We start from the raw sequence: 57,347 nt of genomic DNA on the forward strand, positions 1-57,347 counted from the left end.
CCGGAGCCCGCCGGGGCGCGACCGGATCGCGGAGCGGGACGGGACGGCCGGCACACCACCGGCGAGCCCGGGGCGGCCCAGGAGCGGACCCTCGCCCACTCCGGTACCGGCGCCCACCCCCCGCAGCGGCCCGAGCCGCGAGGCGGACTCCTCATGGGCCGCCCGTTCGGCGTGCCGGTGTACGTCGCGCCCAGCTGGTTCCTCGTCGCGGCACTGATCACCTGGGTGTTCGGCGGGCAGCTCGACCGGGTGCTGCCCGAGCTGGGCGCGGCCCGCTACCTCGTCTCCCTCTTCTTCGCCGTCGCCTTCTACGCCTCCGTCCTCGTCCACGAGCTGGCCCACACGGTCGCCGCGCTGCGCTTCAAGCTGCCCGTCCGCCGCATCCAGCTCCAGTTCTTCGGCGGGGTCTCCGAGATCGAGAAGGAGGCCGAGACGCCCGGCCGCGAGTTCGTGCTCGCCTTCGTCGGCCCGCTGCTCTCCCTGGTCCTCGCCGGAGTGTTCTACCTGGCCATGCGGCCCGTCGAACCCGGCACCGTGCCCGGAGTGCTGCTCGCCGGGCTGATGGTCTCCAACCTCATCGTCGCCGTCTTCAACCTGCTGCCCGGCCTGCCGCTGGACGGCGGCCGGATGCTCCGGGCCGTCGTCTGGAAGATCACCGGCCGGCCCATGAGCGGCACCGTCGCCGCCGCCTGGGTCGGCCGAGCCCTCGCCGTGTCCGTCCTGGTCGGCCTGCCCCTGCTCACCCAGTCCGGCGCCCTCGGCTCCACCGCCGCGGACAACGTCGGCATGGACACCGTCACGGACGCGCTGCTCGCCGCGATCCTCGCCGCGATCATCTGGACCGGCGCCGGCAACAGCCTGCGCGTCGCACGCCTGCGCGAGCACCTCCCCGAACTGCGCGCCCGCAACCTCACCCGGCGCGCCGTCCCGGTGAACACCGACACCCCGCTGTCGGAGGCCCTGCGCCGCGCCAACGACGCCGGCGCCCGGGCCCTGGTCGTCGTCGACGCCGTCGGCACGCCGGTCTCCCTCGTCCGCGAGGCCGCGATCGCCGGGGTCCCCGAGCACCGCCGTCCCTGGGTCGCGGTGAGCGGGCTCGCGCAGGAGATCACCGAGGGCATGCGGGTCTCCGCGGAACTCGCCGGAGAGGACCTGCTGGAGGTGCTGCGCGCCACGCCCGCCACCGAGTACCTGGTCGTCGAGGGCGGCGGCGAGATCTACGGGGTGCTCTCCGCCGCGGACGTGGAGCGGGCCTTCGTGCGGGCCATGGCCCGGCCCTCGGCCGCCTCCTGAGGAGTGTGGTCGGCGGGGTCCGTGAAGGCCGGTAGGCTGGTCACATGTCCGAACCGACCGGTGCCGCCCGCAGGCGCGGGCCCTTCAAGGTCGGGGACCAGGTACAGCTGACCGACCCCAAGGGCCGCCACTACACGTTCACGCTCGAGGCCGGGAAGAACTTCCACACCCACAAGGGTTCCTTCCCGCACGACGAACTGATCGGCGCTCCCGAGGGCAGCGTTGTCCGCACCACCGGGAACGTCGCCTACCTCGCGCTGCGCCCCCTGCTCCCCGACTACGTCCTGTCCATGCCCCGCGGGGCGGCCGTCGTCTACCCGAAGGACGCGGGGCAGATCCTCGCCTTCGCCGACATCTTCCCCGGCGCCCGCGTCGTCGAGGCCGGTGTCGGCTCCGGCTCGCTCAGCGCCTTCCTGCTGCGCGCCATCGGCGACCAGGGCATGCTGCACTCCTACGAGCGCCGCGCCGACTTCGCCGAGATCGCGCAGGCCAACGTGGAGCGGTACTTCGGCGGCCCGCACCCCGCCTGGCGGCTCACCGTGGGCGACCTGCAGGACAACCTGTCCGACACCGAGGTGGACCGGGTCATCCTCGACATGCTCGCCCCCTGGGAGTGCCTGGAGGCCGTCTCCAAGGCCCTCGTCCCCGGCGGCATCGTGTGCTGCTACGTCGCCACCACCACCCAGCTCGCCCGGACCGTGGAGTCCATCCGCGAGATCGGCGGCTTCAACGAGCCGACCGCCTGGGAGACGATGATCCGCAACTGGCACATCGAGGGGCTGGCCGTCCGGCCCGATCACCGGATGATCGGGCACACCGGCTTCCTCCTCACCGCCCGCCGCCTGGCCGACGGGGTCGAGCCGCCGATGCGCCGCCGCCGCCCCGCCAAGGGCGCCTACGGCGAGGACTACTCAGGCCCCAACGCCGGCGGGGGCACCCCCCGCTGAGGAGGAGCCCTCCGCGAGGCCAATCCGACGACGCCGTGGCCGAGTTCCCGCAGCCCTGCGGGAACTCGGCCACGGCGTCCTCACGTTGTCGGCCGGTTCGGCGGCCGACCGGGACCGGCCGCCACCCCGCCGTTCCCTCGCACTGTGACGTGTGGCACGATGCTGGCCACCCCCACCGGCACAGCCCTCGCAGGAGACACTCCTAGTGCAGCCCTCCGCCGTCCCGGAACTGGCACATACCCAGGCGCGCCCGATCCACTGGCTCGCCACCGCGACCGCCGTCGCCGGCGTCGTCGCGCTGTCCTCGCTCCTGCAGCCCCATCCGGCGACGGCCGCGCCGCCCTCCGGCACCCGGGCCCGTTCGGTGTCCGGGTCCGCCGTGCCGCCCACCACCGCCGGTGTCGCCTTCCCGCTGGACTGCGGTCCCGTACAGGCGAAGGTGGTCAGGACGGCCACCGGGGACCTCGACGGGGACGGACGGCCGGAGACCGTCGCCGTCGTGCACTGCGACGCCCCCATGGGCACTCCGCCCGACGGCGTCTACGTCCTCACCCAGGGGCCCCGCGCGACCCGGCCCCGGATCGTCGCCACGCTGGTCAGCCCCGGGGAGCGCACCACCGTCACCTCGGTCGACATCCGCGACCGCGCGGTGCTCGCCACCGTGCTCGGCTACTCCACGGACGACGTGCCCGCCTGCTGCCCCGACCTGAAGAGCGAGGCGCAGTGGGAGTGGAAGGACGGCGTGTTCGTGCGGTCGAAGGCGGCCGGGGCCCGCAGCGTCTGAGCCACACCATCGGGTGTCTGTGACGCATCACACATTCGAACCCCGCGCACGCGGGGTGTGCGGGGGGAACCGCTCACGCCGCGTCGGGGCCGTGGACCTCGGTCCTGTCCGAAACCCGACGGACATGGATGCACTCGCCCGGGCACTCCCGGACCGAGTCGACCACGTCGGTCAGCAGCGGCAGCGGGACCGGGGCCGTCGCACCCGGTGCCTGGAGCAGTTCCTCGTCCGCGCCCTTGACGTACGCGAGACCGTCGATGTCCAGCTCGAACACCTCGGGCGCGTACTGGGCGCAGATGCCGTCGCCGGTGCACAGGTCCTGATCGATCCAGACCTCGAGCGCCTCGCCGCCGGTTCCTGCCTCCTGCTGCACGCTCATCTCTCCTGCTGTTTTGTGCCGAGCCGCTCGGGAACGATGCAGGCTCTGACGGGTGTTGAACACTGTGAGCCTACCTCCGCCCGCTTTCCAATCATGTTCGGTGGGTATTCCCCTGGCGTGAGGGAGAGCGCAAGGGTGAAGATCGGACACACCCCGACCGTCTTTCTGATCTAGGGGTTTCAATCAACACCCACCCAGGTAGGGTCTGGAAGCGTCCAGCTCCCCTTGGAGGAGGTGAGGACCGTGGCAGCCCACGACGACGACATGAACCGCGGCATCCGCCCGGGACGCGGGTCCGACGACCCGGCCGGGCAGATCGCCTATCTTGAGCAGGAGATCGCCGTCCTGCGACGCAAGCTCGCCGACTCTCCGCGACACACGAGGATTCTCGAGGAGCGGATCGTCGAGCTGCAGACCAACCTGGCCGGCGTGTCCGCCCAGAACGAGCGACTGGCCAACACGCTCCGTGAGGCCCGCGACCAGATCGTGGCCCTCAAGGAGGAGGTCGACCGGCTCGCGCAGCCTCCGGCCGGCTTCGGCGTCTTCCTGCAGGCGAACGAGGACGGCACCGCCGACATCTTCACCGGCGGCCGCAAGCTCCGCGTGAACGTCAGCCCCGGCGTCGAGCTCGACGAGCTCCGGCGCGGCCAGGAAGTCATGCTCAACGAAGCGCTGAACGTGGTCGAGGCCATGCTGTTCGAGCGCGTCGGCGAGATCGTCACCCTCAAGGAGGTCCTGGAGGACGGCGAGCGCGCCCTGGTGCTCGGGCACACCGACGAGGAGCGGGTCGTCCGGCTCGCCGAGCCGCTGCTGGGCGTCACCGTCCGCGCCGGCGACGCGCTGCTGCTCGAACCGCGCTCCGGCTACGTCTACGAGGTCGTGCCCAAGAGCGAGGTCGAGGAACTCGTCCTCGAAGAGGTGCCCGACATCGGGTACGAGGCCATCGGCGGCCTCGGGGGCCAGATCGAGGCCATCCGCGACGCGGTCGAGCTCCCGTACCTCTACCCGGACCTGTTCCGGGAGCACGAGCTGCGCCCGCCCAAGGGCGTGCTGCTCTACGGACCCCCCGGATGCGGCAAGACGCTGATCGCCAAGGCCGTGGCGAACTCGCTGGCCAAGAAGGTCGCCGAGGTCACCGGGCAGGCCGCGGGCAAGAGCTTCTTCCTCAACATCAAGGGCCCGGAGCTGCTGAACAAGTACGTCGGCGAGACCGAGCGGCAGATCCGCCTGGTCTTCCAGCGGGCCCGGGAGAAGGCCGGCGAGGGCACCCCCGTCATCGTCTTCTTCGACGAGATGGAGTCCCTCTTCCGCACCCGGGGCTCCGGTGTCAGCTCGGACGTGGAGAACACCATCGTCCCGCAGCTGCTCGCCGAGATCGACGGCGTCGAGGGCCTGGAGAACGTGGTCGTGATCGGCGCCTCGAACCGCGAGGACATGATCGACCCGGCGATCCTGCGCCCCGGCCGGCTGGACGTCAAGATCAAGATCGAGCGCCCGGACGCCGAGGCCGCCAAGGACATCTTCGGCAAGTACCTCACCGAGCGCCTTCCGCTGCACTCCGAGGACCTCGCGGAGCACCAGGGCGACAAGCCGGCGACGGTTCAGGCCATGATCCAGACCGCGGTCGAGCAGATGTACGCGGAATCCGAGGAGAACCGCTTCCTGGAGGTCACCTACGCCAACGGTGACAAGGAAGTCCTCTATTTCAAGGACTTCAATTCCGGTGCCATGATCGAGAACATCGTGGGCCGCGCCAAGAAGATGGCGATCAAGGACTTCCTGGACATGGAGCAGAAGGGTCTGCGCGTCTCCCACCTGCTCCAGGCCTGCGTGGACGAGTTCAAGGAGAACGAGGACCTGCCCAACACCACCAACCCGGACGACTGGGCCCGGATCTCCGGAAAGAAGGGCGAGCGGATCGTCTACATCCGCACCCTCATCACCGGAAAGCAGGGCGCGGACACCGGACGCTCCATCGACACCGTGGCCAACACGGGGCAGTACCTGTAAAAGACAGGGCGGCTGCGGGTGTCCCCACCGGGTACCCGCAGCCGACTGCTTTTCGGGCCACGGCCTGACCAAGGCAATGACGCAAATGATCTCCCTACCAGTGCAAAGGCGTTCTAGGCTCTTTCGTACCGCCGGGTTGCGCAGTGCGGGGACGGGCACCGCACAGCCACCCGAGCACCAGCGGTACTTGAGCGGCGCCTACGACCGAGGGCGCCGCCGGGCAAGGAGGGCCGCATGACCGTACGGCGAGTAATGGGCATCGAGACCGAGTACGGCATCTCCGTTCCCGGTCACCCCAACGCCAATGCCATGCTCACCTCATCCCAGATCGTCAACGCCTACGCCGCGGCGATGCACCGGGCCCGACGCGCCCGCTGGGACTTCGAGGAGGAGAACCCGCTGCGCGACGCGCGAGGCTTCGACCTCGCCCGAGAGACCGCCGACGCCAGCCAGCTCACCGACGAGGACATCGGCCTGGCCAACGTCATCCTGACCAACGGTGCGCGGCTCTACGTCGACCACGCCCACCCCGAGTACAGCGCACCCGAGGTCACCAATCCGCGGGACGCCGTGCTCTGGGACAAGGCGGGCGAGCGGATCATGGCGGAGGCGGCGGACCGCGCCGCCCAGCTTCCCGGTGCCCAGCCGATCCACCTCTACAAGAACAACACCGACAACAAGGGCGCCTCCTACGGCACGCACGAGAACTACCTGATGAAGCGGGAGACCCCCTTCTCGGACATCGTGCGCCACCTCACGCCCTTCTTCGTCTCCCGCCAGGTCTTCGCCGGGGCCGGTCGCGTCGGCATCGGGCAGGACGGGCACGAGCACGGCTTCCAGCTCAGCCAGCGCGCGGACTACTTCGAGGTCGAGGTCGGTCTGGAGACCACGCTCAAGCGACCGATCATCAACACCCGCGACGAACCGCACGCCGACGCGGAGAAGTACCGCCGCCTGCACGTGATCATCGGGGACGCGAACCTCTCCGAGATCTCGACGTACCTCAAGCTGGGCACCACCGCCCTGGTGCTGTCCATGATCGAGGACGGCTTCATCGCCGTGGACCTGGCCGTCGACCAGCCGGTGCGCACGCTCCACCGGGTCTCCCACGACCCGGGTCTCAAGCGGCTGGTCACCCTCCGCAGCGGTCGCACACTCACCGCGGTACAGCTCCAGATGGAGTACTACGAGCTGGCGCGCAAATACGTGGAGGAGCGGTACGGCGCCGACGCCGACGACCAGACGAAGGACGTCCTCGGGCGCTGGGAGGACACCCTCACCCGCCTGGAGAACGACCACATGAGTCTGGCCGGCGAGCTGGACTGGGTCGCCAAGCGTGAGCTCATGGAGGGCTACCGGCGCCGGGACGGCCTCGACTGGGACGCGGCCCGTCTGCACCTGGTCGACCTGCAGTACGCCGACGTGCGCGCCGACAAGGGGCTCTACAACCGCCTGGCGGGCCGAGGGCGCATGAAACGGCTCCTGGACGAGGCCGAGGTCGAGCGGGCCAGGACCGCGCCCCCAGAGGACACCCGCGCCTACTTCCGCGGACGCTGCCTGGAGCAGTACGCCGACGACGTGGCCGCCGCCTCCTGGGACTCGGTCATCTTCGACCTGCCGGGGCACGACTCGCTCCAGCGGGTGCCAACCCTGGAACCGCTACGCGGAACGCGAAATCACGTCAAGGAGCTCCTCGACCGCTGCCGCACGGCGGACGACCTGGTCAGGGTGCTGTCCGGGGGCTGAGCGGGTACACGGTCGATCCCGGCCGGACGGGTGGAAATCCCCCCGGCCGGGAATCATCGAGACGGGCCCCGTGCGTTGCGCAAACTGGGGGGCCGATGTCGGACCCGGCTTGTAGGGTCTGATCACCACCGATCGGCAGGAATGCCGACCTGCCGACCCATGTCGGGCGAAAGAGCGGGGTGAGGGTTATGGCGACCAAGGACACCGGCGGCGGCCAGCAGAAGGCCACGCGCTCAACCGAGGACGTCGAGGAGCAGGCGCAGGACGCGCAGGGCGCGGACGACCTCAAGGAGCGCCAGGAGAAGCTGAGCGACGACGTGGACTCCGTGCTGGACGAGATCGACGACGTGCTCGAGGAGAACGCCGAGGATTTCGTTCGGAGCTTCGTCCAGAAGGGCGGCGAGTAGCCTTCGAAGCGAAGGCCGCGAGAGCTCTCCGGGTGACAGGTGCAGGCGTGCTGGGTGCTGCCCTCGGTGCGTGCGGCACGGGCGGCGGGCAGCGTGCGTGTGGGAAGGGCCGGGCGGCGATCCCGCCCCCGGCGCTCTTCCGGTCCTGCCACCGGGGGAGCCGTCCACCGCGGACACGGGACGTCCGCGGCAGCGCGAGCGCCGGTACGGCGCCGCGGGGGCCGGGGCGACCGTTCGGCCGCGCCCGCGTCGCGGGTGCGCCCGCCGGCGGTCGCGCGCGATCCGCGGGCAGGACCGTCCGTTCATGTGGATCACTGCCGGAAGACGGGTAGGGTCCCTGGCGTACCGTGCTTCAACTGCAATTCGGCCATCGGTAAGTTGAGAGACGACGACCCCGCTCCACCCGCCGGGCAGTCGCCTACCTGGAAGGAAAGTCGTGGAAGCCAACACTCGTAGCACCGGGCGTCTGCCAGCTGCCTTCCTGACGCCGGGATCCTCCTCCTTCATGGACTTCCTGTCGGACCACCAGCCCGAGATGCTGCCCGGCAAGCGGCAGCTCCACCCGACCAAGGGCGTGATCGAGGCCCCGCACGGCACGACGATCGTGTCCGCGACCTTCCCGGGGGGCGTCGTCCTCGCGGGCGACCGGCGGGCCACCATGGGCAACGTCATCGCCCAGCGCGACATCGAGAAGGTGTTCCCGGCGGACGAGTACTCGGCCGTGGGCATCGCCGGCACGGCCGGCCTGGCCGTGGAGATGGTGAAGCTGTTCCAGCTCGAGCTGGAGCACTTCGAGAAGGTCGAGGGAGCCCAGCTGTCCCTCGAGGGCAAGGCGAACCGGTTGTCCACCATGATCCGCTCCAACCTGGGCATGGCCATGCAGGGCCTGGCCGTGGTGCCCCTCTTCGCCGGCTACGACGTGGACCGCGGCAAGGGCCGCATCTTCTCCTACGACGTCACCGGCGGGCGCACCGAGGAGCGCGGGTTCGCGGCCACCGGTTCGGGCTCCGTGTTCGCCCGCGGCGCGATGAAGAAGCTCTTCCGCGAGGACCTCACCGAGGACGACGCCACGACGCTCGCCGTGCAGTCCCTGTACGACGCGGCCGACGACGACTCCGCGACCGGCGGACCCGACATCGCCCGCCGTATCTACCCGATCATCACCGTGATCACCGAGGACGGTTTCCGCCGGCTCACCGAGGACGAGACCGCGCAGATCGCCCGCACGGTGCTGGACCGGCGCCTGGAGCGTCCGGACGGCCCGCGGGCCGCCCTGCTCTGACGCCGGGCCCGGTCTTGTTGTCGAGGTGATCCAGTGACATCCACAGAAAGGGACGGATAACCGGTGTCGACGCCGTTCTATGTCTCACCCCAGCAGGCGATGGCCGACCGCGCGGAGTACGCCCGCAAGGGCATCGCGCGCGGACGCAGCCTGGTCGTCATGCAGTACGCCGACGGCATCGTGTTCGCCGGCGAGAACCCGTCCCGGGCGCTGCACAAGTTCAGCGAGATCTACGACCGGATCGGCTTCGCCGCGGCCGGCAAGTACAACGAGTACGAGAACCTGCGCATCGGCGGTGTGCGCTACGCCGACCTGCGCGGATACACCTACGACCGGGACGACGTGACCGCCCGCGGGCTGGCCAACGTCTACGCCCAGACGCTGGGCACCATCTTCTCCTCGGCGGCCGAGAAGCCGTACGAGGTGGAGCTGGTGGTCGCCGAGGTCGGCGAGGAGCCGGAGGGGGACCAGATCTACCGCCTGCCGCACGACGGCTCGATCGTGGACGAGCACGGCTCGGTGGCGGTCGGCGGCAACTCCGAGCAGATCAGCGGCTTCCTCGACCAGCAGCACCGGGACGGCATGAGCCTGGCGGAGGCGCTGCAACTGGCGGTGCGGGCGCTCTCCCGGGACACCAACGGCTCCCAGCGCGACATCCCCGCAGAGCGCCTCGAGGTGGCGGTGCTGGACCGCACCCGCCCGCAGCAGCGCAAGTTCAAGCGGATCGGCGGCGCCCAGCTGGCCCGGCTGCTGGAGGCCGGCAGCACCGCGACCGAGGCCGAGAGCAGCGAGGACGACGAGAAGTAGTACGGCACCGCGGGGCCCCGACGGCACCGTGGAAGCGGTCCGCAAGGACCGGCAGCCCCCACCCGCCCCGACGGTGCCCCGGCCGAAGCAGTCCCGGCCGGGGCACCGGGCGTACGCGGGGCCGCGCCTCCGGGTGCCCGCCTCCGGCCGCCTATGGGATGCGGCCGCCTGGGCCGCCGCCCGCCTCCGGTCCTGCCCGGGGCCCGCGGTCCCGGAGGGCTCAGGGCGTCCCCGGCGGTGCCGTGGAGCCGCGCACGACGAGCTGCACGGGGATGTCGCCCCCGGCCGGGGTGCCGCCCTCCAGGACGGCCAGCAGGGCCTGCATGCCCCGTTCGCCGAACAGCTCGGCGTCCAGGCGGACCGTGGTCAGCTCCGGGTCGATGGCGGTGGCCAGGGCCAGGTCGTCCAGCCCGGTGACCGAGACGTCCTCGGGGACGCGCAGGCCGGCGCGGCGGATCGCCTTGTAGGCGCCGGCCGCGAGCTTGTCGTCGTCGCAGACGACCGCGGTGGGCCGGGGGCCCGGGCCGCCCAGCGCCGCCAGGGTGGCGGACACGGCACCGTCGATGGAGATGGGCGCCCGTGCGGTGCGTACCCGGGCCCCGGGGACCGCGGCGGCTCGGCGGGCCAGCTCCCGCGCGCGCACCTCGAAGGTCCAGGAGGCCACGTCGGCCGCCAGGTGCAGCAGCCGCCGGTGGCCGAGATCGAACAGGTGCTCGCAGAGCTGGCGGACGCCGTCGGCGATGTCCAGGTTGACGGTGGCTCCGCCGAGGCTGCCGGCCGGATCGCTGTCCAGCATCACCAGCGGAAGCTGGTCGCCGCGAATGGCGGCGAGGGCGTCGGCGGCCATCGACGAGGCGATGACCCCGTCCAGCGCGGCCTGGGCGGAGGCGAAGGGGTCGCGGGCCGGCCCGATGCCCTCGGGCGAGGGGTAGAGGACGACGCCGAAGCCGTGGGCGGCGGCGACGCGCGCGGCGCCGGTGTAGACCCCCGCGAAGAACTCCGTGGTCAGCGCCGGCACCACGAGCAGGACGGTGCGGGTCCGACCGAGGCGGAGGTTGCGCGCGGCCAGGTTCGGGCGGTATCCCAGCTCGCGCGCCGCCGCGCGGACCCGGTCCGCGGTGGCCGCGGAGACCCGGCCGCGCCACTTCTCGCCGAGGACCAGCGAGACGGCGGCCTGGGAGACGCCGGCCGCCTGTGCGACGTCCCGGCTCGTGGGCCGGGTGCTGCTGCGTGCCACCGTCCGCCTGCTCCTTCTCCTGGTCGTACGCCGCGGGCGGGCCGAAACCGGGCCCGTCGGCCTCCGGTCCGCCACCGCTTCGCAGCGGCGGTCCCGCCCGGCCCGCCCGCGGCCGCACCTGGACTCCTGAACAGCGCACATGGTACGTATAGCAGCGGTAGTTATACGTAAAACCCAGTCGAGCCGGAGGGCGACATGGCCGCGGGATACCTGGAGATCCTCAAGGCGAAGCATGCCGCCCGGCTGCTGACCGGCACCCTGGTGGGCCGGCTGCCCAATGCCACCGCCGCCCTGGCGATCGTGCTCTTCGTGCGGGCCGAGGGCGGCAGCTACAGCCTGGCCGGCGTCCTGGCGGGCGTGTACGGCCTCGCCAACGCCGTCGGGCAGCCCGTACTGGGCCGCCTGGTCGACCTGCACGGCCAGCCGCGCGTCCAGCTCCCCGCCGCCGTGCTGTCGGCCCTCGCGGCGGCGGCCTTCGCGCTCACCGGAATCGACCCGCGCTGGCCGGCGTACCCGGCCGTCGCCGCAGCCGGACTGCTCACACCGCCCCTGGAGGGAGGCCTGCGCGCCCTGTGGCCGCAGGTGCTGCGCGGCCGGAAGCAGGTGCAGACCGCCTACGCCATGGACGCGGTGGCGCAGGAGGTCATGTTCACCGTGGGACCGCTGCTGGTGACGCTGTGCGTGTCCCTGGCGTCGGCGCGGGCCGCACTGCTGGTGCTCAACGCCGCCGGCGTGCTCGGCGCCCTGTCCGTGGTGGTCTCTCCGCCCGCCCGGGCCTGGCGCTCGGCACCGCGCGAGGCGCACTGGCTCGGCGCGCTGCGGTCGCCGGGGCTGCTAGCCCTGCTCGCCGCGTTCCTGTTCGTGGGCGTGGCGCTGGGCTCCATCACGGTGGCCGCGGTGCCGTACGCCGACGGCCACGGCGGCGACGCCGTGTACGGCTGGCTGATGGCCGCGCTGGGCCTGGGCGCCCTGGTCGGCGGCACCGTCTACGGCGCACGGCAGTGGACCGGCGCTCCCGAGCGGAGACTGCGGCTGCTGGTCGGGTTCCTGGCGGTGTGTTACCTGCCGCTGACCCTGATGCCGGACGTGCCCGGCATGGTGGCGCTGGCCGCGCTCGCCGGGGTGTTCCTGGCGCCCGCCATCGCCTGCGCCTTCGTCCTCGTCGACCGGCACGCGCCCGGCGGCACGGTCACCGAGGCCTTCTCCTGGCTGGTGACCACCTTCACCGTCGGCGCCTCGGTCGGAACGGGCCTGGCGGGTCCGGTCGTCCAGTCGGGCGGGGCGCTGTGGGGGTTCGCGCTGCCGGGCGCCGCGGGCGCGGTGTCGCTGCTCGTGCTGACCGCGACCGGGAGGGTCCTCGCAGCTCCCGCGCGGACCGCGGTGATTGCGGCTTCACCGGAAAATGATCCGAATCGTGCTGCCGAACCCCGTTTCAGTTCGGGTGATCGGGCGTAATGTTCAGTCATGGACCGCCGCATCTTCGGGCTGGAGAACGAGTACGGCGTCACGTGCACGTTCAGGGGACAGCGCCGTCTGTCGCCTGACGAGGTGGCGCGCTACCTCTTCCGCCGTGTCGTGTCATGGGGCCGCAGCAGCAATGTGTTTCTGCGGAACGGCGCCCGCCTCTATCTCGACGTGGGATCCCATCCGGAATACGCGACACCCGAATGTGACAACGTGATCGAACTGGTCACCCACGACAAGGCCGGCGAGCGCATTCTCGAAGGCCTCCTGGTGGACGCGGAACGCCGCCTGCACGAGGAGGGAATCGCGGGCGACGTCTACCTCTTCAAGAACAACACCGACTCGGCCGGCAACTCCTACGGCTGCCACGAGAACTACCTGGTGGCCCGGCACGGGGAGTTCTCGCGGCTCGCGGACATCCTCATCCCGTTCCTGGTGACGCGGCAGCTGCTGTGCGGAGCGGGCAAGGTCCTGCAGACCCCGCGCGGTGCCGTGTACTGCGTCAGCCAGCGCGCCGAGCACATCTGGGAGGGCGTCTCCTCGGCCACCACCCGCTCCCGGCCCATCATCAACACCCGCGACGAGCCCCACGCCGACGCGGAGCGCTACCGCCGGCTGCACGTCATCGTCGGCGACTCCAACATGTCGGAGACGACGATGCTGCTGAAGGTCGGCGCGACCGACCTGGTGCTGCGCATGATCGAGGCGGGCACCGTGATGCGGGACCTGACCCTGGAGAACCCGATCCGGGCGATCCGCGAGGTCAGCCACGACACCACCGGCCGCCGCAAGGTCCGCCTGGCCAGCGGCCGGGAGGCCTCCGCACTGGAGGTGCAGCGGGAGTACTACGAGAAGGCCGTGGACTTCTGCGAGCGCCGAGGCATCCGCACCGGCACCGTCGAACGGGTCCTGGAGCTGTGGGGCCGCACGCTGGACGCGATCGAGACCGAGGACCTCGACCGCATCGGCACCGAGATCGACTGGGTCATGAAGTACAAACTGATCGAGCGGTACCGCAGCAAGCACAACCTGACCATGTCGCATCCGCGGGTCGCCCAGATAGACCTCGCCTACCACGACATCCACCGGCGTCGCGGCCTGTACTACCTGTTGGAGAGGAAGGGGCAAGCCACCCGCGTCTGCAACGACTTGAAGATCTTCGAGGGCAAGTCGGTCCCACCGCAGACCACTCGGGCGCGGCTGCGCGGCGACTTCATCCGCCGCGCCCAGGAGCAGCGCCGCGACTTCACCGTGGACTGGGTGCATCTGAAACTCAACGACCAGGCGCAGCGCACGGTGTTGTGCAAGGACCCGTTCCGGTCGGTGGACGACCGGGTGGAGAAGCTGATCGCCGGGATGTGAGCGGCACACCGGTCCGACAATTCCCGGATCGGGCGAATCACCGGAACGCCACACGGGCGCCGTACGTTCTGCGTACGGCGCCCTTCTCACACCGTAGAGTTGCGCGCACCCCACCGTCGAGAACGACCGATTACGAGGCTCTGCCGTGCGCCGACGTTCCCTCTTCCTTGCCGCCGTCCCCGCGTCCCTGGTCGCCCTCGCCGGGTGCGGAGGCAACAGCTCCGACTCGAGTACGGCGTCCGACGGGGCGTCGCCCTCGGCCTCGGGGACCTCGGCCCCGCCACCGCCGAAGATCGTCGACGGTCCGCTGCCGGCGATCACCGCGGGCACCGGTTTCGACCAGAAGCCCACGGTCGCCAAGGGGCCGGGCGACCCCTCGGACCAGCTCGCCGTGAAGACGGTGATCGCCGGCGGCGGCGCGACGGTCGCGGAGAACGACTACATCCAGGCGAACTACCTGGCGCAGATCTGGGACACGGCCAAGGTCGTCGGCAACTCCTACGACCAGAAGACGCCCCTGGTGGCCCAGCTCGCCCAGGGCGGCGTCTTCGAGGGCTGGCGGTACGCCCTGACGGGCAAGAAGACCGGCAGCCGGGTGCTCTTCTCGGTCCCGCCCACCTGGGGGTACGGCTCCGACGGCAATCCCCAGGCCGGCATCAAGGGCACCGACACGCTGGTGTTCGTCTTCGACCTGCAGGCGACCTTCAACGCCAAGAGCTCCGCCAAGGGCAGCGAGGCCGCCCAGGACGACGCGGCCCTGCCCAAGATCGGCACCAACACCGACGGCAAGGCGCCCTCCATCGAGATCCCCGACACGGACCCGCCGAAGAAGCTGGTGTCGGGCTACGTCATCGAAGGCGACGGCGAGCCGGTGAAGGCGGAGAACAGCCTGCTGGTGCAGTACAAGGGCGTGGTGTGGAACACCGGCAAGGAGTTCGACTCGACCTACCAGCGCAAGCAGCTCGCCTCCTTCTCCCTGCAGCAGGTCGTCAAGGGCTGGGCGCAGGGCCTGACGGGCAAGAAGGTCGGCAGCCGCGTCCTCATCGTCATCCCGCCGGCCCTCGGATACGGCGACAACCCGCCTGCCGGCAGCGGCATCGAGAAGGACTCCACCATGGTGTTCACGGTCGACATCCTCGCGAAGATGTGACCCCCGCCGCCCGGTGGGCCCGTGGCGGGCGCCGGCCCGGAGCGGATGAAAGACTGGGGCCGTTCCTTGTCGTACACAAGCAGGAGCTAGAGACGTGAACATCGAGAAGCCCGAGATCGACTTCCCGGGCGGTCAGCCCCCGGCCGACCTCGAGATCAAGGACATCTGGGAGGGCGACGGCCCCGAGGCCAAGGCGGGCGACACCGTCTCGGTCCACTACGTGGGCGTGGCCTTCTCCAGCGGTGAGGAGTTCGACGCGTCCTGGAACCGCGGCACGCCGCTGCAGTTCCAGCTCGGTGTCGGCCAGGTCATCACCGGCTGGGACAAGGGCGTGCAGGGCATGAAGGTCGGCGGCCGCCGCCAGCTGACGATCCCGCCCCACCTGGCCTACGGCGACCGCGGTGCGGGCGGCGGCCGGATCCAGCCGGGCGAGACGCTGATCTTCGTCTGCGACCTCGTCGGGGTCTGACCGGCGGACCGGCACGGCGTCCGTGAACCGACCGGACGCGATCAACCGAGGCCCATGCCTGTCCGGGCATGGGCCTCGGCTTTTGTCACGGCACACCGGGGCGGTACGGTCATCGGTCGTAGGCTCCATGGGGAAGGCGAAGGGCGTCGATGGCCATTGCCAAGGCCGAGCGGCTGATGAACCTGGCACTGTGTCTGCTCGGGACACGGCGACCACTCAGCAAGCGCGAGCTGCGCGAGTCCATCGAGGCCTACGTGGAGGCGGGGACCGACGAGTCCTTCAACCGCATGTTCGAGCGGGACAAGGACGACCTCCGCGAGCTCGGCCTGGTCATCGACACCGTGGAGAGCCTCGACGGCGAGGTCGGCTATCTGGCCCGCCGCGACAGCAACCGACTGCCGCCGATCACCCTGGACGCCGAGGAGGCCGCCGCGCTCGGCCTGGCGGCCAAGGTGTGGCAGCAGGCCCGGCTGGCCGGCGCGGCCAGCGGCGCACTGCAGAAGCTGCGCGCCGCCGGGCTGCCCGAGGGCGTCGACCCGTACGAGGCGCACGGCGCGCTGGAGCCGCGCATCCCGGTGCACGAGGCCGCCTTCGAGCCGCTGATGCTGGCCTGCCGCGACCGCCGCCCGGTCGCCTTCGACTACCGCAAGGCCAATGCCGCCCAGCCGGAGATCCGGCAGGTGGAGCCGTGGGTGCTGGAGTGCTGGCGGGGACACTGGTACCTGGCGGGATTCGACCGGACCCGCGGCGCCGAACGCGTCTTCCGGCTGTCCCGGATCACCGGCAGGGTGCGCTCCCGGGCCGGCCGCTTCACCGCGCCGGTGCCGGACGTCGTCACCGTCCGGGAGACCGTGGCGAGCTGGGCGGGGGAGTCCGCCGAGCGTTCGGCGCTGATCCGGCTGCGTTCCGGCGCCGGTTACCCCCTTCGGGCGAGGGCCACCGCGGTCCGGGAACTCGACGGGGGCTGGGACGAGTTGGAGATTCCGTACGGGCACGGTCTGGACGCGTGGCTGGTGGAGTTCGGTCCGGACGTGGTGGTCCTGGAGCCCGAGGAGCTGCGGGCCGACGTAGTGGACCGGCTGCGGGCCGTGGCGAAGAACTGAGGGGGAGCGGAGCAGGACAGTGGCAGGAAAACCGGCGCGGCCCGCGAGCGCCCTCGACCAGACGCGGCGGATGCTCTCCCTGGTGACCTACCTCCGGGAGCGCCCCGGCGCGCGTGTCGAGGACGTCGCGCGCGCCTTCGGCATCACCGAGGACGAGCTGGTCTCCGACCTGGACGTGCTGCCCATGTGCGGTACCAGCTTCCGCGGCGGAGACCTGCTCGACATCGACACCGACGGCGAGCGCATCTGGTGGCACAACCCGGCCGCGCTCGGCGCGGAGGCGGCGGAGCCGCTGCGGCTCGCCGCCGACGAGGCCACCGCGCTGCTGGTGGCCGCCCGCGCGGTGGCGACGCTCCCCGGGCTGCGCGAGGGCGACCGGCAGGCCCTGCTGCGGGCCACGGCCAAGGTGGAGGCCGCCGCCGGGGAGACGGCGGGGGCCAGCTCCCGGCTGTCGGTGACCTTCGAGTCCGAGGGCGGAGTCTTCGCGGACGTCGACCGGGCGATCGCCGAGCGCCGCCGGCTGTGGATCCGCTACTACTCCCCGTCCCGCGACGAGGTCACCGAGCGCGAGATCGACCCCATCCGGCTGGTCAGCGTCGGGCACACGTACGTGGAGGCGTGGTGCCGCCGCTCCGAGGCGCGCCGCACCTTCCGGCTCGACCGGGTCGCCGAGATCCGCATCCTCGACGAGTCGTCCGCGCCGCCCGAGATCGAGCTGCGGGACCTGTCCGAGGCGCTGGTCCAGCCGGCCGCCGAGGACCCCGAGGTGGTCGTCGAGGTCGGTCCGGGAGGCCGCTGGGTCGCCGAGTACTACCCGCACGACAGCGCGGAGGAACTCCCCGACGGCGGACTGCGGATCTCGCTGCGGACCCCCGAGCCGGCCTCGCTCAGACGCCTGGCACTGCGGCTCGGACGCGACGGGCGGATCGTGTCCCCGCCCGACCTGGCGGACAGCGCCCGGCGGGCCGCCGGGGAGGCCCTGGCCGCGTACGAGGACGCGGGGGCGGGCCCGGGAGGCGGATCGCGCGGCGCGCCGGGCGGCGGGCGCGGTCCGGACGGCAGTCAGCACGACAGACAGGAGCAGAGGCTGTGAGCGAGTCGGCTTCGTCGGGTGGGCGGGGCGTGTCCGTGGCGTCCGCGTTCGCGGGGATGCGCAGCGTGGCTCCGGTGATCTTCAGAGCCGGTTGCCCGGACTGCCGGGGGCGGTTCGAGCTCGGTGCGAACGCGCTGCGGCTGGCCATCGGCGCCAGCAGCCGCACCACCTTCTACTCCTTCACCTGCCCCGACTGCGGCGCCTCGGTGCGCAAGCCCGCGGGGGAGCGGATCGTGGAGCTGCTGACCGGGGGCGGCGTCCGGACCCTGCGCCTGCACTCCACCTGAGAGGGTCTAGGCTCGTCGTCATGTTCTGGCCGATGTGCGCGGTTGTCATGGGTTTCCTGGGGCTCGCCGTTCTCGGTGTGCTGGCGGTGCGGGTGTTCCTCGAGGCCCAGCGCCTGGGCCGGCAGGTCACGGACGCGGCCCGGCGCATCGGCAGGGCCGCGGACGATCTGGAACGGGCGGCGGTCGGCGCGGCCCGCGCCGCGGACTCGCTGTGAGGCGCCCGCACGGTCGGGCACGGCACCTCCCCGGGGGTTCCGGGGCGCTTCGCCCTGTCAGCGGCGCATGCACGGCAGGTACGCTTCCAAGGGAGGCCGGATACGAGGCCCGGCCCGCAGTCCGGCAGCAGGCGCGGGGATTGCCTGGCGTTTACCCGTGCGCGCTACGATCGCTGCCGGACCGGCCGGTCGGACGTGCGTCCGACGGGTCGGACGGCACCCACCCAGCCGCCTCGGTGAGAAGGTAGAGACTTATGTTCGGAAGGCTCGGAGCTCCCGAGATCATTCTCATCCTCGTCGTCATCGTTCTGCTGTTCGGCGCGAAGAAGCTTCCGGACATGGCCCGCTCGCTCGGCAAGTCCGCGCGCATCCTCAAGAGCGAGGCCAAGGCGATGAAGGACGAGGGCAGCACCCCCGCCCAGGCGCCCGCCCAGGAGGAGCAGCCCGCGACGCAGCGCACCATCCAGGCCGCGCCCGGCGACGTGACCAGCTCCCGCCCGGTCAACGAGCCCACGGACTCGACGAAGCGCTGACGCGAGGCCGGTGACCTCCGGCCCGCCGTACGAGATGGGAACGTGGGTTGCTGAAGTCTGCCCGCAAGATGGAGAGGGACCCCGAGGGGCGCATGCCCCTCGCGGAGCACCTGCGTGAGCTACGCAACCGGCTCGCGAAGGCCATGCTGGCCATCGTCGTCGTCACCGTCGTCGCCGCCTTCTTCTACAACGACATAGTCAACTTCATCACCAAGCCGATCCTGGACTCGGTCGGGTGCGACAAGACCTTCCAGCAACTGGCGAACTCCTCCTCCGGCGAGCCCTGCGCGCAGATCACCATCAACGGTCTGCTGACCCCCTTCACGCTGGCGCTGAAGGTGTCCCTGATGGCCGGTGTCGTGCTCGCCTCGCCGGTCTGGCTCTTCCAGCTCTGGGGCTTCGTCGCCCCGGGACTGCACCGGCACGAGAAGAAGTACGCGTACGCGTTCGTCGGCCTGGGCGCACCGCTGTTCCTGGGCGGCGCGTACTTCGCCTACAAGGTGCTCCCGACCACCGCCAAGGTACTGCTCGACTTCACCCCGGACGGCGCCTCCAACCTGCTGCCCCTGGACGACCTGCTCGACCTCGTCACGCGCATGGTCGTCGTCTTCGGACTCTCCTTCGAACTCCCGCTCCTGCTGATCTTCCTCAACCTCACCGGGGTGCTCAGCGGCAGCCGCATGCTCGGCTGGTGGCGCGGGATGATCCTCGGCATCACCGTCTTCGCCGCGGTCGCCACGCCCAGCACCGACCCGCTCACCATGCTCGCCCTGGCCGGGCCGATCTGGGTGCTGTACTTCGGCGCGGTCGTCTTCTCGCTGTTCAACGACCGGCGGCGGGCCCGCCGCGACGCCATGGGACCGGCCGATGACGAGGCCTCCGAGTTGGACCTCACCCCGGAGGACATCGGCGAGACCGAGGCCGTCACCGCCGGCGGCGCGGTGCCGGAGCAGCCCGGCCCGGAGCGGGTCAACGGGTACGACGACGTGACCTGACGGACGTCGCGAACCCTCCGCTTCCCGCGCCGCCGAGCGGTGCCGGTCCGCTGGCGCGCGGCCCGCACCCGGGGGTCCGGGGCCGTCCCGGACCGGATCCCGATATTGATCGGCCCGTTGTCGGTGACGCCCGGTACGCTCGAAAGCACGATGACTCAGGACCTCTCACCGGCCGAGCGGTACGCGGCAGCCCGCAGGCGTGCTGCCGAGCAGGCCACCGCCCTCGCGTCCTTCCGCGAGATGTACGACTTCGGCCTCGACCCCTTCCAGATCGAGGCCTGCCAGGCGCTGGAGTCCGGCAAGGGCGTGCTGGTGGCCGCGCCCACCGGCTCCGGCAAGACGATCGTCGGCGAGTTCGCCGTCCACCTCGCCCTCCAGCAGGGCAAGAAGTGCTTCTACACCACCCCCATCAAGGCGCTGTCGAACCAGAAGTACGCCGATCTGTGCCGCCGCTACGGCACCGGCAAGGTCGGCCTGCTCACCGGCGACAACAGCGTGAACTCCGACGCCCCGGTGGTCGTGATGACCACCGAGGTGCTGCGGAACATGCTGTACGCCGGCTCGCAGACCCTGCTGGGCCTCGGCCATGTGGTCATGGACGAGGTGCACTACCTCTCCGACCGCTTCCGCGGCGCCGTCTGGGAGGAGGTCATCATCCACCTCCCCCAGTCCGTCACCCTGGTGTCGCTCTCCGCGACCGTGTCGAACGCCGAGGAGTTCGGCGACTGGCTGGACACCGTCCGCGGCGACACCGAGGTGATCGTCGCCGAGCACCGGCCGGTGCCCCTGTTCCAGCACGTGCTCGCCGGACGGCGGATGTACGACCTGTTCGAGGAGGCCGAGGGAGGTCGCCGGGCGGTCAACCCCGACCTGACCCGGATGGCCCGGATGGAGGCGAGTCGCCCGTCGTACCAGGACCGGCGGCGCGGCCGCGCCATGCGGGACGCCGACCGGGAACGGGAACGGCGCCAGCGCTCCCGGGTCTGGACGCCGAGTCGGCCCGAGGTCATCGAGCGCCTCGACGCGGAGGGCCTGCTGCCCGCGATCACCTTCATCTTCTCCCGCGCCGCCTGCGAGGCCGCCGTCCAGCAGTGCCTGTACGCGGGGCTGCGCCTCAACGACGACGCCGCCCGGGAGCGGGTCCGCGCCCTGGTGGAGGAGCGCACCGCCTCCATCCCGGCCGAGGACCTGCACGTCCTCGGCTACTACGAGTGGCTGGAGGGCCTGGAGCGCGGGATAGCCGCCCACCACGCGGGCATGCTGCCCACCTTCAAGGAGGTCGTGGAGGAGCTGTTCGTGCGCGGACTGGTGAAGGCCGTCTTCGCCACCGAGACGCTCGCCCTGGGCATCAACATGCCCGCCCGCTCGGTGGTCCTGGAGAAGCTCGTCAAGTGGAACGGCGAGCAGCACGCCGACATCACCCCCGGCGAGTACACGCAGCTCACCGGGCGTGCCGGTCGGCGTGGCATCGATGTCGAGGGACACGCCGTGGTGCTGTGGCAGCGGGGCATGAACCCCGAGCACCTGGCGGGGCTGGCCGGCACCCGCACCTATCCGCTGCGCTCCAGCTTCAAGCCGTCGTACAACATGGCGGTCAACCTGGTCGAGCAGTTCGGCCGGCACCGCTCGCGGGAGCTGCTGGAGACGTCCTTCGCCCAGTTCCAGGCCGACAAGTCGGTCGTCGGGATCTCCCGTCAGGTGCAGCGCAACGAGGAGGGGCTCACCGGCTACAAGGAGTCCATGACCTGCCACCTCGGCGACTTCGAGGAGTACGCGCGGCTGCGCCGGGCGCTGAAGGACCGCGAGACCGAGCTGGCCCGGCAGGGCGCCACCCAGCGGCGCGCCGAGGCTGCCGTCGCGCTGGAGAAGCTCCGGCCCGGCGACGTCATCCACGTCCCGACCGGGAAGTACGCCGGCCTGGCGCTGGTGCTGGACCCGGGTCTGGCCGCCGGCCGCTCCAACGGCCACCGCGGCTTCGAGCACCACGACGGGCCCCGCCCGCTGGTCCTCACCGCGGAGCGGCAGGTGAAGCGGCTGGCGGCGATGGACTTCCCGGTGCCGGTCGAGCCGCTGCAGCGGATGCGGATCCCGAAGTCGTTCAACCCGAGGTCCCCGCAGTCCCGCCGGGACCTCGCCTCCGCGCTGCGCACCAAGGCCGGCCACCTCGTGCCCGAGCGGCATCGCAAGCGCCGCTCGCAGGCGGCCGACGACCGGGAGATCGCCCGGCTGCGCAAGGACCTCCGGGCGCACCCCTGCCACGGCTGCAGCGACCGGGAGGACCATGCCCGCTGGGCCGAGCGCTACCACCGACTGCTGCGTGACACCTCCCAGTTGGAGCGGCGCATCGAGGGGCGCACCAACACCATCGCCCGGACCTTCGACCGCATCGTGGCGCTGCTGACGGAGCTGGACTACCTGCGCGCCGACGAGGTCACGGAGCACGGCAAACGGCTCGCCCGGCTCTACGGCGAGCTGGACCTGCTGGCCAGCGAGTGCCTGCGGGAGCGCGTCTGGGAGGGGCTGAGCCCGGCCGAACTCGCCGCCTGCGTGTCGGCCCTGGTCTACGAGGCCCGGGTCAGCGACGACGCGTTGGCGCCCAAGCTGCCGTCCGGCAGGGCGAAGGCCGCGCTGGGCGAGACGGTGCGCATATGGGGGCGGCTGGACGCTCTGGAGGAGGAGTTCCGGATCAGCCAGACCGAGGGCGTGGGCCAGCGGGAGCCCGACCTCGGATTCGCCTGGGCGGCCTACATGTGGGCCTCCGGCAAGGGCCTGGACGAGGTGCTGCGCGAGGCGGAGATGCCCGCCGGCGACTTCGTGCGGTGGTGCAAGCAGGTCATCGACGTCCTGGGGCAGATCCAGGCGGCGGCCCCCGTGGAGGGTTCGACGGTGCCGAGGACCGCCCGCAGGGCCGTCGACGCGCTGCTGCGGGGGGTCGTCGCCTACTCGTCGGTGGGCTGATCCCGACCCCGTCCGCAGACGGCGACGGCGTGCGCCGCCGCGTGCGCCGTCGCCGTCTGCGCCTCCCCGTCGGCGTCCGGCCGCCGTCGGCGGGCCGGCCTCCCCCGGACCGCGCCCCCTCCCTCCGCCCGTCCCCGGCTCCGCACGGGTAGCCGGTCACCCGGCCGGAGCACCGCTCACCCGACCGGTTCCCACCCCTCGGAGTGAGCGCTTCCGCACACTTTCCCTTCGCTGCGCCGCGTGTTCGAACGGAACCCCAGCGTACAAATGGAGCCGAGGATACCCCTGGGGCGGTGGGCGTTTCAGGTGCTTCCCGAATATGACATCGCCTTGATCCTGTCGGACTAAGCTCGCCCGCAGCGCACCGAGTTGAGATGTAATCGCGCACTTGTTCCCGAACTTCCCGAAGATTCCAGAAGGTCCCCCATGGTGAGTGTCCAATCTCCTCCTGGTCGCCGCGAACTCCCTTATGCGCGCGTGCTGCTGCTGCCCGCCATAGCGATGGCCACGGCGACCGGGGCAGCCGCCGCCCTGGTGGCGGAACCGGCCCGGGCGGCCGTCGGGCTCTGCGGCGGCATCGGTACGCTCCTGGTCATCGCTACGGCCGCGGAAGTCGTACGCCGCGGCCGGCTGCTGCGTCGGGCCCACGCCGAGCACATCCGGCGCACCGCGGATCTGGAGCAGCGGGTGGCCGCGCACGAGGAGGAGAACGAGCGCCTCGCCCGCGAGCTGATGCCGGCGGCGCTGGACCGGATGCACGCCGGAAACTCACCCCTGGAGACCCTGCGCCAACTCGGCGAGGAGGATCCGCGCTTTCGTGACCTCTCCGGTGCGCAGCTGCTGGTGCTGAAGACGCTGCTGCGCCTCTCCGACCACGAGGAGGCCCTGCGCGACTCCTCGCAGCGCTCCTTCGTCAGCGTCGCCCGGCGGGTCCAGGCGATCGTCCACCAGCAGGCCGTGGAACTGCGGGAGATGGAGGAGGACCACGGCCGCAACCCCGAGGTCTTCGACGACCTGCTGCGCATCGACCACGGCACGGCGCTGATCGGCCGACTCGCCGACTCCGTCGCGGTCCTCGGCGGCGGCCGCCCCGGCCGCCAGTGGCCGCTTCCCGTGCCGCTCTACAGCGTGCTGCGCGGCGCCATGTCCCGCATCCTGGAGTACCCCCGCATCCAGCTCGACAACATCGCCAAGGTCAACATCCGCGGCATCTCCGTCGAACCGGCCATCCACGCCTGCGCCGAACTCTTCGACAACGCCACCCGCTACTCGCCGCCGCAGAGCAAGGTGCACGTCACCGCGACCGAGGTGCAGACCGGCATCGCCGTCGAGATCGAGGACGCCGGCGTCAGCCTCACCGAGGAGTCCCGGCTCCGCCTCGAGGACCAGTTGGAGAAGGCCAAGCGCGGAGTCGACCTCCAGGTCATCGGTGAGAGCCCGCGGCTCGGCCTCGCCGTCGTCGGCCGGTTGTGCACCGCGTTCAAGATGGAGGTCTCGCTGCGGCCGTCCGCCTACGGCGGCACCCGCGTCGTCCTCATCCTCCCGAGGGAGATGGTGACCTCCGACCCCGCCCCCGGGTACGCCCACGGCATCGGCGCCACCGCCCTGCCGCAGGCCGACACCGACGGCGTCGAGGGCCCCAAGCGCCCGCCCAAGCGCCGCCGCCCCACCAACCCGCGTATCCCCGCGGGCGTCTCCCTGGACGACGACGAGGTCCCCGTCGTCACCGAGTGGACGGACAAGGGCCTGCCGCAGCGCCGCAGCAAGGTCAAGACCCCGCTCAGCCAGCGCATCGCCGAACAGGCGGCCATCGAACGCGCCGAACGCGAGGGCAACCCGACGATCTGGTCGCGGCACAAGCCCGAACCCGAGCCGGAGCAGAAGGACGACCGGCCGCCCGGCCTGTGGGTGGACTCCTTCTGGGAGGGCCTGAAGAAGGACCTGCCGCCCGGCACCGACCCCACCGAGTTCACCCGCCACCCCGAGAAATTCACCTACCTGATCAGCGACTCGGCCCGCCCCGAGGCCGACGACGAGGGGGATCCCAAGTGATCGAGCAGCGACAGAACTTCGACTGGATGCTCAAGGAGCTCTACAACAGCGCTCCGGGCATCGAGATGATCGTCGTGCTGTCCGCCGACGGTCTGCGCATCGCCCGCTACGGAGGCGAGCCCGATGCGGCCGACCGCGTCGCCGCGGCTTGCGCCGGACTGCAGAGCCTGGTCAACGCGGTCTCCGAGGAGATCCCGACCACCGACGGCGAGATGAAGCTCGTCCTGGTCGAACTGAACGGCGGCTACTTCTACCTGATGGCCGCCGGCGCCAACGCCTACCTCGCGGTGCTGTCCGACATGGTCTGCGAACCCGGCCTGATGAGCCACTACATGCGCGACCTCGTCGTCAGGATCGGCTCCCACCTCACCAGCCCGCCGCGCCACAACGGGCAGACCGTATGACTCCTCCGCAACGCCAGAGGCGCCAGCCCCCGCAGGAACCACCGCTTTCCCCGCCCGACCGGCAGGACGGGGAGGGCACGGCGAAGAAGCCGGAACGGCTGTACATCATCACCGGCCCGGACGGTGAACGCGCCCCCCTCGACCTGGTCACACTGATCGTGGCCCGCGCCGACACCCCCTCGTCCGCGCCCCCGGAACAGGCGGCGGTGCTGCGGCTGTGCCTCGCCCCGCTCTCCGTGGCCGAGCTGTCGGCCTATCTCCAACTCCCGTTCAGCGCGATGACCGTGCTGCTCACCGACATGCTGGCGGCCGACCTGGTGGACGCGCGTGCACCGATCGTCCGGCAGAAGATCCCCGACCGAACCCTCCTCGAAGCGGTGATGCATGGACTTGAAAGGCTCTGACACCGTCCCCGGCCCACGGGTCGAGGACCGGCTGCCGCAGACCACCCAGGCAGCGGCGAAGATCGTGATCGTGGGAGGGTTCGGGGTCGGCAAGACCACCATGGTCGGCTCGGTCAGCGAGATCAAACCGCTGACCACCGAGGAGACCATGACGCAGGCCGGCATCGGCGTCGACGACAACTCCGGCTCCGCCACGAAGACCGCCACCACCGTGGCGATGGACTTCGGCCGCATCCGCATCTCCGACCAGGTGGTGCTCTACCTCTTCGGCACACCCGGCCAGGAACGCTTCTGGTTCCTGTGGAGCGGACTGTTCGAGGGCGCGCTCGGCGCGGTCGTCCTCGTCGACACCCGCCGCCTGGAGGTCAGTTTCGAGGTCATGGGCCGGCTGGAGGAGCGCGGCGTGCCCTTCGTGGTCGCCGTCAACACCTTCCCCGACGCGCCCCGCTACCCGGTCGACGACCTCCGTGCGGCGCTCGACCTGGCTCCGGAAGTCCCGATCATGGAGTGCGACGCCCGCCGGCGCGCCTCCAGCCGCGACGTCCTGCTCACCCTGATGCGATTCCTCCACGCCATGACCATGTCCCGCAGCATGACCTGACCTGACCTGACCTGACCTGACCTGACCTGACCTGACCTGACCCGGCCGCGGCCGGTCCCCGCCCCTGTTCCGCCGCCCCCATCCGACTCGCCACCGCATCCACACAGCTTCGGAGCGACCCCCGTGACGCCTGAACACCAAGCCTCGACCGGCACGGCCGATCCCCACCCGAACCCGCCCCCCGGCTGCCCCGCGCACGGCCGCGGCCCCGGCGGGCTGCGCCGGCTCCACGGCCCCGAGACGGCGGACCTCGGGGAGCTGTACGAGGAGCTCCGGGAGGAACACGGTCCGGTGGCACCCGTCCTCCTCCACGAGGACGTACCGATGTGGGTCGTCCTCGGCCACGCCGAGAACCTGCACATGGTGCGGACGCCCTCCCAGTTCTGCCGGGACAGCCGCATCTGGACGCCGCTGCGCGAGGGCACGGTCAAACCCGACCACCCGCTGATGCCGCACATCGCGTGGGAGCCCATCTGCTCCCACGCCGAGGGCGACGAGCACACCCGCCTGCGCGGGGCGGTCATGACCGCCATGTCCGCCCTCGACCACCGCAGCCTGCGCCGGCACATCAACCGCTACACCCAGCGCCTGGTCAACGCCTTCTGCGAGAAGGGCCGTGCCGAGCTGGTCGGCCAGTTCGCCGACCACCTTCCGATGGCGGTGATGTGCGAGGTCCTCGGCATGTCGGAGGAGTACAACGACCGCCTGGTCGAGGCCGCCCGCGACATGCTCAAGGGCACCGACACCGCCATCGCCAGCTACACCCACGTGCTCGGCATCCTGCAGCGGCTCACCGAACGCCGGCGGGCCGAGCCGGAGGAGGACTTCGTCAGCCGGCTGATCACCCACCCGGCGGGACTGACCGACGAGGAGGTCACCAAGCACGTCTGGCTGGTGCTCATGGCCGCCTACGAGGCCACCGCCAACCTGCTGGCCAACGTGCTGCGCACGGTGCTCACCGACGACCGCTTCTACGCCCGGCTCAACGGCGGCCAGATGACGGTGTCCGAGGCGGTCGAGCAGTCCCTGTGGGACGAGCCGCCGTTCAGCACGGTCTTCGCCTACTACGCCAAGCAGGACACCGAACTGGGCGGCCAGCGGGTGCGCAAGGGCGACGGTCTGCTGTTCGCGCCCGCCCCGGGCAACGTCGACCCGCGGGTGCGTCCCGACCTCGGCGCCAACATGCGGGGCAACCGCTCCCACCTGGCGTTCGGCGGCGGCCCGCACGAGTGCCCCGGCCAGGACATCGGCCGCGCCATCGCCGACGTGGGGGTGGACGCCCTGCTGATGCGCCTGCCGGACGTCCAACTCGCCTGCGCGGAGGAGGAGCTGGAGTACCGCACGTCGATCGCCTCCCGGCACCTGGTGTCGCTCCCGGCGCGGTTCGACCCCAAGCCGCAGCAGGACGTGATGATGGCGCCGATGCACGGCGCGGCGTCGCCGCCCCGCCCGATGGCCTGGCAGGCTCCCGCCCCGCCGCCGGTCGCCGCCCCCGAGGTGCCGGACCCCGCCGCGGCGCCCGTCCCGCCGCAGGCCGCCGCCTCGCCGCGGCAGGCCGTCGCGCCCGATCCCGCGGCGGCGGAACCGGGGCGCCCCGGGGGAGTCTGGCAGCGGTTCCTGCGCTGGTGGCGCGGCTACTGACGGGGCGGCAGCCCGGCCGCCCACTCCTCGTACGAGTCCCAGGCGCCCAGTGTCCGGGCGCTGACGAACCGGTGCTCGGCACCCGTCACCGGGTCGGTGAACTCCAGCTCCCGCGCCAGCAGTTGCAGCGGGCGCCGGAAGTCGCCGGCCGGTGCGGGGCCGGTCACCACCGGGTACAGCGGATCGCCGAGCAACGGCACCCCGAGGGCGCTCATGTGCACCCGTAGCTGATGCGTCTGCCCGGTCTCCGGCACCAGCCGGTACCGGGCCGGACCGCCCGGACGGCGGTCGACCAGCTCCACCCGGCTCACCGCGTTCGGCTCGCCGGTGACCTCCCGTGCTGCGAGCACCCCGCGCTCCTTCACGATCCGGCTGCGCACCGTCACGGGAAGGGTGAGCGAGGGAGCACGGGGTGCGACTCCCTCGTACACCTTGCGCACCCGACGGTCCCGGAACAGCGCCTGGTAGGCGCCGCGTTCCGCGGGGCGCACGGTGAACAGCACCAGCCCGGCCGTGAGCCGGTCCAGTCGGTGCGCGGGGCTCAGCGCCGGCAGGCCCAGTTCCCGGCGCAGCCGGGCGAGCGCGGTCTCGGCGACGTGCCCGCCGCGCGGGGCGGTGGCCAGGAAGTGCGGCTTGTCCGCGACGACGATGTGATCGTCCCGGTGCACGACCTCGACCGGGAACGGCACCGGCACCTCCTCCGGCAGCTCGCGGTGGAACCAGAGGTACATCCCTGGGACGAAGGCCGCGTCACCGGGCACCGGCATGCCGTCCGCCCCGACGACCAGCCCCTCGCCGAGCATCCCCTCGACGACCCCGTCCCCCGCGCCCGACAGGCGCTCCGCAAGGTACCCGCCGACCGTGGCCCACGGTCCCCGGGCGGGGAGCCGTACCCGCACCGGGTCGACCCCGCGGCGCTGCGGCAGGGGAGAGGGCGGGGTACGGCGCGGACGTCTCACGCCGGTCAGCGTACGAGCCGCCGCGCACGGCGGGAAACCAGCCACCCCTGCCCGCCCCCGGCCACTCCCGCGGGGTGGCGGGCAGGCCGGCCGCGTCCGCCCCGGGCAGCCGCGGGCCGCATCGTGACGCAGTCCGAGCTGACGCAGCCCGAGTCCGAGTCCGTTGTCTTTCGCTTTTCGCGCCGGGGCGTGCCGCTGTCCGGGGCGGACGCGGCCGGCTCCGGCCTCAGGCCGCCGGGGGCGCAGCCTCCTGCTCCGCCTCCACCCGCGCGTTCCACTCCCGCTTGGAAGCCTGCCAGCCGTCCTCGTTGTGGCCCTTGCGCCAGTATCCGGAGATCGAGAGGTCCTCGCGGGCGATCTCGCGCTCGACGCGCAGCAGCCGGCGCAGCTCCTTCACGCAGTGCGCCTCTCCATGCACGAAGGCGTGCACCCTGCCCTCGGGGAAGTCCAGCCCGCGCACCGCCGCCACCAGGGCCTCGCCGACCGGCCGGTCGCCGCGGTGCAGCCAGACGATCTCCACGTCCGAGTCGATCTTCTGCTCCTCCTCCGGGCCGGCCACCTCCACGAAGGCGTGCGCCACGACGCCGGCGGGCAGAGCCTCCAGAGCGGCCGCGATCGCCGGCAGCGCGCTCTCGTCGCCGGCCAGCAGGTGCCAGTCGGCGGTGGTGTCCGGGGCGTAGGCGCCACCGGGCCCCAGGAACCGGATCGTTTCGCCCGGCCGGACCCGCGCCGCCCAGGGCCCCGCCAGACCCTGGTCGCCGTGCAGGACGAAGTCCAGGGTCAGCTCGCGGTGCTCCGGATCCCAGGCCCGCACGGTGTACGTGCGGGTCACCGGCCACTGCTCGCGCGGGAACTCCTCCCGGATCCGGTCCAGGTCGAAGGGCTCCGGGTAGGTCACGCCCTCCGGCGGGAAGAGCAGCTTGACGTAGTGGTCGGTGCAGGTGTCCGCGGAGAACGACGCCAGTTCCCCGCCTCCCAGGACCACGCGCTGCATGTGCGGGGTCAGCCGTTCGGTGCGCACGACCCGCGCGGAACGGGTCATCCGCGGCCTGCGTGCCGGACGTTCTGCCATGACGGCCTCCCTGATTCCTCGCTTAGGCTAGCCTAAGTTAGCACCCGTCCCCGGCCGGCGCGTACCACGGTCGTCGGACCCCGCTCACGCGGTCAGGGTGTCCAGCAGCCGCCGCAGCGAACCGCCGAGTCCCCAGCGCTCCGCCAGCCGGTCCAGGGCCGCCGGGTCGCGCGGGGCGTGCGGCAGTGCCGTGTCCACCTCCGGCAGCGGGACGTCCCCGGCCACCCGGACCACCTTCGGGGCGACCGCCAGGTAGGGCCGGGCCTCGTCGAGCCGCTTGCGCTGCGAGGGGGTCAGCTTCGCCTTCGGGTCGTCGACGGCCGCCATGATCCCGGCCAGGTCGCCGAACTCCGCCAGCAGCCTGGCCGCCGTCTTCTCCCCGATGCCGGGGACTCCCGGCAGGCCGTCGCTCGGGTCGCCGCGCAGCAGCGCCAGGTCCGCGTACCCGCGCCCCCCGACGCCGTACTTCTCGCGGAGCACCGCCTCGTCGGTCAACTGGAGCGTGCCCACGCCCTTCAGCGGGTAGAGCACCCGCACCCCGCGGGCGTCGTCCACCAACTGGTAGAGGTCGCGGTCGCCGGTGACGATGTCGACCGGGCCCGCGGCGCGCGCGGTGAAGGTGCCGATCACGTCGTCCGCCTCGTACCCCGGGACGCCGACCCGCGCGACGCCCAGCGCGTCCAGGACGTCCTCGATGACCGGTACCTGGGGCGAGAGGGTGTCCGGCACCTCCTCCTCGTCCGGTCCGGACGGACGCTCCTCCGCCACCCGGTGCGCCTTGTAGGAGGGGATCAGCTCCACCCGCCAGTGAGGACGCCAGTCGGCGTCCATGCAGGCCACCAGGTGGTCGGGCCGGTGGTCGCGGACCAGGCGGTCGATGAAGTCCAGCAGGCCGCGCACCGCGTTCACCGGGGTGCCGTCCGGGGCCCGCACGGACTCCGGGACTCCGAAGTACGCGCGGAAGTAGAGCGAGGCGGTGTCGAGAAGCAGCAGTCGTCCGGTCACGCTCGCATCATGCCGTACCCCACCGACAGGCACCGCGCGACGGCCGGCCGGCGCCGCCCGGTGCCCCGTCCCGCGGTGCCGTCCGGGGCTCCGAACAGCGCCCTGCACGGCAAGAATCCGGACAACCACGCAGAGCGACGCTCTCGCCGGAGCTGCACCGCACGGCTCTCGGGAACACCAGGGCGCCCGCGCGCATTGAACCGGACAGGGGCACCCGTCCCGGTGGTGCCCCCGGCTCGGGCACCGATCCGGTGGCGTGAAGTGTGAGGTCGCGCCCCACCGCAGATGTCCGCGATATGACGGGTGCATGAATCAGTTTGCCGAACCTGCGTAGGGTGCAGAGAACTCATCGGAGGGCAGGTGCCGCGGGGCCGGGGCGGCGACGACGCCACGACCGACGCGCGAAGGAGGGATCCGGGCGATGGGCGACCACAAGGACCAGCCCCTGCGGGTGGGCTCAGCCGTGCGGCGGCGCCGTCGCGCCCTGGACCTGACCCTTGCCGTGGTGGCGGAGCGCAGCGGCCTCTCGGTGCCGTTCCTGAGCCAGGTCGAGAACGACCGCGCCCGTCCCAGCCGCGCCTCCCTGGAGCGTGTCGCGGACGCGCTGCGCACCACCGCCGTGGAACTCCTCGCCGCCGCCGACCCGGCGTGCAGCGTCGACGTCGTCCGCGACGAGGACGGCGAGCCCGGCCCCGAGCCCCGGGTGCGCTCCCTGGTGCGCGGCCACCACCAGATGGCCGCCCAGGAGTTCACCGGCGACCACGACGCGGGCCGCGAGTTCCGGTACCGCAACGACCAACTCCTCTACGTGGCCGACGGCGCGGTGGAGATCGAGGCGGAGGGTCGCGCCTACCGGCTGGGCCGCGGCGACACCCTGTACCTCACCGGAGGGGTGCGCCACCGCTGGCGGGCGACCGTCTCCGACACCCGGGTGATCGTGGTCGCGGTGGCCGAGCACATCGAGGCCGTCCGGGGGCGGCCGGCCCCGTGACACCCCCGCGGACCGTGTCACTGGTGCCGTCGCTGACGGAGGCCGTGGCCGCGTCGGTACCCGGCGCCCTGGTCGGTGCCACCGACTGGTGCTCCCGTCCGGCCGACCTCGACGTGGCCCGGATCGGCGGAACCAAGAACCCGGACGTGGAGCGGATCCTGGCGCTCGCACCCGACCTGGTGCTCGCCAACGAGGAGGAGAACCGGGCGCCCGACCTGGCGGCGCTGCGCGAGGCGGGCGTCGGGGTGCTCGTCACCGAGGTGCGCACGGTGCCGCAGGCCTTCCGCGAACTGGACCGGACCGTCACCGCCTGCGGGGCGCGGACCCGGCCGCGCTGGCTGGACCGGGCCGAGCTGACGTGGGCCGAGCTGCCCCCTCCCGGGCGCCGCAGCAGCGCGGTGGTGCCGATCTGGCGGCGCCCCTGGATGGTGCTCGGCCGCGACACCTTCGCCGGCGACGTGCTCGCCCGCCTCGGCGTCGACCACCGGTACGCGGACCACCCGGAGCGCTACCCGCGGGTGCCGTTGGAGGAGCTGCGCGCCCCGGCGCCCGACGTCGTCGTCCTGCCCGACGAGCCCTACCGCTTCACCGCCGGGGACGGCCCGGAGGCGTTCCCCGGACTGCGCTGCGCCCTGGTCAGCGGACGGCACCTGACGTGGTACGGGCCGTCACTGGCCGAGGCGCCGCGGGTACTGGCCGGGGCGCTGCGAGCAGCGCACCGCTGAGCAGCCCGCGCAGGGTGCCCGCGGCCGCCGCGCACCAGGCGGCCACCAGCAGGACGTACAGCCCGCAGGCGAGTACGTCGAGGACGGCGAGGCCGGTCCGGCGGGCCAGTGCCTCGGCGCCCGTCACGCAGGTGCCCACCGGGAAGGTGAACGCCCACCAGGTCATCGCGAACCGCATGCCGTGCCGCCGGGCCCGCACCACGTGCGCGGCGGCCAGGCCCAGCCACAGCAGGGCGAAGCCCGTGACCGGCACCCCGTACAGCACCGCCAGCGCCGCGAAGCCCTGGGCGTAGGGCGCCGGTACGACACCGGGCGCGAGGTCGGCGAACTTGCCCACGGCGGTGGTGGACTGGCCGAGCGGCCCCAGCACCAGGAACAGCGTCGGGGTCAGCACCAGCGGCAGCGGACCGCCGGTGAGCAGCCGGCCGAACACCAGCGGCAGCACCAGGAACGTCGCCAGCAGGCTCAGCCCGAACAGCGCGACGCAGGCCAGCAGCAGCGTCGCCCGCGGCTGCCCCGGCGGCAGATGCGGTACCAGCAGCGGGCCGAGCGCCGCCGACACCATCGGCGCCACCAGCGGCAGCAGCCAGACCGGGCTCGCCTGCCCCGGCCCGATGCGGTGGCGCGCGGTCATCAGGTACGGGACCGCGACGGCGGACGCCACCCCGGTCACCGTGCCGGCGGTGAACAGCACGGAGTCCAGGGCGACGGCCGCCGAGGTGCCGATCCAGTCCCGGCCGACGGTGATCGTGCCGCCGCCGACCGCCAGCAGAGCCATCGCGAGGCAGCCGTAGAACGGTGCCGTCGCCGGGTCCAGCAGGTGGGCGCGGGCCTGGTCGCCGTGGTGGGCCCAGTGCAGGGCGCGGGCGGCCAGCAGCACCACCAGCATGCCGAGGGACAGCGCCCACGCCGCGGCGCAGGCGGAGCGCAGACCCGGCGGGTCGAGGGGGAGGCCGGCGCCGGCGGTGGCGAGGACGGCGGTACCCATGACGGAGGCGTACCAGTTGGGGCCCAGGTGGCGGACTGCGGTGACCATGGTTCCACGGTGCTGCCCGCGGACGTCCGCCACCAGGGACCGGCACCCTATGAGGACATAAACTGGGCTTATGAGCGAGAGGCGGGGACAGGACGAGGCCCGGCCGGCGGCCGGTTCGCTGGCGCACCGGGTGCCGGACCTGGGCGCGCTGGAGCTGCTGCTGGCCGTCGCCCGGCTGGGCAGCCTGGGCGGCGCGGCACGGGAACTGGGCATCACCCAGCCCGCCGCCAGCAGCCGCATCCGGTCGATGGAACGGCAGCTCGGCGTGGCCCTGGTGGACCGCTCGCCGCGCGGCTCCCGTCTGACGGACGCCGGGGCCCTGGTGACGGACTGGGCGCGGCGGGTGGTGGAGGCCGCCGAGGCCTTCGACGCGGGCGCGCAGGCCCTGCGGGACCGCCGCGACTCGCGGCTGCGGGTCGCGGCGAGCATGACCATCGCCGAGTACCTCCTGCCGGGCTGGCTGATCGCACTGCGCGGGCACCGTCCGGACACGGCGGTGTCGCTGCTCGCCGGCAATTCGGCGGGGGTGGCCGAACGGCTGCTCTCCGACGAGGCGGACCTCGGGTTCGTGGAGGGGCTGAACGTGCCGACCGGACTCGACAGCGCGGTCATCGCGCACGACCGGCTGATCGTGGTGGCCGCGCCCACACATCCGTGGACGCGCAGACGGCGGCCGCTGTCCGCGCGGGAACTGGGGGAGACGCCGCTGATCCTCCGGGAGAAGGGCTCCGGCACCCGGCAGGTGCTGGACGCGGCCCTCGGCGGGCTGGCGCGGCCCCTGATCGAGCTGTCCTCCACCACCGCCGTGAAGGCCGCGGCGGTGCGCGGCGCGGGCCCGGCGGTGCTGAGCGAGCTGGCCGTCGGCGACGAGCTGGCCATGCGGCGCCTGGTGCGGGTCCCGGTGCAGGGTGTGGCACTGGCGCGCGAGCTGCGGGCGGTGTGGCCCACCGGGCAGCGCCCGGCCGGGCCGGCCCGCGATCTGCTGTCCCTCACCCGGATGTCGCCCGCCGGCACGTCCGGTCCGCCGCGCTGAGCGGCGCACGGCACCGGCGCGGGCGCGCCGCCGCCGTCACCCGCCCGCCGCAGCCACCAGCCCCCGCACCACCCGCAGGTCCTCGCCCATCTCCGGATGCCACTGCACCGCGAGCACCCAGCCCGCGTCCGCGGGCAGTTCGACCGCCTCCACGGTGCCGTCGCCGGAGGCGTGGGCCGAGGGGACCAGACCGGCACCCAGGCGGTCCACGCACTGGTGGTGGTAGGTCGGGACCGAAGTCTCCTCGGGGACGAGGGCCGCGTAGCGCGTACCCGGCACCGGCACCACCGGATGGCGGCCGAAGACGCCGGGACGCCCGGCGTGGCCGTCGAGGTGCTGCACCAGGGTGCCGCCGAGCGTGACGTTCAGCAGCTGCATCCCGCGGCAGATCCCCAGCAGCGGGACCCGGGCGTCGAGGGCCGCCTCGATCAGGGCCAGCTCCCAGGCGTCCCGCTCCGGGGCGGGCGGTCCGGTCCGGGGGTCACGCGGGGCGCCGTAGCGGACCGGCTCCACATCGGGGCCGCCGGCGATCACCAGTCCGTCGAGCCGGGCCACGGCCGCCGCCGCCCTCGCGGGCCCGTCCGGCGGCAGCAGCGCGGCGAGCCCGCCCGCCCGCTGCACCAGCCGCGGGTACCCGGACGGCAGCAGTGCCGCCTCCAGCTCCCACACACCCCAGCGCACCCCCGGCTCCAGATACGTGCTGATGCCGATCAGCGGACCGCTCGTCGCCACGCCGCACTCCTCCTCCGCCCCGGCGGTACCGTCAACTCGCCGCAATGGGCCGCATCCGTACCATCAGCCCGCCGGTCGCACCGGCAGGAAACCCCGCAGCAGCGCCGCCGTGGCCGCGCAGTGCTCCCGCACGACCTCCCGCGCCGCCTCCGGATCCCCGTCCAGCACCGCCTCCACCAGTGCCCGGTGCTGCCGCTGCGAGTGCTCCAGGCTGCGGACGAGCAGCGGGATGCAGTCCAGCAGCCCGTTCACCGTCGACCGGACCGCCGCGTACTGGGCCGTGAGCGACGGCGAGCCACACAACTCCACCAGCGTCAGGTGGAGCAGCGTGTCCCGGCGCCGGTACTCCGCCAGGGGCGCGTCGCGGGTGCCGGCCAGCGCCGTCCGCAGCCGTGCCGCCCGGCCGCCCGTCGGCCGCAGCGCGGCGCACAGTCCCGCCGCCCCCACCTCCAGCACCTCCCGGAACCGCAGCACGTCCTCCACCTCCACGTCCGGGACCCGGCGGCGCAGTCCGTCCGCCCCGCCGGCCTCCGCGCGGTCCCGCACGAACGTGCCCCCGTACCGGCCGCGGCGGGACTCGACCAGGCCCTCCCGCCGGAGCACCCCGAGCACCTCGCGCAGCGTCACCCGGCTGATGCCGAGCCGCCCCGCCAGCTCCCGCTCGGCGGGCAGCCGCTCACCGGCCGGCACCAGACCCAGCCGCAGCACCTGGAGGATCTGCTCCAGCGCCTCCTCGAAGCCGTTGCCCGTCCGCACCCGGCGCAGCACCGGCGCGAACCGGTCCGCCCGCACACCGCCCGCGTCCTCAGGCATGCCGTCGCGCCGCCTTCCCAAGCAATGGTCCCGCGCAATACCTTATGGCTCCCGGCTCGGACGAGACACCCCCGCGCAAGCCCGCAGCAGCCCGAAGGAGGCGCTCCCGTGGCAGACCGCACACCCCCGCTCGGCGTCGAGGAACTGCACGCCCTCGTCGCCGGCGGCGAGATCGACACCGTCGTCCTCGCCTTCCCCGACATGCAGGGGCGCCTCCAGGGCAAGCGGTTCGCCGCCCGGTTCTTCCTCGACGAGGTCCTCGGCCACGGCTCCGAGGCCTGCGCCTACCTCCTCGCCGTCGATGCCGACATGAACACCGTCGACGGCTACGCCATGTCCTCCTGGGACCGCGGCTACGGCGACTTCGCCATGCGCCCCGACCCGGCCACCCTGCGCCGCCTGCCCTGGCACCCCGGCACCGCCCTGGCGGTGGCCGACCTCGCCTGGGAGGACGGAACACCCGTCGTCGCCGCGCCCCGGCAGATCCTGCGCCGCCAGCTGGCCCGCCTCGCCGAGCACGGTCTCACCGCCCAGGTCGGCACCGAGCTGGAGTTCATCGTCTTCCGGGACACCTACGAGCAGGCGTGGGAGTCCGCGTACCGGGGCCTGACACCGGCCAACCGGTACAACGTCGACTACTCCATCGTGGGCACCGGGCGGATCGAGCCCCTGCTGCGCCGGCTGCGCAACGACATGGCCGGGGCCGGGCTGACCGTCGAGTCCGCCAAGGGCGAGTGCAACCCGGGCCAGCACGAGATCGCCTTCCGCTACGACGAGGCCCTGGTCACCTGCGACCAGCACGCGATCTACAAGACCGGGGCCAAGGAGATCGCGGCGCAGGAGGGCGTCTCGCTCACCTTCATGGCCAAGTACGACGAGCGGGAGGGGAACTCCTGCCACATCCACCTCTCGCTCGCGGACGCCGGCGGACGCAACGCCATGGCGGGCACCGCGGACGACCCCGGCGGAATGTCCTCCCTGATGCGCCACTTCCTCGCCGGTCAGCTCGCCGCGCTGCGCGACTTCACCCTCCTCTACGCACCCCACATCAACTCCTACAAGCGGTTCCAGCCCGGTTCCTTCGCCCCGACCGCCGTCGCCTGGGGCCACGACAACCGCACCTGCGCCCTGCGGGTCGTCGGCCACGGGCGCTCCCTGCGCCTGGAGAACCGGGTGCCCGGCGGCGACGTCAACCCCCATCTCGCGGTCGCCGGGCTCGTCGCCGCCGGTCTGCACGGCGTCGAGCAGAAGCTGCCGCTCCCGGACCCCTGCGAGGGCAACGCCTACGCCGCCGACCTCGCCCGCGTCCCGACGACGCTGCGCGAGGCCGCCGAACTCTGGGCCGCCAGCCCGATCGCTCAGGCCACGTTCGGCGACGAGGTCGTCGCCCACTACCGCAACATGGCCCGCGTCGAGCTGGACGCCTTCGACGCCGCGGTCACCGACTGGGAGCTGCGCCGCTCCTTCGAACGCATGTGAGGCCCTGTTGTCCCAGCAGCCCCGGCAGCAGTCCGCGCCCCCGCTCGACGTCCTCAACCCCGCCACCGAGGAGATCGTCGCCACCGTCGCCGCCGCCACCCCGGCCGACGTGGACGCCGCCGTCACCCGGGCGGCGAGGGCCCAGGCCCGCTGGGCGGGCCTGCCGCCCGGCGACCGGGCCCGGCTGCTGCGCCGCTTCGCCGCCGCCGTCGACGGACACCTGGAGGAACTGGCCCGGCTGGAGGTCAGCGAGGCCGGCCACCTCATCGGCGACGCGCGGTGGGAGGCCGGCAACGTGCGCGACCTGCTCGACTACGCCGCCGGGGGAGTTGAGCGGCTGACCGGACGCCAGATCCCGGTCCCCGGCGGACTCGACGTGACCTTCCTGGAGCCCCTCGGCGTGGTCGGGGTGATCGCACCGTGGAACTTCCCGATGCCGATCGCGGCCTGGGGGGCCGCCCCGGCACTGGCCGCCGGGAACGCCGTCCTGCTCAAACCCGCGGAGACCACCCCGCTCACCGCGCTGAGACTGGCCGAACTGGCCCTGGCGGCCGGGCTGCCGGAGGGACTGTTCCAGGTCCTGCCGGGCACCGGCCCGGTCGCGGGCAACGCCCTCGTCGAGCACCCCGGCGTCGCCAAGATCGTCTTCACCGGGTCGACCGCCGTGGGCAGACGGGTGTGGGCGAAGGGGGCCGCGCACCTGAAACGCGTCACCCTCGAACTCGGCGGCAAGAGCCCCAACATCGTCTTCGCCGACGCCGACGTGGAAGCCGCCGCGGCGGCCGCGCCGCAGTCCTTCCTGGACAACGCCGGGCAGGACTGCTGCGCCCGCACCCGCATCCTCGTCCAGCGCGACGTCCTCGACCGCTTCCTCGCCCTCCTGGCCCCCGCGATCGAGTCCGTGACCGTCGGCGACCCGGCCGACGAGGCCACCCGGATGGGGCCCCTGATCTCGAAGGCCCAGCGGGAACGCGTCCGCTCCTACGTCGCCCCCGACGCGCCCGGGATCCGCGGCAAGGCCCCCGAAGGGCCCGGCTTCTGGTTCCCGCCCACCGTCCTCACCGACGTCTCCCCGGACGCGCCCGCCGCCGTCGAGGAGGTCTTCGGGCCCGTCGCGGTGGTCCTGCCCTTCGAGGACGAGGCCGAGGCCGTCCGCCTCGCCGACGCCACCGAGTACGGGCTGTCCGGCTCGGTCTGGACCCGCGACGTCGGCCGCGCCCTGCGCGTCTGCCGGGCGGTCCGGGCGGGGAACCTCTCCGTCAACTCCCACGCCAGCGTCCGCTACTGGACCCCGTTCGGCGGTTTCAAGCAGTCCGGCATCGGCCGCGAGCTCGGCCCCGACGCGCTGGCCGCCTTCACCGAGACCAAGAACGTCTTCATCAGCACGGAGGGCCCGCAGTGACCGATCGGAACCCCGCACCCGTCTGCCGCCGGCTGGTCGGCCGGGTCGCCGTCGTCACCGGAGCGGGCAGCGGCATCGGACTCGCCACCGCCCGCAGACTCGCCTCCGAAGGGGCGCACGTCCTGTGCGGCGACGTCGACGAGACCCGCGGCCGGGCCGCGGCCGAGGAGACCGGCGGGCGCTTCGCCGAGGTCGACGTCACCGACCCCGACCAGGTCGACGCCCTCTTCCGGACGGCGTACGACACCTGGGGCAGCGTCGACGTCGCCTTCAACAACGCCGGGATCTCCCCGCCCGACGACGACTCCATCCTGGACACCGGCCTGGAGGCGTGGAAGCGCGTCCAGGAGGTCAACCTGACCTCCGTCTACCTGTGCTGCAAGGCGGCGATCCCGTACATGCGGCGCCAGGGCAGCGGCTCGATCATCAACACGGCCTCGTTCGTGGCCCGGATGGGCGCCGCGACCAGCCAGATCTCCTACACCGCCTCCAAGGGCGGCGTCCTCGCCCTGTCGCGCGAGCTGGGTGTGCAGTTCGCCCGGGACGGCATCCGCGTCAACGCCCTCTGCCCCGGCCCGGTCAACACCCCGCTGCTGCGGGAGCTGTTCGCCAAGGACCCGGAGCGGGCCGCGCGCCGCCTGGTGCACATCCCGCTCGGCCGGTTCGCCGAGGCGGACGAGATCGCCGCCGCGGTGGCCTTCCTGGCCAGCGACGACTCCTCCTTCGTCAACGCCACCGACTTCCTGGTCGACGGCGGCATCTCCGGGGCGTACGTCACCCCGCTCTGACGGGCGCCGCGATCGGGGGACCGGAACCGCGGGCGGCCGGTCCCCGGCGCCGCAACGGGCACCGTCCGCCCGATCACGACGCCCGGCGCTAGAGGAACGTACGGCCCTCACCGCGGTACGTCGGCACGGTCGACGCCACCCTGTCGCCCACCACCAGGTGCAACTCGTCGAACCGCTCGCACAGCTCACCCGCCTTGGCGTGCCGGAACCACACCTTGTCCCCGATCAGCAGGTCGTCCGCCGGCGACCCGAGCAGCGGCGTCTGCACCTCGCCCGGCCCCTCCTGCCGGTCGTAGCGCAGCCCCCGGGGCAGGTACGGCACCGGCAGCCGGTCGGCCCCGGCGGCCCCGGACGCCGGATACCCGCCGCCCAGCACGGTGACCACGCCCACCCCGGGCCGCCGCACCACCGGCTGGGCGAACAGCGCGGCCGGCCGGCCCCGGAACGACGTGTAGTTGTCGAACAGCCGCGGCACGTACAGGCCCGAGCCGGCGGCGATCTCGGTGACCGCGTCCTCGGCGGCGGTGTGCTGCACGCTGCCCGTGCCGCCGCCGTTGACGAACTCCAGACCCGGTGCCACGGCCCGCACCGCGCGCACCACCGCGGCCCGCCGCTCGGCCAGCTCCCGCCGGGCGGCGGCCTGCATCAGCCGTACCGCACGCGAACGCAGCGGCCGCCCGGTGACGACGTCCCCGACGCCCGCGACATGGCCCTCGTACGCCATGATCCCGACGAGTTCGAACCCCGGCCGCCGGGCCACCGCCCGCGCCAGCCCGGCGACGTCGTCGGGCGAGTGCAGCGGGGAGCGGAGCGCTCCCACCCGCACCCGGCCGCCGAACAGTTTCAGCGCGGTGTCCAACTCAAGGCACACCCGGACGACCTCGCCGCCGCCGTCGCGGGCGGCGTCGATCAGATCGAGCTGCGCGACGTCGTCGACCATGACGGTGACCGCGGCCGCCAGTTCGGCGTCCGCGGCGAGCTCGGCGAAGCCGGCGCGGTCGGCGGAGGGATAGGCCAGCAGCACGTCCTCGAAACCCGACCGGGCCAGCCACAGCGACTCGGCCAGCGTGAACGACATGACGCCCCGGAAACCGTCCTTCGCCAGCACCCGCTCCAGCAGCGCCCGGCACCGCACCGACTTGCTGGCCACCCGGATCGGCTTGCCCGAGGCCCGGCGGACCAGATCATCCGCGTTGGCGTCGAAGGCGTCCAGGTCCACGATCGCGACGGGGGCGTCGAGATGGGCGGTGGCCCGGTCGTAACGGGCCCGGTCGGCGGAGGGCGCAGTCATGGGCGAAGCCTGCCACGCCCGATTACCGCTGGGTAGGGGACGTTCCGGGCAGATCCCCCGGCGCCGCCCACTGGTTGCCTCCCCGTCGCCGACAAGCCGTAGAGTGACGCGCACGGTGCCTGCGGGTCGCGGCCGCACACCCGTGCCGGATGCCGGTTCGCCCGCGCGGGTACGCGCGGCCGGGACCGCGGCCGCGGCCCGGGCGCGACCCGGAGCGGCGGGACGACGGCCGGGAGACGAGGAGACGGGGGCGCATGAGCACGGAAGCACGCCGCGTCCCCGCGCCCCCGCCGGAGGCACCGCCCGCGTCCCCGCACCGCACCCCGCAACCGCACCCCCCTGTGCACCCGCCCGGTGCGCGGCCCGCCGCCGACCGGTCTCCGGGCGCGCACCCCGCTGCGGCCCCCGCGCTCCCCGCACCGCAGGCGCCCGCCACCGCCGATCCGCCGCGGCGGCCCCGCACGGACCCGGCGGCGGCGCCCGCGCAGCCCGTACCGCCGCCGGCCGCCGCGCCTCCCGGGACCCCCGGCGAGCGCCCCGAGCCCGCACCCGGGGCCCGCCGCGCCGCCCCCTTCACCCCGCCGCGCGGTACCGCCGCGTCCCCGCCTCCGCCTCCCGCGTCGGCGCGTTTCCCGGACGCCCCGCCGGCCCCGCGCCGCGACGGGAGCGCCGTGCCGAGCCCGGTGCAGGCCCCCGAAGCCCGGCCGGCCGGCGCCGACGGGCCCGCTGCTGACGAGGCGCGTGAGCAGGACGCCCCGCGGGCCGCCGCCGACGTCGACCGGCCGCAGACGCGACCCGCGGACACCGCCCCGCCGGTCCCGGCCCCCGCGCCGCCCCGCCCCGGCCACGGCCCCGCGGTGCCGCCGCGGCGGCCCGCCGCCGCACCGGCCGGGACGGACCCCGAGACCACCGCCCGCCTCCGGCTGCCCCGGGCGGGGGCCCGGGCCGCCTCGGCCGCCGGCCCCGGCGCGCCGGCGACGGAGACCACCGCCCGGCTCCGCCCCGTACCGGCGGCTCCCGCCGACCCGGAGGCCACCGCGGCCGCCGGCCGCGGGCGGCGGGACGAGGCCGGCGGTGCCCCGGCCGGCGATCGACGGCCCCCGCCCCCTCCCCCCGCGCCGCCGTCCGGTACCGGGCCCGCCCCCGCGCCGCCCGCCGGGACCGGGCCCGCCTCCGCGCCGCCCGCCGGGACCGGGCCCGCCTCCGCGCCGCCCGCCGGGACCGCGCCCGGTGCCGGGCCGGCCGTTCCGCCCGACCCGGCGCTGTCCTGGAACGCCCCGGCGCCGTCCGCGGGGTCGCGGCCCCTGGTGTCGTTGGGGGAACCGGAGGCGTTCGAGGAGCCGCGCCGGGGGTCCCGCCGCGGTCGGGGTCTCGCCGCCGTCGTCTGCCTGGTGCTCGGGCTCGGTCTCATCGGCGGAGCCGCCGCCGGCAGCTGGCTGACCGGGGACTCCGGCGACAGCGGGGCCCACGACACCTTCGCCACCGCCGCCGAGCTGTGGCACACCGCGCCCGTCGACCGGCTGTTCCCGCCCACCGTGCGCGGACAGGGCGCCGGCCCCGGCGGCGCCGACCGCACCTGGACGCGGATCGCGGTGGCCCCCGACGGCAACTGCGGCAACGCCTTCGACCCCCTGCTGAGCAAGGTGCTCGCCCCGATCGGCTGCGAGCGCCTGCTGCGGGCCACCTACACCGACGCCACCCGCAGCTACGTCACCACCGTGGGCCTGCTGTTCGCCGAGGCCGACGAGAACGCCATGCGGACGCTCGGCGCCCGGTTCGCGAAGGAGCACCTGAGCAGCCGCGCCGACCTGATGCCCCGCCCGTACGCCGCCGCGGGCACCCCCGCCGCCGGTTTCGGCGCCGCGCAGCGGGCCTCGTGGACCGTGTCCGTGCTCACCGACGCCCCGGTCGTCGTCTACGCCGTCTCCGGCTGGGCGGACGGCCGCGCCGTCGACGCCCCGCAGCCGGCCGAGCAGGCCACCGCGTCCGGCGCGACCACGGCACCGGCCCAGGCCGGACTCGGCAACGAGGCCCAGGGCCTGGCCGACCGCATCGCCCGCGGGCTGCGCATCGCCGCGGCGGCCCCGTCCGCCGACCGGACCGCGGCGGCGACAGCGCCTACGGAGAAGCACTCATGAGCCACCGGACCAGGGGCCGTACCAGCCGCCGCGCCGCCCTGGTCGGCTGCCTGCTCGCGGCGAGCACCGCCCTCCTGCCCGCCGCCCCCGCGCAGGCCGACGGCATACGGGCCAAGCAGTGGGCCCTGGACGCCCTGCACGTCCCGCAGGCCTGGCGCACCACGAAGGGCGAGGGCGTCACCGTCGCCGTCCTGGACACCGGCGTGGAGGCCGACCACCCCGACCTCGCCGGGAACGTCCTCACCGGAACCGACCTCGTCGGCTTCGGCGCCGAACGGGGCGACCGGACCTGGGCCCGCCACGGCACCGCGATGGCCGGGATCATCGCCGGGCACGGTCACGGGCCCGGGCACGCCGACGGCATCATGGGCGTCGCCCCCGAGGCCCGGATCCTGCCGGTGCGGGTCATCCTGGAGGACGGCGACCCGGCCCGCGCCAAGGCCCGCAAGACCCGCGGCACCGCCCTCGCCGAGGGCATCCGCTGGGCCGCCGACCACGGCGCCGACGTCATCAACCTCTCCCTGGGCGACGACTCCTCCTCCGCGCACCCCGAACCCGCCGAGGACGAGGCCGTCCAGTACGCGCTCGGGAAGGGCGCCGTCGTCGTCGCCTCGGCCGGCAACGGCGGGGAGAAGGGCGACCACATCTCCTACCCGGCCGCCTACCCGGGCGTCATCGCCGCGACCGCCGTCGACCGCTACGGCACCCGTGCCTCCTTCTCCACCCGCCGTTGGTACGCCACGGTCAGCGCGCCCGGCGTGGACGTCGTCATCGCCGACCCCGACCACCGCTACTACGAGGGTTGGGGCACCTCCGCCGCGTCCGCCTTCGTCTCCGGCGCGGTCGCCCTCGTCAAGGCCGCCCACCCCGGTCTGACCCCGGCGCAGATCAAGCAGCTGCTGGAGGACACCGCACGCGACGCCCCGGACGGCGGACGCGACGACTCCCGCGGCTTCGGCTTCGTCGACCCCGCGGCCGCCATCAAGGCCGCGGCCGCGCTGAAGCCGCGAGGACTGCACGCGGCGGCGTACGGCAAGGAGTACTTCGGCCCCGGCCCGGACCCGGACCGCCCCGGCGGCGGCACGGGTGCCTGGGCCGGTCCGCTGGCGGGCGGTGCCGGGGGAGTCCTGCTGGTCGCGGCGGTGGTGCTGTGGCGGAGCCGGCGCACCGCCGGTGTGCCGGGCGACCGGTCGCCGCTCTAGGGATGCCGGGGCGTTCCACCCGACGGGATGCGCCCCGTCGCCGCGCCCGCCGCCCGTTCCGCCGGGCACCACGGCTCCCGGGCCGCGGCGATCACCACCTCGCCCCACCGGCGTACGTGCAGCGCGAGGGCCCGCCGCTCAGACCCGCGAGGCGAGGTCCGCGGACCGCACCGCCGCCCGTGCCGCGGCCTCCACCAGCGCGATCCCCTCCGCCTGGGTCGTACTGCCCCGGGACAGCACCGCCACCAGGACGTCACGGCCGCCGGCGGCCACCCGGCCGATGCTGTTGACGTCCCACAGCCCGGTCGTGCTCCGCGGCAGCCAGCCGTTCTTCAGGGCCCAGTCCGAACCGTCCGCAGCCGCCGACACGCCCCAGCGCTGCCCGGAGGCTATCCGCCCCATCAGCTCCCGGACGTAGGACCGCGAGGCCTCGGTCAGCGCCGACTCCGTGCCGAACACCTGCCGCAGCAGGACGAGCTGGTCCGCCGCAGTGGTCCGGGTGAGCCCCCACAGCATGCCGGCGCCGCCCTCGGTGCCGGTCAGCCCGAGCCGCCGGTTGGCGGTGTCCAGTCCGTCCGCCTGCCCGATGGCCCGCCACAGCGCCGACGCCGAGTCGTTGTCACTGTTCTCGATCATCGCGGTGGCGTACGCCCGCTCGGCCGAGGTCAGCCGCCGTCCGGCGTCCTGGGCCCGGAGCAGCAGCGCGGACAGGATGTCGACCTTGACGATGCTCGCGGTGTCGAAGGCGCCCCGGCCGTAGACGGCGCTGTCGCCGGTGGCGGTGTCCAGTACGGCCACCGAGACCTCCGCCCCGTCGGCCGCATCCACCGCGTCCAGGGCGTCCGCGAGCACGTCGGTGAGATCGGCGGCCGACGGCACCCCGGGCTCCTGCTCCACCGAGGCCTCCCCGTCCTCCCCGTCCTCCGCGGCCGGCGTTCCGCCGCTCTCGGCCCGCACCGCGCCGTCGTCGGCCGGTGCCGCGGTCGGTGCTCCGGCCGACGGTGCCGCAGCCGACGGCGCGCCACCCGCGTCCGGGTGCGCCCGCGACCTGGCGTACCCGGCGCCCACCGCCGTCACACCGACGACCGCGACGCAGGCCAGCGCCGTGCTCATGCGCAAGCGGCGGCGGCGCAGCGGGTCGGGTGCGCGGGACGGGCGCGGCGGGCGGACACGGTTCCGGCGGGCTCCGGGGGACTCCATGCCCGCGATCCTCCGGGCACCGGCTGTGCCGCCCGTGAGACGGATGTTAAACGTATGTCAGGGAAAGCTGAGATTCCTCTGAAAGCGGCCACCCGCGGCGCCCGGGCCCCGGGCCGGACCGGCGGCGTTCTCCCCGATAGGGTCGGGAACCGTGGCGAACAAGAACATCCCCGACTCCGGATTCTCCGACGACGACGGCTCCGCCGACCCGCGGCTGAGCGCCGCGCTCGCCGCCTGGTCCGAGGACCGCGGTCGAGTCGGTCCCGTGCTGGAGGCGCTCCGGGGCGCCCGGCTGCTCGTGCCGGTCGTGGCGGTGCTCGGTGAGGTGGAGGAGGCCGGCGAAGCGGCGGACGGCGAGGGCGGGGACGCCGACGCGGTCCGGGCCGGCGCGGGGCGGGGGCTGCGCCGCGAGAAGACCTCCGACATGGCGGTGCCGACGCTGAGGTCCGGCGACCGCACCGCGCTGCCCGCCTTCACCTCCACCGACTCCCTGGCCCGCTGGGACGCTCAGGCCCGCCCCGTCGCCGTGCCCCTGCACCAGGCGCTCCAGGCGGCGGCGCACGAGAAGGCCGACACCGTCGTCCTGGACCTGGCGGGGCCGGTGCCGTTCGAACTGAGCGGTCCGGCGCTGCGGGCGCTGGCCGAGGGCCGGACCACCACCGACCCGCTCGCCGATCCCGCGGTCCTCGACGCGGTGCGCCGGGCGGTGGCCGCCGAGCCGCGCGTGCTGCGCGCCCACCTCGGTCCCGGGCAGTCGGCCGACGGCACCCTCGCCCTCGTCCTCGCCCCGGGCGCCGCACCCGGCGAAGCCGCCGCACCGGCCCGGGCCGCAGCGGCGGAAGCCGTCCGGGCGGTCGCCGAACGGCTCGCGGCCGACGAGACGCTGCGGGCCCGCCTGGTGCGCGGCCTCGACCTGGCGCTGCTGCCGGCCGGGACCACGCCGCCGGGGGAGCCGCTGTACGTGCGGGAGCGGTAGGTCAGCCGTAGAGCGGGCCGGTGTACTTCTCCCCGGGACCCTGGCCCGGCTCGTCGGGAACGAGGGACGCCTCGCGGAAGGCGAGCTGGAGGGACTTGAGGCCGTCCCGCAGCGGCGCCGCGTGGAAGGAGCTGATCTCGGTCGCCGAGGCGTCCAGCAGACCGGCGAGAGCGTGCACCAGCTTGCGCGCCTCGTCCAGGTCCTTGTGCTTGTCGCCCTCCTCGGTGAGCCCGAGCTTCACGGCGGCGGCGCTCATCAGGTTGACGGCGACCGTCACGATCACCTCGACCGCCGGAACCTCCGCGATGTCGCGGGCCATGGCGTCGAAGTCGGGGCTGCCGGGGGAGTCGGGGCTGCCGGGGTTCTCGGAGGGCGGGGTCTCACTCATGCCCCACACGATAGGACCAGGCGCCCTCCCGCCGGAGAGCAGGAGTCCGGTGGCGGCGGATTAGCGCACGCCCCGACGGCCTGCTAACCTTGTGTAACGACCGGTCGGACAGGTGTGCCACACGGCAGCCGGGCCCGGCCCACAAGTGGAGGCTTTCGAACTCCCACCCGACCACCCTCAGGGCGGCGGGTCACCGGTCAGGCGTTCCCGCCCCCGAGACGGGAGACGCCCGAAAGTGCGCCCCGCGGTCCCCGCGGCGGTGCTCCGGTAGTTCGAGGAGCCCCGCCTGTGATCGTCCGGGGCATTTTTTCTGCTTCGGCGCGGTTAGGTCTAAGGAACACAGACGTACGCGGCTGTCCGCCAGACCGTCGCGTGGTGCTACCGAGGAGGATCCATCAGCGCCGAGCCCCGCATCAACGACCGGATTCGCGTTCCCGAGGTGCGACTTGTCGGTCCCAGTGGCGAGCAGGTCGGCATCGTGCCGCTCGCGAAGGCACTGGAGCTTGCCCAGGAGTACGACCTCGATCTCGTCGAGGTGGCGGCGAACGCCCGTCCGCCCGTGTGCAAGCTCATGGACTACGGGAAGTTCAAGTACGAGTCGGCCATGAAGGCCCGTGAGGCGCGCAAGAACCAGGCGCACACGGTCATCAAGGAGATGAAACTCCGGCCGAAGATCGACCCGCACGACTACGACACCAAGAAGGGTCACGTCGTCCGGTTCCTCAAGCAGGGCGACAAGGTCAAGATCACGATCATGTTCCGCGGCCGCGAGCAGTCCCGCCCCGAGCTGGGCTACCGACTGCTGCAGCGCCTCGCGGAGGACGTCCAGGACCTCGGTTTCGTCGAGTCGAACCCGAAGCAGGACGGCCGCAACATGATCATGGTTCTCGGTCCGCACAAGAAGAAGACCGAGGCGATGGCCGAGGCCCGCCAGGCGCAGGAGGCCCGCAAGGCGTCCGCGAAGGCCAACCCCGGCCGCTCGCAGAACCCTGCCGAGGCCGAGGTGCCCGCCGAGGAGCCTGCCGAGGCGTGATCCCCCGGGGCGCGCCCCGGGTCGTTCCCGGGACGCCCGTCCCAGGCAACAACCGATACAAGAGCGACGCTCCCCCCGTGCCCGGTTTTCGCGACCGGGCACCGGAGCGCCACCGACGAGGAGAGAACGGCGCTATGCCGAAGAACAAGTCGCACAGCGGTGCCAGCAAGCGCTTCAAGATCACCGGCTCCGGCAAGGTGCTCCGCGAGCGCTCCGGCAAGCGCCACCTGCTCGAGCACAAGTCGTCCCGCGTGACGCGGCGCCTCAGCGGCAACGCCGAGATGGCCCCGGGCGACGCCAAGAAGATCAAGAAGCTTCTCGGCAAGTGAGGCCGCGGCGCTCTCGCTGAGCGCCCCTCCCGACCGGGACCCAATCGTTTCCGGGCCGTGTGAGTTCCACCGCGGCCCCGCTACAAGGAGTTAACAAGTGGCACGCGTCAAGCGGGCAGTCAACGCCCACAAGAAGCGCCGGGCGATCCTCGAGCAGGCCTCCGGCTACCGCGGTCAGCGTTCGCGCCTGTACCGCAAGGCCAAGGAGCAGGTCACCCACTCGCTGGTCTACAACTACAACGACCGCAAGAAGCGCAAGGGCGACTTCCGTCAGCTGTGGATCCAGCGCATCAACGCCGCCGCCCGCGCCAACGGCATCACCTACAACCGCTTCATCCAGGGTCTGAAGGCCGCCAACGTCGAGGTCGACCGCAAGATCCTCGCGGAGCTGGCCGTCAACGACGCCGGCGCCTTCGCGGCGCTCGTCGAGGTCGCCCAGAAGGCGCTGCCGAGCGACGTGAACGCGCCGAAGGCCGCGTGACGCCGTACCGGCGCTGAGCCGATGTGACGGGACGGACCCGTGGGCAGCCGCCCACGGGTCCGTTCTCGTCGAGCGGCCGGACCCGGCGGCCTCCCGCCGCCCGGAGGCCCCGTCGGCACCGGGCCCGCCGTCCGGGCCGACCGCCGCCGCGTCGCGCCGGGCCGCGGCGGAGAGTCCCGACGCCGGCGGAGAGTTCCGTTACCGAAAGTGAAGCGCATGGCCCCCGCCACCCCCGAACTCGTCTCCCCCCGCTCCCCCCGCGTCACCGCGGCGCGCAGGCTGGCCAAGCGGAACTTCCGGAGCAAGGAGCGACTGTTCCTCGCCGAAGGGCCGCAGGCCGTACGGGAGGCGGCGGGGCACGGCAGTGACGGGCGCGCCACGCTCGTCGAACTGTTCGCCACCGTGGAGGCCGCGGAACGCCACGCCGACATCGTCGGCGCGGCCCGCGACGCCGGCGCCCGTGTCCAGCTCGCCTCCGAGCAGGTCGTCGCCGACATCTCCACCACCGTCACCCCCCAGGGCCTGGTCGGGGTCTGCCGGTTCCTCGACACCCCCTTCGAGGAGGTGCTCGGACGCCGGCCCCGCCTCGTCGCCGTCCTCGCCCACGTCCGCGACCCGGGCAACGCCGGAACCGTGCTGCGCTGCGCCGACGCCGCCGGCGCCGAGGCCGTCGTCCTCACCGACGCCTCCGTCGACCTGTACAACCCCAAGGCCGTGCGGGCCTCCGTCGGCTCGCTGTTCCACCTGCCGGTCGCGGTCGGGGTGCCCGCCGACCGCGCCGTGGCGGGGCTCCGGCAGGCCGGAGCGCGCATCCTCGCCGCGGACGGCGCCGGCGACCGGGACCTCGACGAGGAACTCGACCGGGGCGCCATGGGCGGTCCCACCGCCTGGGTGTTCGGCAACGAGGCGTGGGGGCTGCCGGAGGAGACCCGCGCACTGGCCGACGCGGTGGTGCGGGTGCCGATCCACGGGAAGGCCGAGAGTCTGAACCTCGCGACGGCCGCAGCCGTATGCCTCTATGCCTCCGCGCGTGCACAGCGCGCCCCCGCAGGGTGCCGCTCCGTCACCGGAAACTAGTAGGGTGACCCGCTCGGGGCCTCCGCGGAAGGGGTGGGACAAGGGGATGACGGTCGGCACGAGCAGCGCAGCCGGAACACGGGGGGCGGGCCGGCAGCCCCGGCGGTCCCCGGACCCGCCGCCCGGCCCCTGCGAGCTCGGCCTGGACCCCGACGACCTTCCCGACGGCCTCGTCGTCGCCGACGAGCACGGCTACGTCGTCTGCTTCAACGCCGCCGCCCAGCGGATCACCGACCTCCCCGCCGCCGCGGCCCTCGGCCGGCACCTGGACCAGGCCCTGCCCCTGGAGGACCTGGAGGGCAGGCGCTGGTGGCAGCTGACCGACCCCTACGGCGGTCTCGCCACCCGGGTGCGCCAACCCGAGCGGAACCTGCTGCTGCCGGGCGGCCGTGAAGTGCTCGTCACCGCCCGCTACGTCCGCACCGAGCCCGCCGGTCCGCTCCGCCGCCTGGTGGTCGGACTGCGCGACACCGAGGCCCGGCGCCGCACCGAACGCAGCCACGCCGAACTGATCGCCACCGTCGCCCACGAGCTGCGCTCGCCGCTGACCTCCGTGAAGGGCTTCACCGCCACCCTGCTCGCCAAGTGGGAACGCTTCACCGACGACCAGAAGCGGCTGATGCTGGAGACCGTCGACGCCGACGCCGACCGGGTCACCCGGCTCATCGCCGAACTGCTCGACATATCGCGGATCGACTCGGGGCGGCTGGAGGTGCGGCGCCAGCCGGTCGACATCGGCGCCGCCGTGGGACGGCACATCCAGGCCTACGTCGCCTCCGGCCAGCCCGCCGACCGGTTCCTGCTGCGCATCGAGCAGCCGCTGCCCGCCCTGTGGGCCGACCCCGACAAGATCGACCAGGTGCTCAGCAACCTCATCGAAAACGCGGTGCGCCACGGCGAGGGAACCGTCACCATCGACATCACGTCCGCCGCGTCCCCCCGTGAGGGAGAGGACACCGGCACGTCGGTCATCGTGAGCGACGAGGGCACCGGCATTTCGGAGGAGTCCATGAACCGCGTCTTCACCCGCTTCTGGCGGGGCAGCAAGCGCGGCGGCACCGGTCTCGGCCTGTACATCGTCAAGGGAATCGTCGAGGCGCACGGCGGCACCATCACGGTCGGCCGCGCCCCCGGCGGCGGCGCCGAGTTCCGATTTACCCTGCCCGTGGGCGCACCGGCGTATCTCGCCTAGTGGCCCGCGGGCGCCTTCGCCCACCCCCACCCCGTTAGACTCGGCCCTTGGCACCTTTGTGTCCCGCGGACGACACACGATCCGTCCACGCGCCGGTGAGAACCAGTCGGCGACGGCACGAGTCGGTGAGCACGAGTCGATGACGGGGACCATCCGCCAGCCAATCGGAAGCACGGGAAGAGATGTCGGCACCCAATAAGTCGTACGACCCTGTCGAGGTCGAGGCCTTGAAACCGGAAGAGATCGAGCGCATGCGGGACGAGGCGCTCGCCGCCTTCGCCGCCGCGGACTCCCTCGACGCACTCCAGGAGGCCAAGGTCGCCCACACCGGCGGCGCCTCCCCGCTGGCCCTCGCCAACCGGGAGATCGGCGCGCTGCCCCCGCACGCCAAGGCGGACGCCGGCAAGCGCGTCGGCCAGGCCCGCGGCGCGGTGAACAAGGCGTTCGCCGCCCGCCAGACCGCACTGGAGGCCGAGCGGGACGCGCGGGTGCTGATCGAGGAGGACGTCGACCTCACCCTGCCGTACGACCGCGTACCGGCAGGCGCCCGCCACCCGCTGACCACGCTCTCGGAGCGCATCGAGGACGTCTTCGTGGCCATGGGCTACGAGGTCGCCGAGGGCCCCGAGGTGGAGGCCGAGTGGTTCAACTTCGACGCCCTCAACATCGGTCCCGACCACCCCGCGCGCGGCGAGCACGACACCTTCTTCGTGCAGGGCCCGAAGGGCGGCACCGAGTCCGGCGTCGTGCTGCGCACCCACACCTCCCCCGTGCAGATCCGCTCGCTGCTCGGCCGCGAGCTGCCGGTCTACGTGATCTGCCCCGGCCGGGTGTACCGCACCGACGAGCTGGACGCCACGCACACCCCGGTGTTCCGCCAGGTCGAGCTGCTCGCCGTCGACGAGGGCCTGACCATGGCCGACCTCAAGGGCACCCTGGACCACATGGTCCAGTCCCTCTTCGGCGAGGGCATGAAGACCCGGCTGCGGCCGAACTTCTTCCCGTTCACCGAGCCGAGCGCCGAGATGGACATGGTCTGCTACGTCTGCCGCGGCGAGTCCGTCGGCAACCCCGACCGGCCCTGCCGCACCTGCTCGTCCGAAGGCTGGATCGAGCTCGGCGGCTGCGGCATGGTCAACCCGCGGGTGCTCACCGCCTGCGGCGTCGACCCGGAGAGGTACAGCGGCTTCGCCTTCGGGTTCGGCATCGAGCGGATGCTGATGTTCCGCCACAACGTCGAAGACATGCGAGACATGGTCGAGGGTGACGTCCGGTTCACCCGACCCTTCGGGATGGAGATCTGATGCGGGTCCCGCTTTCCTGGCTGCGGGAGTACGTCGACCTGCCGGCGACGGAGACCGGCCGCGACGTGCAGGCCAGACTGATTTCGACCGGTCTGGAGGTCGAGACCGTCGAGCACCTGGGCGCCGACCTCGAGGGACCCCTGGTCGTCGGCCGGGTGCTGACCGTCGAGGAGCTCGAGGGCTTCAAGAAGCCCATCCGCTTCTGCACGGTCGACGTCGGCGAGGCCAACGGCACCGGCGAGCCGCAGGAGATCGTCTGCGGCGCCCGCAACTTCACGCAGGGCGACAAGGTCGTCGTCGCGCTGCCCGGCGCGGTGCTGCCCGGCGACTTCCGCATCGCCGAGCGCCAGACCTACGGCCGGATGTCCCGCGGCATGATCTGCTCCAGCGACGAGCTGGACATGGGCGACGACGGCAGCCACGGCATCATCGTGCTGCCGCCGGAGACCGAGGTCGGCAGGGACGCCGTCGAGCTGCTGGAACTGGTCGACGAGGTGCTGGACATCGCGGTCACCGCCAACCGCGGCGACTGCCTGTCCATCCGCGGTGTCGCCCGCGAGGCCGCCATCGCCTACGGCCTGCCGCTGCGCGACCCGGCACTGCTCGACGTCCCGGCCCCGAACGAGTACGGCTACCCCGTCGAGGTCGCCGACCCGGCCGGCTGCGACCGCTTCACCGCGCGCACCGTCAGCGGCCTCAGCCCCGAGGCCCGCTCCCCGATCTGGCTCCGGCGCCGCCTGCAGAAGGTCGGCGTGCGCCCGATCTCGCTCGCCGTCGACATCACCAACTACGTGATGATGGAGCTCGGCCAGCCGCTGCACGCCTACGACCGCAAGCTGGTCCGGGGCACCGTCGGCGTCCGCCGGGCCGAGCCGGGCGAGAAGCTCACCACGCTCGACGGCGTCCAGCGCAGCCTCGCCCCGGAGGACCTGGTCATCGTCGACGACCGGGGCCCGATCGGCCTGGCCGGCGTCATGGGCGGAGCCGACACCGAGATCGCCGACCACCCCGGGTCCGGGGCGCAGCCGACCGGGGAGGCCGCCGAGGGGGCGGCGAACCCGACGACCGAGGTGGTGATCGAGGCCGCGCACTTCGACGCCGTCTCCGTCGCCCGCACCGCCCGCCGCCACAAGCTGTCCTCCGAGGCGTCCCGCCGGTTCGAACGCGGCGTCGACCCGCAGGCGGCCGCGGCCGCCGCGCAGCGCACCGTCGACCTGCTGGTACTGCTGGCCGGCGGCACCGCCGAGGCCGGCGTCACCGAGGTCGCCGCCCCCGAGGTGCCCCGCACCCTCACCGTTCCGGCCGACCACCCGGACAAGGTCGCGGGCGTCGCCTACGGCCGCGAGACCGTCGTACGGCGGCTGCAGCAGATCGGCTGCGACGTGTACGGGCAGGACGAACTCGTCGTCACCGCGCCGTCCTGGCGTCCCGACCTCGCCGAGCCGAACGACCTGGCCGAGGAGGTCATCCGCCTGGAGGGCTACGAGGAGCTGCCCTCCACGCTGCCCAAGCCGCCGTCCGGCCGGGGCCTGACCCACCGGCAGCGCCTGCACCGCAGGGTGGGCCGCGCCCTGGCCGGCGCCGGCTACGTCGAGGCCCCGAGCTACCCGTTCCTCAGCGAGCAGGTCTTCGACCAGCTCGGACTGGATGCCGACGATCCGGCCCGCAGGGTCGTGAAGCTGACCAACCCGCTCAGCGACGAGGAGCCGGCCCTGCGCACCTCGCTGCTGCCGGGTCTGCTCGGCGCCCTGCGCCGCAACGACGGGCGCGGCTCGCACGACCTGGCGCTGTTCGAGACCGGGCTGGTCTTCCACCCGCTCCCGGAGCAGCGGACCGCGGCCGCCCTGCCGGTGGACCGCCGCCCCACCGACGAGGAGATCGCCGAGCTGGACGCCGCGCTGCCCGAGCAGCCGCGCCATGTCGCCGCCGTCCTCGCCGGAGCCCGCGAGCAGGCCGGCTGGTGGGGTGCCGGCCGTCCCGCCGACTGGGCCGACGCCGTCGAGGCGGCCCGCACCGTCGCCCGCGAGGCCGGTGCCGAACTGGTCGTCCGCAAGGGCCAGTACGGACCCTGGCACCCGGGCCGCTGCGCCGAGCTGGCGGTGTCCGTCGACGGCACCGAGCGGATCGTGGGCCACGCGGGCGAACTCCACCCCCGCGTCCTGAAGGCCCTCGGCCTGCCGGCCCGCACCTGCGCGATGGAGCTCGACCTGGACGCGCTGGAGGAGGTCGGCGAGGACACCCCGCAGGCCCCGCGCATCTCCACCTTCCCGGTCGCCACCCAGGACGTCGCCCTGGTCGTGGACCGGCCGGTCCCGGCCGCCGAGGTCGAGGCCGCGCTGCGGGAGGGCGCCGGCGCGCTGCTGGAGTCCATCCGGCTGTTCGACGTCTACGAGAACGACGACCAGCTCGGCGAGGGCCGCAAGTCGCTGGCCTACGCGCTGCGCTTCCGGGCCGCCGACCGGACCCTGACCGTCGACGAGGCGTCGGCGGCGAGGGACTCCGCGGTGTCCCTCGCCGGCGAGCGCACCGGGGCGGTGCTCCGCGCCTGAGCGTGCTGCCGGAGACGCACCGAGACGCCGTCGGCCCTCCCGCGACACCGCGGGAGGGCCGACGGCATCCGGCATCCGGCGTCCCCCGGACCGGCTGCCGGAGCGCTGCCGTCCCTGCCCGGTCGGCCCGGTGGGCTCGGTGGGCCCGGTGGGCTCGGTGGGCTCGGTGGGCTCGGTGGGCTCGGTGGGCTCGGTGGGCTCGGTGGGCTCGGTGGGCTCGGTGGGCTCGGTGGGGCGGAACGTGCACAGCCCGGTCACCTCCGTTCGGGTGAGGTTTGCGGGCGGCCTGTTCTTCCGGGAGGGGAAGTCGAAAGAATTCGGACCGACCTTTCGGGGCCGTTCCGTCCGCGCGCCCGGTCCTACTTGGGGGGCCATCGACATGTTCCGCACCAGGCCTCCGAGTCGCCGCATCGTGGCGCTGGGGCTGCCCACCCTGTGGGGTGCCGTGGCGATCGCCTACCGGGTGCTGTGCCCGCTGTCCCGGCACGGCGGGCTGGCGGAGCGGATCGCCACCAGCGCGGTCTTCTTCGCGGTGGGCACCGGTCTGGTACTGCACGTGCGGAGCACCCTGCTGTACGAGCTCAGGCAGGCCCGCCGGGTCGCCGACACCGCACAGGAGGTGGTGCTGCGACCGCCTCCCGCGCGCGTCGACGGACTGCGCACCGCCGCGGCCGTGCTGTCCGCCGACCGCGGTGCCGCGGTCGGCGGCGACCTCTACGACATCGTCGCCACCGAGCACGGGGTACGCGCCGTCATGGGCGACGTACGCGGCCACGGCATCGCCGCCCTGGGCACGGTGGCCGCACTGCTCGGCAGTTTCCGGGAGGCCGTGCACGACGAGGCCGACCTCGCCGGGGTGCTGCACCGCCTGGACCGCACCCTCGCCCGCCATCTGCACGAGCGGGCCCGCACCGAGCACCCCGCGGCCGGCCGGCCCCTCGACGCGCCCGTCGCCGAGGAGTTCGTCACCCTCCTGCTGCTGGAGATCGACGGCGACGGCGAGGTCCGCGCCCTGAACTGCGGACACCCCTGGCCGTTCCTGCTGACCGGCACCCGCGTCGAGCGCCTCGCCCGCACCGACCCGCTGCCCCCACTCGGCGCGTTCCCGCTCCCTGACCGGCCCGCTCCCGTCCGCTGCCGGGCCCTGCTGCCGGGGGAGACACTCGTACTGCACACCGACGGGGCGGAGGACGCCCGGGACGCCCGGGGCCGCTTCTTCCCCCTGCACGCCACACTGGCCGGAGCCGTGCGTGTCGCGCCGCTCTCGCCGCAGACCCTGCTGCGCACCGTGCTCAAGGCCCTCCTGCGGCACACCTCCGGCGCCCCGGCGGACGACGTGGCACTGCTGGTGCTGAGCAACGACCGGCGGCGCGGGCCGTCGCCGGAGGCGCCGGAGCCGGCACCGGAGGCCACCGGCCGTCCGCACGCGACGGCACCCCTCGAACGCAGGGGAGCATGACGGCCGTTCGGGCACGGGCGGGTGCGGGCACAGGGCCGGCCGGTCGCGGGCGGCCACGGTACGGCGGTACGGGGGAGCGGTGGATGCGAGGCGTGGGGCCCGGCGCGGTGGCCGGGAGCCGGCGCCGGCCCGGACGGTGCCGCCGCCGGCGGCCGTCCGCCCTGCCGCGGAGTGTCGGGCAGACAGCCGGGCGGACGGCGCGGAGGCGGGCCGCCGCATTTTTCGAGGGGGAGCCGGCGGCCCGGCCGGCCTCTTGCGAGGTCCCTCAGTCAACCGGCCGGAGACGCTCCGCGACAGTGCGCGCACCCTGCGGATGCGCGCACTCCGTTCACACCCCGTGTGAAGGCGGTTGCCGTGCCCTCCCGTGGCAGGGCAGGGGGCGCCGCACGCCGGAGTGCCGCGTCCGGTGTCCGGCCGCGGCGCCGGTGCCGAAATTCCGTTCGTCCTGCCGAAGGGCGGCGCGACGCGGGCTCCAGGCTCTAGTCTGTCGGCACCGAGCCACCGGGGGCACCGATGCAGCCCAACACTCTGCTGGACGCGATCCTGGACGAGGCCGGCATCTCGCACGCCGGCCTCGCCGCGCACGTCAACCAGGCGGGCCGGGCCCGCGGTCTGGCGCTGCGGTACGAACACACCGCCGTCGCACGGTGGTTGAAGGGTCAACGGCCGCGCGGCCAGGTGCCCGATCTGATCTGCGAGGTGCTCGCGGCCCGGCTGTGCCGTACGGTCACCCTCGACGCCATCGGCCTGGGAGTCCCGGGGCAGCCGGCCGCCGTGCACGGCAGCTCGCTGTCCGGTTTCGTCGAGCGGGCCACCGCCCTGTGGCGCTCCGACGAGCAGGCGCGTCCGCACCTGCTCGGCGCGCCCGCGCTCACCGGCACGCCCGCGGTGATGCCGGTGTGGGAGTGGGAGAACCCGCCCGAGGACGTGGACGTCTCCCGCGGCGGCCGGCACCGGGTGACGCCGGCCGACCTGGAGATGCTGCGCGCCGCCCGCACCCACTACGAGCAGATGTACCGCAAGGCCGGCGGCGTCGCGACCCGCGCCCGCATCGTCGGCTTCCTCAACAC

Annotated in this window: 53 protein-coding genes and 1 pseudogene (1 of these 54 running past the window's edge); 43 read left to right on the forward strand and 11 right to left on the reverse strand. The window is 73.4% G+C overall.

The features are described 5' to 3' along the window. The 3 genes from ACL02U_RS24010 to ACL02U_RS24020 all read left to right on the forward strand — a co-directional run. Positions 1-1,293, forward strand: a 1,293-nt coding sequence (locus ACL02U_RS24010; protein ID WP_412792984.1) for a site-2 protease family protein, incomplete at its 5' end; no start/stop codon positions are given. 44 nt (positions 1,294-1,337) lie between these two features. Next, on the forward strand, positions 1,338-2,240 hold the full coding sequence (locus ACL02U_RS24015) for a tRNA (adenine-N1)-methyltransferase (protein ID WP_412792985.1): 903 nt from the start codon (positions 1,338-1,340) through the stop codon (positions 2,238-2,240). Positions 2,241-2,445: 205 nt separating this feature from the next. Beyond that, positions 2,446-3,024 carry a hypothetical protein gene (locus tag ACL02U_RS24020; RefSeq protein WP_412792986.1) on the forward strand — a complete coding sequence of 193 codons (579 nt, stop codon included), beginning with the start codon at positions 2,446-2,448 and terminating at the stop codon, positions 3,022-3,024. 73 nt (positions 3,025-3,097) lie between these two features. Here the strand turns inward: ACL02U_RS24020 and ACL02U_RS24025 are convergent, their stop codons facing one another. Further along, positions 3,098-3,403: a ferredoxin gene (locus tag ACL02U_RS24025; RefSeq protein ID WP_412792987.1), complete on the reverse strand. Its 306-nt coding sequence runs from the start codon at positions 3,401-3,403 to the stop codon at positions 3,098-3,100. Positions 3,404-3,646: 243 nt separating this feature from the next. Here ACL02U_RS24025 and arc point away from each other — a divergent pair, with 243 nt between their 5' ends. The 6 genes and pseudogenes from arc to prcA all read left to right on the forward strand — a co-directional run bounded on the left by arc (position 3,647) and on the right by prcA (position 9,655). Continuing rightward, positions 3,647-5,413 carry a proteasome ATPase gene (arc, locus tag ACL02U_RS24030; RefSeq protein ID WP_412792988.1) on the forward strand — a complete coding sequence of 589 codons (1,767 nt, stop codon included), beginning with the start codon at positions 3,647-3,649 and terminating at the stop codon, positions 5,411-5,413. A 234-nt stretch (positions 5,414-5,647) separates the two neighbouring features. Beyond that, positions 5,648-7,159, forward strand: a complete 1,512-nt coding sequence (dop, locus tag ACL02U_RS24035) for a depupylase/deamidase Dop (protein ID WP_412792989.1) — start codon at positions 5,648-5,650, stop codon at positions 7,157-7,159. A gap of 188 nt (positions 7,160-7,347) precedes the next feature. Next, positions 7,348-7,566: a ubiquitin-like protein Pup gene (locus tag ACL02U_RS24040; protein ID WP_412792990.1), complete on the forward strand. Its 219-nt coding sequence runs from the start codon at positions 7,348-7,350 to the stop codon at positions 7,564-7,566. A 294-nt stretch (positions 7,567-7,860) separates the two neighbouring features. Beyond that, positions 7,861-8,051 (forward strand): annotated as a pseudogene (locus tag ACL02U_RS24045) (endonuclease domain-containing protein); the annotation flags it as partial. Next, positions 8,003-8,848: a proteasome subunit beta gene (gene prcB, locus ACL02U_RS24050; RefSeq protein ID WP_412792991.1), complete on the forward strand. Its 846-nt coding sequence runs from the start codon at positions 8,003-8,005 to the stop codon at positions 8,846-8,848. The pseudogene ACL02U_RS24045 and the gene prcB, both read left to right, overlap by 49 nt. A gap of 63 nt (positions 8,849-8,911) precedes the next feature. Continuing rightward, complete coding sequence (gene prcA / locus ACL02U_RS24055; protein WP_412792992.1) at positions 8,912-9,655, forward strand: proteasome subunit alpha; 744 nt, start codon at positions 8,912-8,914, stop codon at positions 9,653-9,655. A 220-nt stretch (positions 9,656-9,875) separates the two neighbouring features. On the opposite strand, the gene ACL02U_RS24060 is transcribed toward prcA, so the two are convergent. Then, entirely contained in the window at positions 9,876-10,892 is a 1,017-nt protein-coding gene (locus ACL02U_RS24060; RefSeq protein ID WP_412792993.1) for a LacI family DNA-binding transcriptional regulator, read from the reverse strand. 195 nt (positions 10,893-11,087) lie between these two features. Here ACL02U_RS24060 and ACL02U_RS24065 point away from each other — a divergent pair, with 195 nt between their 5' ends. The 16 genes from ACL02U_RS24065 to ACL02U_RS24140 all read left to right on the forward strand — a co-directional run bounded on the left by ACL02U_RS24065 (position 11,088) and on the right by ACL02U_RS24140 (position 27,623). Next, positions 11,088-12,347, forward strand: a complete 1,260-nt coding sequence (locus tag ACL02U_RS24065) for an MFS transporter (protein WP_412792994.1) — start codon at positions 11,088-11,090, stop codon at positions 12,345-12,347. 9 nt (positions 12,348-12,356) lie between these two features. Next, on the forward strand, positions 12,357-13,718 hold the full coding sequence (gene pafA / locus ACL02U_RS24070) for a Pup--protein ligase (protein WP_412792995.1): 1,362 nt from the start codon (positions 12,357-12,359) through the stop codon (positions 13,716-13,718). 145 nt (positions 13,719-13,863) lie between these two features. Further along, positions 13,864-14,868 (forward strand): FKBP-type peptidyl-prolyl cis-trans isomerase, encoded by a 1,005-nt coding sequence (locus ACL02U_RS24075; RefSeq protein ID WP_412792996.1) that lies wholly within the window; start codon positions 13,864-13,866, stop codon positions 14,866-14,868. A gap of 94 nt (positions 14,869-14,962) precedes the next feature. Then, positions 14,963-15,337, forward strand: a complete 375-nt coding sequence (locus ACL02U_RS24080; protein ID WP_412792997.1) for an FKBP-type peptidyl-prolyl cis-trans isomerase — start codon at positions 14,963-14,965, stop codon at positions 15,335-15,337. 149 nt (positions 15,338-15,486) lie between these two features. Next, the gene (locus tag ACL02U_RS24085) at positions 15,487-16,440 is read left to right on the forward strand and encodes a helix-turn-helix transcriptional regulator (RefSeq protein WP_412792998.1); all 954 of its coding nucleotides are present in this window, start codon (positions 15,487-15,489) and stop codon (positions 16,438-16,440) included. A gap of 19 nt (positions 16,441-16,459) precedes the next feature. After that, positions 16,460-17,533, forward strand: coding sequence for a helix-turn-helix transcriptional regulator (locus ACL02U_RS24090; protein WP_412792999.1), 1,074 nt, complete (start codon positions 16,460-16,462; stop codon positions 17,531-17,533). Beyond that, positions 17,530-17,820, forward strand: a complete 291-nt coding sequence (locus ACL02U_RS24095; RefSeq protein WP_412793000.1) for a hypothetical protein — start codon at positions 17,530-17,532, stop codon at positions 17,818-17,820. Before ACL02U_RS24090 ends, ACL02U_RS24095 begins: the two co-directional genes overlap by 4 nt. A gap of 20 nt (positions 17,821-17,840) precedes the next feature. Beyond that, a complete protein-coding gene (locus tag ACL02U_RS24100) occupies positions 17,841-18,035 on the forward strand; it encodes a hypothetical protein (RefSeq protein WP_412793001.1) in 195 nt (64 codons plus the stop codon). A 254-nt stretch (positions 18,036-18,289) separates the two neighbouring features. Next, a complete protein-coding gene (tatA, locus tag ACL02U_RS24105) occupies positions 18,290-18,568 on the forward strand; it encodes a Sec-independent protein translocase subunit TatA (protein WP_412793002.1) in 279 nt (92 codons plus the stop codon). A 47-nt stretch (positions 18,569-18,615) separates the two neighbouring features. Beyond that, positions 18,616-19,563 (forward strand): twin-arginine translocase subunit TatC, encoded by a 948-nt coding sequence (tatC, locus tag ACL02U_RS24110; protein WP_412793003.1) that lies wholly within the window; start codon positions 18,616-18,618, stop codon positions 19,561-19,563. Between the two features lie 105 nt (positions 19,564-19,668). Next, the gene (locus ACL02U_RS24115) at positions 19,669-22,521 is read left to right on the forward strand and encodes a DEAD/DEAH box helicase (RefSeq protein ID WP_412793004.1); all 2,853 of its coding nucleotides are present in this window, start codon (positions 19,669-19,671) and stop codon (positions 22,519-22,521) included. Positions 22,522-22,947: 426 nt separating this feature from the next. Continuing rightward, positions 22,948-24,573 (forward strand): sensor histidine kinase, encoded by a 1,626-nt coding sequence (locus ACL02U_RS24120; RefSeq protein WP_412793005.1) that lies wholly within the window; start codon positions 22,948-22,950, stop codon positions 24,571-24,573. Next, positions 24,570-24,977, forward strand: coding sequence for a roadblock/LC7 domain-containing protein (locus ACL02U_RS24125; protein ID WP_412793006.1), 408 nt, complete (start codon positions 24,570-24,572; stop codon positions 24,975-24,977). The genes ACL02U_RS24120 and ACL02U_RS24125 overlap by 4 nt, the downstream gene beginning before the upstream one ends. Next, a complete protein-coding gene (locus ACL02U_RS24130) occupies positions 24,974-25,381 on the forward strand; it encodes a DUF742 domain-containing protein (protein ID WP_412793007.1) in 408 nt (135 codons plus the stop codon). Before ACL02U_RS24125 ends, ACL02U_RS24130 begins: the two co-directional genes overlap by 4 nt. Then, positions 25,362-25,982 (forward strand): GTP-binding protein, encoded by a 621-nt coding sequence (locus ACL02U_RS24135; protein ID WP_412793008.1) that lies wholly within the window; start codon positions 25,362-25,364, stop codon positions 25,980-25,982. Before ACL02U_RS24130 ends, ACL02U_RS24135 begins: the two co-directional genes overlap by 20 nt. 123 nt (positions 25,983-26,105) lie before the next feature. After that, complete coding sequence (locus tag ACL02U_RS24140) at positions 26,106-27,623, forward strand: cytochrome P450 (protein WP_412793009.1); 1,518 nt, start codon at positions 26,106-26,108, stop codon at positions 27,621-27,623. Here the strand turns inward: ACL02U_RS24140 and ACL02U_RS24145 are convergent. The 3 genes from ACL02U_RS24145 to ACL02U_RS24155 all read right to left on the reverse strand — a co-directional run bounded on the left by ACL02U_RS24145 (position 27,617) and on the right by ACL02U_RS24155 (position 30,659). After that, the gene (locus ACL02U_RS24145; protein WP_412793010.1) at positions 27,617-28,582 is read right to left on the reverse strand and encodes a pseudouridine synthase; all 966 of its coding nucleotides are present in this window, start codon (positions 28,580-28,582) and stop codon (positions 27,617-27,619) included. The two genes, ACL02U_RS24140 and ACL02U_RS24145, sit on opposite strands and share 7 nt — an antisense overlap. A gap of 226 nt (positions 28,583-28,808) precedes the next feature. Next, complete coding sequence (locus tag ACL02U_RS24150; RefSeq protein ID WP_412793011.1) at positions 28,809-29,654, reverse strand: siderophore-interacting protein; 846 nt, start codon at positions 29,652-29,654, stop codon at positions 28,809-28,811. Positions 29,655-29,738: 84 nt separating this feature from the next. Next, entirely contained in the window at positions 29,739-30,659 is a 921-nt protein-coding gene (locus tag ACL02U_RS24155) for a 5'-3' exonuclease (RefSeq protein ID WP_412793012.1), read from the reverse strand. Positions 30,660-31,080: 421 nt separating this feature from the next. Between ACL02U_RS24155 and ACL02U_RS24160 the strand changes: the two genes are divergently transcribed. Both ACL02U_RS24160 and ACL02U_RS24165 read left to right on the forward strand, forming a co-directional pair. Then, a complete protein-coding gene (locus ACL02U_RS24160) occupies positions 31,081-31,650 on the forward strand; it encodes a helix-turn-helix domain-containing protein (protein WP_412793013.1) in 570 nt (189 codons plus the stop codon). 14 nt (positions 31,651-31,664) lie between these two features. Continuing rightward, complete coding sequence (locus ACL02U_RS24165; protein ID WP_412793014.1) at positions 31,665-32,375, forward strand: helical backbone metal receptor; 711 nt, start codon at positions 31,665-31,667, stop codon at positions 32,373-32,375. On the opposite strand, the gene ACL02U_RS24170 is transcribed toward ACL02U_RS24165, so the two are convergent. After that, a complete protein-coding gene (locus ACL02U_RS24170; RefSeq protein WP_412793015.1) occupies positions 32,287-33,411 on the reverse strand; it encodes a TDT family transporter in 1,125 nt (374 codons plus the stop codon). The genes ACL02U_RS24165 and ACL02U_RS24170 overlap by 89 nt on opposite strands. 70 nt (positions 33,412-33,481) lie before the next feature. Here ACL02U_RS24170 and ACL02U_RS24175 point away from each other — a divergent pair, with 70 nt between their 5' ends. After that, complete coding sequence (locus ACL02U_RS24175) at positions 33,482-34,444, forward strand: LysR family transcriptional regulator (RefSeq protein WP_412793016.1); 963 nt, start codon at positions 33,482-33,484, stop codon at positions 34,442-34,444. Positions 34,445-34,480: 36 nt separating this feature from the next. Here ACL02U_RS24175 and ACL02U_RS24180 read toward each other — a convergent pair whose 3' ends face one another. Then, positions 34,481-35,176 (reverse strand): gamma-glutamyl-gamma-aminobutyrate hydrolase family protein, encoded by a 696-nt coding sequence (locus tag ACL02U_RS24180; RefSeq protein WP_412793017.1) that lies wholly within the window; start codon positions 35,174-35,176, stop codon positions 34,481-34,483. A gap of 63 nt (positions 35,177-35,239) precedes the next feature. Beyond that, positions 35,240-35,989 (reverse strand): FadR/GntR family transcriptional regulator, encoded by a 750-nt coding sequence (locus ACL02U_RS24185; protein WP_412793018.1) that lies wholly within the window; start codon positions 35,987-35,989, stop codon positions 35,240-35,242. Positions 35,990-36,097: 108 nt separating this feature from the next. On the opposite strand from ACL02U_RS24185, the gene ACL02U_RS24190 reads away from it, so the two are divergent. From ACL02U_RS24190 to ACL02U_RS24200, 3 genes are read left to right on the forward strand one after another with little or no spacing between them, the layout of a single operon-like run. Beyond that, complete coding sequence (locus tag ACL02U_RS24190) at positions 36,098-37,468, forward strand: glutamine synthetase family protein (RefSeq protein WP_412793019.1); 1,371 nt, start codon at positions 36,098-36,100, stop codon at positions 37,466-37,468. A 7-nt stretch (positions 37,469-37,475) separates the two neighbouring features. After that, positions 37,476-38,870, forward strand: coding sequence for an aldehyde dehydrogenase family protein (locus ACL02U_RS24195; protein ID WP_412793020.1), 1,395 nt, complete (start codon positions 37,476-37,478; stop codon positions 38,868-38,870). Continuing rightward, the gene (locus tag ACL02U_RS24200) at positions 38,867-39,658 is read left to right on the forward strand and encodes a 3-oxoacyl-ACP reductase (protein WP_412793021.1); all 792 of its coding nucleotides are present in this window, start codon (positions 38,867-38,869) and stop codon (positions 39,656-39,658) included. Before ACL02U_RS24195 ends, ACL02U_RS24200 begins: the two co-directional genes overlap by 4 nt. Before the next feature lie 88 nt (positions 39,659-39,746). Here ACL02U_RS24200 and ACL02U_RS24205 read toward each other — a convergent pair whose 3' ends face one another. Then, the gene (locus tag ACL02U_RS24205) at positions 39,747-40,949 is read right to left on the reverse strand and encodes an amino acid deaminase/aldolase (RefSeq protein WP_412793022.1); all 1,203 of its coding nucleotides are present in this window, start codon (positions 40,947-40,949) and stop codon (positions 39,747-39,749) included. A 671-nt stretch (positions 40,950-41,620) separates the two neighbouring features. On the opposite strand from ACL02U_RS24205, the gene ACL02U_RS24210 reads away from it, so the two are divergent. Further along, the gene (locus tag ACL02U_RS24210) at positions 41,621-43,087 is read left to right on the forward strand and encodes a hypothetical protein (RefSeq protein ID WP_412793023.1); all 1,467 of its coding nucleotides are present in this window, start codon (positions 41,621-41,623) and stop codon (positions 43,085-43,087) included. After that, the gene (gene mycP, locus ACL02U_RS24215; RefSeq protein WP_412793024.1) at positions 43,084-44,289 is read left to right on the forward strand and encodes a type VII secretion-associated serine protease mycosin; all 1,206 of its coding nucleotides are present in this window, start codon (positions 43,084-43,086) and stop codon (positions 44,287-44,289) included. The genes ACL02U_RS24210 and mycP overlap by 4 nt, the downstream gene beginning before the upstream one ends. A gap of 138 nt (positions 44,290-44,427) precedes the next feature. Here mycP and ACL02U_RS24220 read toward each other — a convergent pair whose 3' ends face one another. Then, on the reverse strand, positions 44,428-45,489 hold the full coding sequence (locus ACL02U_RS24220; protein ID WP_412793025.1) for a serine hydrolase: 1,062 nt from the start codon (positions 45,487-45,489) through the stop codon (positions 44,428-44,430). Between the two features lie 151 nt (positions 45,490-45,640). Between ACL02U_RS24220 and ACL02U_RS24225 the strand changes: the two genes are divergently transcribed. Next, complete coding sequence (locus ACL02U_RS24225) at positions 45,641-46,465, forward strand: SseB family protein (RefSeq protein ID WP_412793026.1); 825 nt, start codon at positions 45,641-45,643, stop codon at positions 46,463-46,465. 1 nt (position 46,466) lies between these two features. On the opposite strand, the gene ACL02U_RS24230 is transcribed toward ACL02U_RS24225, so the two are convergent. After that, positions 46,467-46,853 (reverse strand): DUF1844 domain-containing protein, encoded by a 387-nt coding sequence (locus ACL02U_RS24230; protein ID WP_412793027.1) that lies wholly within the window; start codon positions 46,851-46,853, stop codon positions 46,467-46,469. Between the two features lie 394 nt (positions 46,854-47,247). On the opposite strand from ACL02U_RS24230, the gene infC reads away from it, so the two are divergent. From infC to ACL02U_RS24275, 9 genes are all read left to right on the forward strand, one after another. After that, positions 47,248-47,886, forward strand: coding sequence for a translation initiation factor IF-3 (infC, locus tag ACL02U_RS24235; RefSeq protein ID WP_412793037.1), 639 nt, complete (start codon positions 47,248-47,250; stop codon positions 47,884-47,886). 134 nt (positions 47,887-48,020) lie between these two features. Then, positions 48,021-48,215 carry a 50S ribosomal protein L35 gene (rpmI, locus tag ACL02U_RS24240; protein WP_412793028.1) on the forward strand — a complete coding sequence of 65 codons (195 nt, stop codon included), beginning with the start codon at positions 48,021-48,023 and terminating at the stop codon, positions 48,213-48,215. Positions 48,216-48,312: 97 nt separating this feature from the next. Then, complete coding sequence (gene rplT / locus ACL02U_RS24245) at positions 48,313-48,696, forward strand: 50S ribosomal protein L20 (RefSeq protein WP_004002577.1); 384 nt, start codon at positions 48,313-48,315, stop codon at positions 48,694-48,696. A 216-nt stretch (positions 48,697-48,912) separates the two neighbouring features. Further along, the gene (locus ACL02U_RS24250; RefSeq protein ID WP_412793029.1) at positions 48,913-49,773 is read left to right on the forward strand and encodes a TrmH family RNA methyltransferase; all 861 of its coding nucleotides are present in this window, start codon (positions 48,913-48,915) and stop codon (positions 49,771-49,773) included. Between the two features lie 46 nt (positions 49,774-49,819). After that, complete coding sequence (locus ACL02U_RS24255; RefSeq protein ID WP_412793030.1) at positions 49,820-50,965, forward strand: ATP-binding protein; 1,146 nt, start codon at positions 49,820-49,822, stop codon at positions 50,963-50,965. Positions 50,966-51,147: 182 nt separating this feature from the next. Beyond that, a complete protein-coding gene (gene pheS / locus ACL02U_RS24260) occupies positions 51,148-52,269 on the forward strand; it encodes a phenylalanine--tRNA ligase subunit alpha (RefSeq protein WP_412793031.1) in 1,122 nt (373 codons plus the stop codon). Next, on the forward strand, positions 52,269-54,818 hold the full coding sequence (locus ACL02U_RS24265) for a phenylalanine--tRNA ligase subunit beta (RefSeq protein ID WP_412793032.1): 2,550 nt from the start codon (positions 52,269-52,271) through the stop codon (positions 54,816-54,818). Before pheS ends, ACL02U_RS24265 begins: the two co-directional genes overlap by 1 nt. Before the next feature lie 379 nt (positions 54,819-55,197). Next, on the forward strand, positions 55,198-56,277 hold the full coding sequence (locus ACL02U_RS24270) for a PP2C family protein-serine/threonine phosphatase (RefSeq protein ID WP_412793033.1): 1,080 nt from the start codon (positions 55,198-55,200) through the stop codon (positions 56,275-56,277). Between the two features lie 513 nt (positions 56,278-56,790). Next, positions 56,791-57,347 carry the 5' end (the start) of a transcriptional regulator gene (locus ACL02U_RS24275; RefSeq protein ID WP_412793034.1) on the forward strand. The gene runs 784 nt beyond the window's last position, so only the first 557 of its 1,341 coding nucleotides appear in the window; its start codon is at positions 56,791-56,793; the stop codon falls past the right edge of the window.

The sequence above is a fragment of the Streptomyces sp. MS06 genome (assembly GCF_047200655.1).
Lineage (GTDB): Bacteria > Actinomycetota > Actinomycetes > Streptomycetales > Streptomycetaceae > Streptomyces.

Excerpts from the sequence above, each read along its gene's own strand:
- ACL02U_RS24120 (WP_412793005.1), top strand. The coding sequence starts at position 22,948 with ATGGTGAGTGTCCAATCTCCTCCTGGTCGCCGCGAACTCCCTTATGCG.
- ACL02U_RS24085 (WP_412792998.1), top strand. The coding sequence starts at position 15,487 with ATGGCCATTGCCAAGGCCGAGCGGCTGATGAACCTGGCACTGTGTCTG.
- rpmI (WP_412793028.1), top strand. The coding sequence starts at position 48,021 with ATGCCGAAGAACAAGTCGCACAGCGGTGCCAGCAAGCGCTTCAAGATC.
- dop (WP_412792989.1), top strand. The coding sequence starts at position 5,648 with ATGACCGTACGGCGAGTAATGGGCATCGAGACCGAGTACGGCATCTCC.
- ACL02U_RS24150 (WP_412793011.1), bottom strand. The coding sequence starts at position 29,654 with ATGGCAGAACGTCCGGCACGCAGGCCGCGGATGACCCGTTCCGCGCGG.
- ACL02U_RS24265 (WP_412793032.1), top strand. The coding sequence starts at position 52,269 with ATGCGGGTCCCGCTTTCCTGGCTGCGGGAGTACGTCGACCTGCCGGCG.
- tatA (WP_412793002.1), top strand. The coding sequence starts at position 18,290 with ATGTTCGGAAGGCTCGGAGCTCCCGAGATCATTCTCATCCTCGTCGTC.
- ACL02U_RS24270 (WP_412793033.1), top strand. The coding sequence starts at position 55,198 with ATGTTCCGCACCAGGCCTCCGAGTCGCCGCATCGTGGCGCTGGGGCTG.
- ACL02U_RS24160 (WP_412793013.1), top strand. The coding sequence starts at position 31,081 with ATGGGCGACCACAAGGACCAGCCCCTGCGGGTGGGCTCAGCCGTGCGG.
- ACL02U_RS24205 (WP_412793022.1), bottom strand. The coding sequence starts at position 40,949 with ATGACTGCGCCCTCCGCCGACCGGGCCCGTTACGACCGGGCCACCGCC.
- ACL02U_RS24065 (WP_412792994.1), top strand. The coding sequence starts at position 11,088 with ATGGCCGCGGGATACCTGGAGATCCTCAAGGCGAAGCATGCCGCCCGG.
- ACL02U_RS24135 (WP_412793008.1), top strand. The coding sequence starts at position 25,362 with ATGGACTTGAAAGGCTCTGACACCGTCCCCGGCCCACGGGTCGAGGAC.
- ACL02U_RS24250 (WP_412793029.1), top strand. The coding sequence starts at position 48,913 with ATGGCCCCCGCCACCCCCGAACTCGTCTCCCCCCGCTCCCCCCGCGTC.
- mycP (WP_412793024.1), top strand. The coding sequence starts at position 43,084 with ATGAGCCACCGGACCAGGGGCCGTACCAGCCGCCGCGCCGCCCTGGTC.
- ACL02U_RS24255 (WP_412793030.1), top strand. The coding sequence starts at position 49,820 with ATGACGGTCGGCACGAGCAGCGCAGCCGGAACACGGGGGGCGGGCCGG.
- ACL02U_RS24170 (WP_412793015.1), bottom strand. The coding sequence starts at position 33,411 with ATGGTCACCGCAGTCCGCCACCTGGGCCCCAACTGGTACGCCTCCGTC.
- pafA (WP_412792995.1), top strand. The coding sequence starts at position 12,357 with ATGGACCGCCGCATCTTCGGGCTGGAGAACGAGTACGGCGTCACGTGC.
- ACL02U_RS24100 (WP_412793001.1), top strand. The coding sequence starts at position 17,841 with ATGTTCTGGCCGATGTGCGCGGTTGTCATGGGTTTCCTGGGGCTCGCC.
- ACL02U_RS24015 (WP_412792985.1), top strand. The coding sequence starts at position 1,338 with ATGTCCGAACCGACCGGTGCCGCCCGCAGGCGCGGGCCCTTCAAGGTC.
- ACL02U_RS24220 (WP_412793025.1), bottom strand. The coding sequence starts at position 45,489 with ATGGAGTCCCCCGGAGCCCGCCGGAACCGTGTCCGCCCGCCGCGCCCG.
- ACL02U_RS24040 (WP_412792990.1), top strand. The coding sequence starts at position 7,348 with ATGGCGACCAAGGACACCGGCGGCGGCCAGCAGAAGGCCACGCGCTCA.
- ACL02U_RS24185 (WP_412793018.1), bottom strand. The coding sequence starts at position 35,989 with ATGCCTGAGGACGCGGGCGGTGTGCGGGCGGACCGGTTCGCGCCGGTG.
- pheS (WP_412793031.1), top strand. The coding sequence starts at position 51,148 with ATGTCGGCACCCAATAAGTCGTACGACCCTGTCGAGGTCGAGGCCTTG.
- ACL02U_RS24175 (WP_412793016.1), top strand. The coding sequence starts at position 33,482 with ATGAGCGAGAGGCGGGGACAGGACGAGGCCCGGCCGGCGGCCGGTTCG.
- ACL02U_RS24130 (WP_412793007.1), top strand. The coding sequence starts at position 24,974 with ATGACTCCTCCGCAACGCCAGAGGCGCCAGCCCCCGCAGGAACCACCG.
- ACL02U_RS24025 (WP_412792987.1), bottom strand. The coding sequence starts at position 3,403 with ATGAGCGTGCAGCAGGAGGCAGGAACCGGCGGCGAGGCGCTCGAGGTC.
- ACL02U_RS24230 (WP_412793027.1), bottom strand. The coding sequence starts at position 46,853 with ATGAGTGAGACCCCGCCCTCCGAGAACCCCGGCAGCCCCGACTCCCCC.